Annotated in this window: 52 protein-coding genes and 3 pseudogenes (1 of these 55 only partly in view); 31 read left to right on the top strand and 24 right to left on the bottom strand. The window is 70.7% G+C overall.

Going from position 1 to position 56226, the window contains the following annotated elements:
* The 5 genes from JMO03_RS21200 to lepB all read left to right on the top strand — a co-directional run.
* Positions 1 to 978: ATP-dependent DNA helicase (locus tag JMO03_RS21200; protein ID WP_238346185.1), on the top strand; the 978-nt coding region annotated here is incomplete at its 5' end.
* Between the two features lie 63 nt (positions 979 to 1041).
* Positions 1042 to 2130 (top strand): alpha/beta hydrolase, encoded by a 1089-nt coding sequence (locus JMO03_RS14595; protein WP_202844446.1) that lies wholly within the window; start codon positions 1042 to 1044, stop codon positions 2128 to 2130.
* A gap of 28 nt (positions 2131 to 2158) precedes the next feature.
* The gene (locus JMO03_RS14600; RefSeq protein ID WP_202844447.1) at positions 2159 to 2704 is read left to right on the top strand and encodes a hypothetical protein; all 546 of its coding nucleotides are present in this window, start codon (positions 2159 to 2161) and stop codon (positions 2702 to 2704) included.
* A gap of 725 nt (positions 2705 to 3429) precedes the next feature.
* Positions 3430 to 4125, top strand: coding sequence for a tRNA (adenosine(37)-N6)-threonylcarbamoyltransferase complex dimerization subunit type 1 TsaB (gene tsaB / locus JMO03_RS14605; RefSeq protein WP_202844448.1), 696 nt, complete (start codon positions 3430 to 3432; stop codon positions 4123 to 4125).
* Positions 4126 to 4174: 49 nt separating this feature from the next.
* Positions 4175 to 4813, top strand: a complete 639-nt coding sequence (gene lepB, locus JMO03_RS14610) for a signal peptidase I (protein ID WP_202844449.1) — start codon at positions 4175 to 4177, stop codon at positions 4811 to 4813.
* Positions 4814 to 5066: 253 nt separating this feature from the next.
* Here the strand turns inward: lepB and JMO03_RS14615 are convergent, their stop codons facing one another.
* Entirely contained in the window at positions 5067 to 5948 is an 882-nt protein-coding gene (locus tag JMO03_RS14615) for an energy transducer TonB (RefSeq protein WP_202844450.1), read from the bottom strand.
* Between the two features lie 22 nt (positions 5949 to 5970).
* Complete coding sequence (gshB, locus tag JMO03_RS14620; RefSeq protein ID WP_202844451.1) at positions 5971 to 6921, bottom strand: glutathione synthase; 951 nt, start codon at positions 6919 to 6921, stop codon at positions 5971 to 5973.
* Positions 6922 to 7106: 185 nt separating this feature from the next.
* Between gshB and pilG the strand changes: the two genes are divergently transcribed.
* From pilG to JMO03_RS21705, 5 genes and pseudogenes are all read left to right on the top strand, one after another.
* Positions 7107 to 7508 (top strand): twitching motility response regulator PilG, encoded by a 402-nt coding sequence (gene pilG, locus JMO03_RS14625; RefSeq protein ID WP_149104800.1) that lies wholly within the window; start codon positions 7107 to 7109, stop codon positions 7506 to 7508.
* Between the two features lie 12 nt (positions 7509 to 7520).
* Positions 7521 to 7892: a response regulator gene (locus JMO03_RS14630; protein ID WP_202844452.1), complete on the top strand. Its 372-nt coding sequence runs from the start codon at positions 7521 to 7523 to the stop codon at positions 7890 to 7892.
* Complete coding sequence (locus tag JMO03_RS14635; RefSeq protein WP_202844453.1) at positions 7889 to 8428, top strand: chemotaxis protein CheW; 540 nt, start codon at positions 7889 to 7891, stop codon at positions 8426 to 8428. The genes JMO03_RS14630 and JMO03_RS14635 overlap by 4 nt, the downstream gene beginning before the upstream one ends.
* Positions 8429 to 8470: 42 nt before the next feature.
* The gene (locus JMO03_RS14640; protein WP_202844454.1) at positions 8471 to 10492 is read left to right on the top strand and encodes a methyl-accepting chemotaxis protein; all 2022 of its coding nucleotides are present in this window, start codon (positions 8471 to 8473) and stop codon (positions 10490 to 10492) included.
* A 295-nt stretch (positions 10493 to 10787) separates the two neighbouring features.
* Positions 10788 to 12695 (top strand): annotated as a pseudogene (locus JMO03_RS21705) (FimL-related protein); the annotation flags it as partial.
* A gap of 730 nt (positions 12696 to 13425) precedes the next feature.
* Here JMO03_RS21705 and JMO03_RS21660 read toward each other — a convergent pair.
* A complete protein-coding gene (locus JMO03_RS21660; protein WP_425491857.1) occupies positions 13426 to 14205 on the bottom strand; it encodes a pentapeptide repeat-containing protein in 780 nt (259 codons plus the stop codon).
* A 101-nt stretch (positions 14206 to 14306) separates the two neighbouring features.
* Between JMO03_RS21660 and JMO03_RS21665 the strand changes: the two are divergent.
* The 3 genes and pseudogenes from JMO03_RS21665 to JMO03_RS14655 form a co-directional block, all read left to right on the top strand.
* Positions 14307 to 16592 (top strand): annotated as a pseudogene (locus JMO03_RS21665) (response regulator); the annotation flags it as partial.
* A complete protein-coding gene (locus tag JMO03_RS14650) occupies positions 16579 to 18201 on the top strand; it encodes a chemotaxis protein CheB (protein WP_202844456.1) in 1623 nt (540 codons plus the stop codon). The pseudogene JMO03_RS21665 and the gene JMO03_RS14650, both read left to right, overlap by 14 nt.
* Positions 18198 to 18665, top strand: coding sequence for a chemotaxis protein CheW (locus tag JMO03_RS14655; protein ID WP_202844457.1), 468 nt, complete (start codon positions 18198 to 18200; stop codon positions 18663 to 18665). Before JMO03_RS14650 ends, JMO03_RS14655 begins: the two co-directional genes overlap by 4 nt.
* Positions 18666 to 18800: 135 nt before the next feature.
* Here the strand turns inward: JMO03_RS14655 and JMO03_RS14660 are convergent, their stop codons facing one another.
* Both JMO03_RS14660 and bioA read right to left on the bottom strand, forming a co-directional pair.
* Entirely contained in the window at positions 18801 to 19553 is a 753-nt protein-coding gene (locus JMO03_RS14660; protein ID WP_202844458.1) for a 16S rRNA (uracil(1498)-N(3))-methyltransferase, read from the bottom strand.
* 127 nt (positions 19554 to 19680) lie between these two features.
* Positions 19681 to 21102 (bottom strand): adenosylmethionine--8-amino-7-oxononanoate transaminase, encoded by a 1422-nt coding sequence (bioA, locus tag JMO03_RS14665; RefSeq protein WP_202844459.1) that lies wholly within the window; start codon positions 21100 to 21102, stop codon positions 19681 to 19683.
* Between the two features lie 38 nt (positions 21103 to 21140).
* On the opposite strand from bioA, the gene nudE reads away from it, so the two are divergent.
* The 4 genes from nudE to JMO03_RS14685 all read left to right on the top strand — a co-directional run bounded on the left by nudE (position 21141) and on the right by JMO03_RS14685 (position 23815).
* Positions 21141 to 21695 carry an ADP compounds hydrolase NudE gene (gene nudE / locus JMO03_RS14670; RefSeq protein ID WP_202844460.1) on the top strand — a complete coding sequence of 185 codons (555 nt, stop codon included), beginning with the start codon at positions 21141 to 21143 and terminating at the stop codon, positions 21693 to 21695.
* A complete protein-coding gene (gene cysQ / locus JMO03_RS14675) occupies positions 21688 to 22491 on the top strand; it encodes a 3'(2'),5'-bisphosphate nucleotidase CysQ (protein ID WP_202844461.1) in 804 nt (267 codons plus the stop codon). The genes nudE and cysQ overlap by 8 nt, the downstream gene beginning before the upstream one ends.
* A 29-nt stretch (positions 22492 to 22520) precedes the next feature.
* Positions 22521 to 23345, top strand: coding sequence for a nucleoside triphosphate pyrophosphohydrolase (mazG, locus tag JMO03_RS14680; RefSeq protein ID WP_202844462.1), 825 nt, complete (start codon positions 22521 to 22523; stop codon positions 23343 to 23345).
* 167 nt (positions 23346 to 23512) lie between these two features.
* On the top strand, positions 23513 to 23815 hold the full coding sequence (locus JMO03_RS14685; RefSeq protein ID WP_202844463.1) for an Mpo1-like protein: 303 nt from the start codon (positions 23513 to 23515) through the stop codon (positions 23813 to 23815).
* Positions 23816 to 24134: 319 nt separating this feature from the next.
* Here the strand turns inward: JMO03_RS14685 and JMO03_RS14690 are convergent, their stop codons facing one another.
* Positions 24135 to 24479 (bottom strand): DMT family protein, encoded by a 345-nt coding sequence (locus tag JMO03_RS14690; RefSeq protein ID WP_202844464.1) that lies wholly within the window; start codon positions 24477 to 24479, stop codon positions 24135 to 24137.
* 124 nt (positions 24480 to 24603) lie between these two features.
* Between JMO03_RS14690 and JMO03_RS14695 the strand changes: the two genes are divergently transcribed.
* The 5 genes from JMO03_RS14695 (at position 24604) to JMO03_RS14715 (ending at position 30252) form a co-directional block, all read left to right on the top strand.
* Complete coding sequence (locus tag JMO03_RS14695) at positions 24604 to 25317, top strand: response regulator transcription factor (RefSeq protein WP_149104813.1); 714 nt, start codon at positions 24604 to 24606, stop codon at positions 25315 to 25317.
* An 18-nt stretch (positions 25318 to 25335) separates the two neighbouring features.
* Positions 25336 to 26628, top strand: coding sequence for a sensor histidine kinase (locus tag JMO03_RS14700; protein ID WP_202844465.1), 1293 nt, complete (start codon positions 25336 to 25338; stop codon positions 26626 to 26628).
* Between the two features lie 92 nt (positions 26629 to 26720).
* Positions 26721 to 28241: an efflux RND transporter periplasmic adaptor subunit gene (locus JMO03_RS14705; RefSeq protein ID WP_202844466.1), complete on the top strand. Its 1521-nt coding sequence runs from the start codon at positions 26721 to 26723 to the stop codon at positions 28239 to 28241.
* On the top strand, positions 28238 to 29026 hold the full coding sequence (locus tag JMO03_RS14710; RefSeq protein WP_202844467.1) for an ABC transporter ATP-binding protein: 789 nt from the start codon (positions 28238 to 28240) through the stop codon (positions 29024 to 29026). The genes JMO03_RS14705 and JMO03_RS14710 overlap by 4 nt, the downstream gene beginning before the upstream one ends.
* Positions 29023 to 30252, top strand: coding sequence for an ABC transporter permease (locus tag JMO03_RS14715; protein WP_202844468.1), 1230 nt, complete (start codon positions 29023 to 29025; stop codon positions 30250 to 30252). Before JMO03_RS14710 ends, JMO03_RS14715 begins: the two co-directional genes overlap by 4 nt.
* A gap of 96 nt (positions 30253 to 30348) precedes the next feature.
* Here the strand turns inward: JMO03_RS14715 and JMO03_RS14720 are convergent, their stop codons facing one another.
* Complete coding sequence (locus tag JMO03_RS14720) at positions 30349 to 31077, bottom strand: SGNH/GDSL hydrolase family protein (protein WP_425491855.1); 729 nt, start codon at positions 31075 to 31077, stop codon at positions 30349 to 30351.
* Positions 31078 to 31316: 239 nt separating this feature from the next.
* Between JMO03_RS14720 and JMO03_RS14725 the strand changes: the two genes are divergently transcribed.
* The 5 genes from JMO03_RS14725 (at position 31317) to JMO03_RS14745 (ending at position 34976) form a co-directional block, all read left to right on the top strand.
* A complete protein-coding gene (locus tag JMO03_RS14725) occupies positions 31317 to 31697 on the top strand; it encodes a diacylglycerol kinase (RefSeq protein WP_202844469.1) in 381 nt (126 codons plus the stop codon).
* 25 nt (positions 31698 to 31722) lie between these two features.
* On the top strand, positions 31723 to 32460 hold the full coding sequence (locus JMO03_RS14730) for a TerC family protein (protein ID WP_202844470.1): 738 nt from the start codon (positions 31723 to 31725) through the stop codon (positions 32458 to 32460).
* Positions 32461 to 32657: 197 nt separating this feature from the next.
* Positions 32658 to 33560 carry a prolipoprotein diacylglyceryl transferase gene (lgt, locus tag JMO03_RS14735; protein WP_202844471.1) on the top strand — a complete coding sequence of 301 codons (903 nt, stop codon included), beginning with the start codon at positions 32658 to 32660 and terminating at the stop codon, positions 33558 to 33560.
* Complete coding sequence (locus JMO03_RS14740; RefSeq protein WP_202844472.1) at positions 33557 to 34351, top strand: thymidylate synthase; 795 nt, start codon at positions 33557 to 33559, stop codon at positions 34349 to 34351. Before lgt ends, JMO03_RS14740 begins: the two co-directional genes overlap by 4 nt.
* Positions 34352 to 34454: 103 nt before the next feature.
* Positions 34455 to 34976 carry a dihydrofolate reductase gene (locus JMO03_RS14745; RefSeq protein ID WP_202844540.1) on the top strand — a complete coding sequence of 174 codons (522 nt, stop codon included), beginning with the start codon at positions 34455 to 34457 and terminating at the stop codon, positions 34974 to 34976.
* Between the two features lie 48 nt (positions 34977 to 35024).
* On the opposite strand, the pseudogene JMO03_RS14750 reads toward JMO03_RS14745, so the two are convergent.
* From JMO03_RS14750 to JMO03_RS14795, 10 genes and pseudogenes are all read right to left on the bottom strand, one after another.
* Positions 35025 to 35864: pseudogene (locus JMO03_RS14750) on the bottom strand (symmetrical bis(5'-nucleosyl)-tetraphosphatase); the annotation flags it as partial.
* Between the two features lie 18 nt (positions 35865 to 35882).
* Positions 35883 to 36266: a Co2+/Mg2+ efflux protein ApaG gene (gene apaG, locus JMO03_RS14755; protein ID WP_202844474.1), complete on the bottom strand. Its 384-nt coding sequence runs from the start codon at positions 36264 to 36266 to the stop codon at positions 35883 to 35885.
* A 172-nt stretch (positions 36267 to 36438) separates the two neighbouring features.
* The gene (gene rsmA, locus JMO03_RS14760) at positions 36439 to 37227 is read right to left on the bottom strand and encodes a 16S rRNA (adenine(1518)-N(6)/adenine(1519)-N(6))-dimethyltransferase RsmA (RefSeq protein WP_337926422.1); all 789 of its coding nucleotides are present in this window, start codon (positions 37225 to 37227) and stop codon (positions 36439 to 36441) included.
* Positions 37224 to 37562 (bottom strand): tRNA-binding protein, encoded by a 339-nt coding sequence (locus JMO03_RS14765; protein ID WP_202844476.1) that lies wholly within the window; start codon positions 37560 to 37562, stop codon positions 37224 to 37226. Before JMO03_RS14765 ends, rsmA begins: the two co-directional genes overlap by 4 nt.
* A gap of 93 nt (positions 37563 to 37655) precedes the next feature.
* Positions 37656 to 38633: a 4-hydroxythreonine-4-phosphate dehydrogenase PdxA gene (gene pdxA / locus JMO03_RS14770; RefSeq protein WP_202844477.1), complete on the bottom strand. Its 978-nt coding sequence runs from the start codon at positions 38631 to 38633 to the stop codon at positions 37656 to 37658.
* Between the two features lies 1 nt (position 38634).
* Positions 38635 to 39954: a peptidylprolyl isomerase gene (locus JMO03_RS14775; protein WP_202844478.1), complete on the bottom strand. Its 1320-nt coding sequence runs from the start codon at positions 39952 to 39954 to the stop codon at positions 38635 to 38637.
* Entirely contained in the window at positions 39951 to 42407 is a 2457-nt protein-coding gene (lptD, locus tag JMO03_RS14780; RefSeq protein WP_202844479.1) for an LPS-assembly protein LptD, read from the bottom strand. The genes JMO03_RS14775 and lptD overlap by 4 nt, the downstream gene beginning before the upstream one ends.
* A 109-nt stretch (positions 42408 to 42516) precedes the next feature.
* The gene (locus JMO03_RS14785) at positions 42517 to 43464 is read right to left on the bottom strand and encodes a histone deacetylase family protein (RefSeq protein WP_202844541.1); all 948 of its coding nucleotides are present in this window, start codon (positions 43462 to 43464) and stop codon (positions 42517 to 42519) included.
* 13 nt (positions 43465 to 43477) lie between these two features.
* Positions 43478 to 44026 (bottom strand): cob(I)yrinic acid a,c-diamide adenosyltransferase, encoded by a 549-nt coding sequence (locus JMO03_RS14790; protein WP_202844480.1) that lies wholly within the window; start codon positions 44024 to 44026, stop codon positions 43478 to 43480.
* Between the two features lie 13 nt (positions 44027 to 44039).
* The gene (locus JMO03_RS14795) at positions 44040 to 44636 is read right to left on the bottom strand and encodes a DUF6580 family putative transport protein (protein ID WP_202844481.1); all 597 of its coding nucleotides are present in this window, start codon (positions 44634 to 44636) and stop codon (positions 44040 to 44042) included.
* 104 nt (positions 44637 to 44740) lie between these two features.
* Here JMO03_RS14795 and ubiH point away from each other — a divergent pair, with 104 nt between their 5' ends.
* On the top strand, positions 44741 to 45949 hold the full coding sequence (gene ubiH / locus JMO03_RS14800) for a 2-octaprenyl-6-methoxyphenyl hydroxylase (protein ID WP_202844482.1): 1209 nt from the start codon (positions 44741 to 44743) through the stop codon (positions 45947 to 45949).
* The gene (locus tag JMO03_RS14805) at positions 45946 to 47124 is read left to right on the top strand and encodes an FAD-dependent oxidoreductase (RefSeq protein ID WP_202844483.1); all 1179 of its coding nucleotides are present in this window, start codon (positions 45946 to 45948) and stop codon (positions 47122 to 47124) included. Before ubiH ends, JMO03_RS14805 begins: the two co-directional genes overlap by 4 nt.
* Here the strand turns inward: JMO03_RS14805 and JMO03_RS14810 are convergent.
* The 6 genes from JMO03_RS14810 to JMO03_RS14835 form a co-directional block, all read right to left on the bottom strand.
* Positions 47121 to 48065, bottom strand: a complete 945-nt coding sequence (locus JMO03_RS14810) for a DUF808 domain-containing protein (protein ID WP_202844484.1) — start codon at positions 48063 to 48065, stop codon at positions 47121 to 47123. The two genes, JMO03_RS14805 and JMO03_RS14810, sit on opposite strands and share 4 nt — an antisense overlap.
* Positions 48066 to 48243: 178 nt before the next feature.
* Positions 48244 to 48663 (bottom strand): EF-hand domain-containing protein, encoded by a 420-nt coding sequence (locus tag JMO03_RS14815; protein WP_202844485.1) that lies wholly within the window; start codon positions 48661 to 48663, stop codon positions 48244 to 48246.
* Between the two features lie 99 nt (positions 48664 to 48762).
* Positions 48763 to 49836 carry a 23S rRNA (cytidine(2498)-2'-O)-methyltransferase RlmM gene (rlmM, locus tag JMO03_RS14820; protein WP_202844486.1) on the bottom strand — a complete coding sequence of 358 codons (1074 nt, stop codon included), beginning with the start codon at positions 49834 to 49836 and terminating at the stop codon, positions 48763 to 48765.
* A gap of 81 nt (positions 49837 to 49917) precedes the next feature.
* On the bottom strand, positions 49918 to 50499 hold the full coding sequence (locus JMO03_RS14825; RefSeq protein ID WP_202844487.1) for a nucleoside deaminase: 582 nt from the start codon (positions 50497 to 50499) through the stop codon (positions 49918 to 49920).
* Positions 50496 to 50693, bottom strand: coding sequence for a hypothetical protein (locus JMO03_RS21535; RefSeq protein WP_337926423.1), 198 nt, complete (start codon positions 50691 to 50693; stop codon positions 50496 to 50498). The genes JMO03_RS14825 and JMO03_RS21535 overlap by 4 nt, the downstream gene beginning before the upstream one ends.
* Before the next feature lie 194 nt (positions 50694 to 50887).
* A complete protein-coding gene (locus tag JMO03_RS14835) occupies positions 50888 to 52657 on the bottom strand; it encodes a glutamine--tRNA ligase/YqeY domain fusion protein (RefSeq protein ID WP_202844489.1) in 1770 nt (589 codons plus the stop codon).
* Between the two features lie 271 nt (positions 52658 to 52928).
* On the opposite strand from JMO03_RS14835, the gene JMO03_RS14840 reads away from it, so the two are divergent.
* Both JMO03_RS14840 and msrA read left to right on the top strand, forming a co-directional pair.
* The gene (locus JMO03_RS14840; protein WP_202844490.1) at positions 52929 to 55127 is read left to right on the top strand and encodes a diguanylate cyclase; all 2199 of its coding nucleotides are present in this window, start codon (positions 52929 to 52931) and stop codon (positions 55125 to 55127) included.
* 79 nt (positions 55128 to 55206) lie between these two features.
* The gene (gene msrA / locus JMO03_RS14845) at positions 55207 to 55854 is read left to right on the top strand and encodes a peptide-methionine (S)-S-oxide reductase MsrA (RefSeq protein ID WP_202844491.1); all 648 of its coding nucleotides are present in this window, start codon (positions 55207 to 55209) and stop codon (positions 55852 to 55854) included.
* 77 nt (positions 55855 to 55931) lie between these two features.
* On the opposite strand, the gene JMO03_RS14850 is transcribed toward msrA, so the two are convergent.
* A protein-coding gene (locus tag JMO03_RS14850) for a hypothetical protein (RefSeq protein WP_202844492.1) crosses the window boundary here: on the bottom strand, positions 55932 to 56226 show its end. The gene runs 353 nt beyond the window's last position; the window shows 295 of its 648 coding nt (coding positions 354-648); the start codon falls outside the window, past its right edge — the gene reads right to left on this strand; it ends in the stop codon at positions 55932 to 55934.

Raw genomic sequence — 56226 nt, forward strand, 5'->3', positions numbered from 1 at the left:
GTCGACTCCGACCCCGGTTTCGACCCCGGGTCCCCTGATGACGACGTGCGCTGGTACGAACTCTCGCCGCGCGGTTTCCGCCTGCAGCGCACGCCGCTGGACGTATCCGGGCCGCTGCGTACGCATCGCGAACAGTCGCGCGCCGCCTGGATCTTCACCTCCGCCACGCTCGCGGTGGACGACTCCTTCGCCCACATCGCCACCCGGCTCGGGCTGGAGCAGCCCACGACGCTGCTCGTTCCCAGCCCGTTCCACTGGCCCTCGCAGGCGCTGTGCTACCTGCCCACGCGCATGCCGCAGCCGGCCGACCGCGACTACACCTGGGCCGTGATCGAAAGCATCCGCCCGGTGCTGCAGGCTTCCGGCGGCCGCGCCTTCGTGCTGTTCGCCTCGCACCGCGCCCTGCGCGAGGCGGCCGAGCTGCTGCGCGAGGAGGGCGAGTGGCCCTTGTTCGTCCAGGGCGAGGCGCCGCGCCACGTGCTGCTGCAGCGCTTCCGCGAGTCGGGCAACGGCGTGCTGCTGGGGGCGGCGAGTTTCCGCGAGGGCGTCGACGTGGCCGGCGCGGCGCTGAGCGTGGTGGTGGTGGACAAGCTGCCGTTCGCGGCGCCCGACGATCCGGTGTTCGAGGCGCGGCTCGACGCGATCCGCCGTGCCGGCGGCAATCCCTTCCGCGACGAGCAATTGCCGCAGGCGGTGATCGCGCTCAAGCAGGGCGTGGGCCGCCTGATCCGCACCGAGACCGATCGCGGCGTGCTGGTGCTGTGCGACCCGCGGCTGACCCAGAAATCCTACGGCGCGCTGTTCCTCGATTCGCTGCCGCCGTTCACGAGCACGCGCGACGTGCGCGACGTGCAGGCGTTCTTCCCCCAGAACCCGGTGCCGGCCGCGGACCACGCGCTGGCCGTGGCGGTTGTGGACGTGGCAGGCGAGGGCGTGGCAGGCGAGGGCGTGGCAGGCGAGGGCAAGGGTACGCCCTAGCTGGCCCGGGCAGCCGGCAGCCGGCAGGCTTCGATCATCGTCGACCTGCGTTCGGAGCCCTTGATGAGCCTCACCATCGGATCGGTTTCGACCCAGCTCGACCTGCCGCCACCGGCCGCCTGCCCCGCAGGGGCGCCGCCCGCCGGCAGTGCGCAGGAGAATGCGCAGTGGTGGAGCGGGCTGTCGGCCCAGGAGCAGTCGAACTACCTCTCCAGTTACGGTTCGCAGCTCGGCGACATGGATGGCCTGCCCGCCGAGGTGCGGCACGAGGCGAACCTGGCCGTCCTGCGGCACGATGCCGAGCATGGCGAGGACCGCCAGGCTTCGCAGGCGCTGCTCGACCGCATCGAGGCCTCGCAGTCCGGACCGGCGTCCGATCGCCTGCTGTTGCTCGGGTTCGATCCGAAGGACGGCGGATCCGACGCGCGCGCGATCGTTGCGATCAGCAATCCCGACACCGCCGACAACGTCGCGATCTTCGTGCCCGGCACGGGGACCGACGTCGGCAGCCTCGGCGGCAACATCGACCGCATGGCCGACCTGCAGGCGCAGGCGGAAACCATTCCCGGTTCGGGCGAGACTTCCACCATCGTCTGGCTCGGCTACGACGCGCCCGACCACATCCCGGCGGCGGTACTGGCCGGCTACGCCAACGACGGCGCGCCGGCGCTGCGCGACTTCACCTTCGGCCTGCGCGAAGCGCACCAGGGGCCGGAAGCGCGCGTGACCGTCATCGGCCATTCCTACGGATCCACCGTGGTCGGCACCGCCGACGCCATGGCCGGAGAAGGCCTGGCGGTCGACGACATCATCGCCATGGGCAGCCCTGGCATGGGCTACGAAGCCGAGGAACGCCGCCCGGGCTGGGGCCCCTTCCGGATCGACAGTCCGCTGGTCGACGACGTCAGCGACATGCACATCGATGCCGACCACTTCTGGGCCGGCGCCGCCAGCGACGATGTCGTGAGCTACACCGAGGTGCACGGCAACAGCCCGGTCGACTGGAGCTTCGGCGGCCAGCGCATCACCACCGAGGGCGCGTCCGGGCACAGCGACTACTGGAAGCCCGGCACCGAATCGCTGCGCAACCAGGCCTACATCCTGACCGGCAACTACGACCAGGTGGATACGGTCGGCCGCCGTTTCGGCTGATCCGCCGCCCGGCGCTATGCTGTCGGGCATGGAGACCCCACGCGACAACAGGCCCCGGCGTCTCCCCATCGCCGGCACGCTCGCGTGCCTGCTGTTCGCCGGATGCGCCGGCGCCGAGGATCCCGACACCATGCAGACGCGAACCCCGCACCAGGCCGTCACCGAATTCCTGCCGCAGGTGGAGGACGTGCTGGCCGGGCTGTCGGTGCAGCGCGAGTCGTTCGAAGTGCGTGCCAACCGCTGCGAGGGCGCGCAGGGCGAGACCCGGGACGACCTGTTCTACATCTGGGTGGGCCTGCGCGGGCTGGCCCCCGGCAACGACATCGCCGCCCAGATCGAGGCCGCGCACGCGCGCTGGCAGGCGCAGGGCTGGGAGATCACCCGCTTCCGCAAGCTCGACAGCGGCGGGGTCAACCTCACCGCCACCGACCCCGCCAGCGGCAATACCTACACCCTCGACTCGGGCTTCAAGCCGGCGCCCGACGCGTATCTCGCGGCGTTCTTCAACACCCCGTGCTTCCAGTCGCCCGAGGGCCAGGTCGCGTTCGGCGCGCTGCAGGCGCCCGCGATCTGAGCCACGCGGCTGAACTGTCGCAAGGGAGAAGTCGCGGTCAGGACTTCGGCTGGACGCCGCGTCGTTGCTCTGGCTGCGGTGGCCCGGTGGCCAGGTCCATCGAAGCCGCGCAAGTAAAGGACCGATGGGCATTCCGGATCGGGCTTGCGGAAAGCAGTGCACGTAGGTGCCGCAGCGGCGAGTCAACCATGGGTGCGCGCAGGCCGCGTGCGCTGCACTGCCACGCAGTGGCCCTGACCGAGCAGAGAGCGACTCCCGGGCGCCGCCGGGGCGCGACGTCCTTCCGAAGTCCCGAAGCGGACCCGCCATCGCGGAACAGTTTTTCTCGGCAGGGAGCAGCCACGAGCTTGCCGGCGGCTCCGCCCTCGAAGCACGTTTCGGTCAGCGTCTGCCGGCGCTTCCGCTTTGGGAGGCCGCGAGCGCTTGAGGTCCGCGCTCCGACAAATCTTGCCAGTGCTCCAGCTTCCGAGGTTCGCGTCCCGGCAAATCTCGTCGGTGTTCCGGCTGTCGAAGTCCGCGCTCAGGCAGAATTTGCCGGCGCTCCGACTTCCGATGCCCGCGTGCGGACAATTTTGCCTGTGCGCGGGCTTCCTGACCCGGCGCGGCGGCTTCTTTCCCGGCGACCCGGCCTGTTTTCCCGCTCGATGGACAAATTTTGTCCAGACGGCCCCCCCGAGGGCGGAGGCGCAGCCACGGCGCGTCGGTGGGCCCGCTACCATGACCAGATGAGACTGCTCGCCTTCGAGACCGCCACCGAAGCCTGTTCCGTCGCCGTGCTGGTGGACGACGCGGTGATCGAGCGCTTCGAGATCGCGCCGCGGCGCCATGCCGAACTGGCCTTGCCCTGGGCCGGCGAGCTGCTGGCGCAGGCCGGCGTGGCGAAATCGCAGCTCGACGCGATCGCGGTGGGCCGCGGTCCCGGCGCGTTCACCGGGGTGCGCCTGGCGGTGGCGCTGGCGCAGGGCATCGCGCTGGCGCTGGATCGCCCCGTCGTCGGGGTGTCGACGCTGGCGGCGCTGGCCGCGCGCGCGGATGGCGATCGAGTGCTCGCGGCGATCGATGCGCGCATGGGCGAGGTCTACCTCGGCGCGTTCGTGCGCGTGGACGGCGGGTTGCAGGCGCTCGGCACGGAAACCGTGGTGCGGCCGGACCAGGCCGACCTGCCGGACGACGATGGCTGGCAGGGCGTCGGCACCGGCTTCGACGCGGCCGAGGGGGCCTTGCGCACGCGCCTGGCCGGGGCGCTGGCATCGGTGGACGGAACGGCCTTGCCGCACGCGGCCGATGTCGCGCGCCTGGGGGCGCGGGCGTTCGCGCGCGGCGAGGCGATCGCGCCGGAGCGCCTGCAGCCGGCCTACCTGCGCGACGACGTGGCGCTGACCCTGGTGCAGCAGCAGGCACAGCGCGCCGCCCGCGCCTGAGCGGGAACCAATCGCCGCCGGGCGCGGTCCAGCGCAGACCACACGGGAGATGGCCATGGCGGATGCACACACGCGTCACCTCGAAGGCGGCGACCGGGCGCGCGGCTGGCTGCGCCGCGAACTGCCGCCGCTGCTGCTGACGATCGCGCTGCTGGTGGTCGCGCGCTCGTCGTTCGCCAACCACTACCACGTGCCCAGCGGCTCGATGGAGCCGACCCTGCTGCCGGGCGACCGGGTGGTCGTCGACATGAGCGCGTACGGCCTGCGCGTGCCGTTCACCGCGATCGAGCTGTTGGCGCGCGGCGAGCCCCTGCCCGGCGAGGTGGTCTTGTTCCGCTCGCCGGCGGACGGCACCCGGCTGATCAAGCGCGTGGTCGCCGTGGGCGGCCAGCGCGTGGCGCTGGTGGACGGGCGCCTGCGCATCGACGGCCAGCCGATCCAGCCCGACGGCTCGGCCGACGCCGAGCGCTTCGGCGACCGCCTCGTGCGGCTCGACCTGGCCGACGGCGGCGGACCGGACATCGCGCCGTTCACCATCCCCGATGACATGGTGCTGGTCCTGGGCGACCACCGGGGACGCAGCGCCGACGGACGCTACTTCGGCCTGGTCCCGCGGCAGGCGTTCTACGGCAAGGCGCTCGGCGTGTACTGGCGCCGCGGCGAAGGCCCGCTCTGGCAGCGGCTGTAGGGCGGGCCCTGGCCCGCCCATTCGTGTCACCGTGGACGCCCGCAATGCCGGGCAGCTCCGCGTGCCTCCGTGGTCATGCCAGTCGTCACCGCATACCCGTGGTCGTGCCAGTCGCCACCGCGGCTGCCGGTCATGCCGGTCGTCCCTGTGGGCGCCAGCACCGGCGTAGGGCAGGCCCCGGTCCGCCATCCGTCACCGTGTGCGCCCGCAGGGCGCGTCCTCTCGGCCCGCGTCCGCACCCCCGCGTGGCCACTCAATCGTCGATCAGTTCCCCGCCCGGCAGGAACTGCCAGGTGCGGGTGACGTGGAGGATGTCGATCTCCTCCTCGGTGCGTGGCAACGGCGAATAGGGCTCGGCCAGCCTGGCGATGCGCAGCGCGGCGTCGTCGAGCAGCCGGCTGCCGCTGGAGCGGATGATGTCGGCGCGCTCGACCGACCCGTCGCGGCGGATCGCCACGCTGATCACCAGTTCGCCGGACAGACGGCGCCGGCGCGCCTCGTCGGGGTAGTTGAGGTTGCCCACGCGCTGCACCCGGTCGACCCAGTCGCGCAGGTAGCTGGCATAGGCCCATTCCTGGGTGCTGGCGGAGACGAACTTGCGTTTCGGCCGCTTGGCGTAGCGTTCCGAGCGCAGGTGGATCTCGGCCGCCAGCCGCGCCATCGCCAGGTCGCGTTCCACCTTCTCGGACCCGTGTGGCAGGGCGCTTTCGTCGGCCTGCGGTCGGGCGTCGGGTGTGGGCAGCGGCACCTCGCCGCGCTGGCTGGCGACCACCCGCGCCTGCGGGGGCGGCTGCGCGCTGGGCGACTGCGCGCGCATCTCGATCGGCGCCACGCCCGGTTCGGCCTGCGCCACCAGCCCGGCCTGGTCGTCGCGTGGGCGGGTGCTGCGCTCGTGCTCGCCACCGCCCTGGTTGCTGGCCTGGGCGAGGAAATCCGCCTGCTTCTGCGTCAGCGGGCTGGTGGTTTCGGTCAGGATCACGTCCAGCGTCGGCAGCAGCGGCGCCGCGTCGTCCAGGGCGAAGCCCACGCCCAGCACCAGCATCCCGTGCAGCAGCAGCGACAGCACCAGGGTGGCGCTGAGGCGTTCGCGTTCGCCGATGCGCGGCGGGGCGGGGGGCAGGGCGAGGGTGGACATCGTGCGGCTCAGCGACCGGCGCTCATCGGTCGGGGCCGGCTTCGATCGCGTCGAACAGCATGCCCGCGATGTTGATCCCGAACTGCGCATCGAGCTCGCGGATGCAGGTCGGGCTGGTGACGTTGACCTCGGTCAGCCAGTCGCCGATCACGTCGAGGCCGACGAAGCGCATGCCGCGCCGTTGCACCTCCGGACCGACCTGGCCGGCGATCCAGCGGTCGCGCTCGCTCAGCGGCCGGCCTTCGCCGCGGCCGCCGGCGGCGAGGTTGCCGCGGAACTCGTCGCCCTGCGGGATCCGCGCCAGGCACCAGTCCACCGGCTCGCCGTCGATCAGCAGGATGCGCTTGTCGCCGTCGACGATCTCGGGCAGGTAGCGTTGCGCCATCGCCAGGTGGCGGCCGCCGTCGGTCAGCGTTTCCAGGATCACGTTGAGGTTGGCGTCGCCCGCCCTGGCACGGAAGATCGAACGCCCGCCCATCCCGTCCAGCGGCTTGAGCACCGCGTCGCCGTGTTCGGCGACGAAGGCCTTGAGCGTGGCGGCGTCGCGCGCCACCACCGTGGGCGGGCAGCACTGCGGGAACTCGAGTGCGGCGAGTTTCTCGTTCATGTCGCGCAGGCCGCGCGGATCGTTGACCACCTGCGCGCCCTGACGCTGCGCGGCCCCCAGGATCAGGGTGTCGTGCAGATAATCCGCGTCCACCGGCGGGTCGCGACGCATCAGCACGAGGTCGCCCGCCTCCAGCGCACGCTGTGACGGTTGTCCCAGTTCGAACCAGCCTGCCGGATCGTCGCGCACGCGCAGCGGCGCCAGCCGCGCCCGCGCCACGCCATGATCCATGCCAAGCCCGCCCGGCAGCACGTAGTGCAGCGCATGGCCGCGCCGCTGCGCTTCCAGCAGCATCGCGAAGGTCGAATCCTTGGCGATCCGGATCGACTCGATCGGATCCATGACGACCACGACATTCAGGGGCATGTGAACCACCAGTGGCACTTTCTGACAAATGTTAGCAGCCGGCGTACGTCACTTTCGTCCGTGGCGGCCACGACTTGCGCAAACTTCTTCATGGACGCTTGACAGTGCCGCACGAGGCTGGAATATACGGCGATCGCGGCAATGCGGGCATCGGCCCTGCATTGCGTGCCGGGGGAACCGAAGAAATGACCCAAGACGACAGCCGCGCCGCCAGTCTCGATGGGCTGCGGGTGATGGTGATCGACGACTCGAAGACCATCCGCCGCACCGCCGAGACCCTGCTCAAGCGCGAGGGCGCCGAGGTGGTGACCGCCGTCGACGGCTTCGAGGCGCTCGCCAAGATCGCCGACCAGAAACCGCAGATCATCTTCGTGGACATCATGATGCCGCGCCTGGACGGCTACCAGACCTGCGCGCTGATCAAGAACAACCAGATGTTCAAGAGCACGCCGGTGATCATGCTGTCCTCCAAGGACGGCCTGTTCGACAAGGCGCGCGGCCGCATCGTCGGCTCCGAGCAGTACGTCACCAAGCCATTCACGCGCGAGGAACTCCTCGACGCGATCCGTACCCATGTCAAGGCGTAAAGGGGAGTCGCCGTGGCCCGTATCCTGATCATCGAGGACTCGCCGACCGACACGGCGGTGCTCACCCAGCTGCTCGAACGCCATGGCCACGAGGTGCTGGCATCGACCAGCGCCGAGGACGGCATCGAGGTGTGCAAGCGTGAGAAGCCCGCCCTGGTGCTGATGGACGTCGTGCTCCCGGGCATGAACGGCTTCCAGGCCACGCGTGCGCTGGGACGCGACGCCGACACCAAGCACATCCCGGTGCTGATCGTGAGCACCAAGGGCATGGAGACGGACCAGGCCTGGGGCATGCGCCAGGGCGCCAAGGGCTACCTGGTCAAGCCACCGCGGGAAGAGGTGCTCATCGGCGAGATCGACCGGCTGCTGGGGGCGGCGGGATGACCCAGCATCGCGACCCGTTCGCGATGCTGCTCGAGTTCGAGCAGCGCAGCCTCGCGCACGTCGCGGGCCTGCCGGAGCAGTTCGACGCGCCTGGCCTGTGGCGCGGCATCGGCTACCGCCTCGGCGAGCGCCGCCTCGCCTCCGCATTCGACGACGTGCTGGAAATCGTGCCGATGCCGCCGGTCACGCCCGTGCCGGGGGCGCAGGCGTGGATGCTCGGCGTAGGCAACGTCCGCGGCAACCTGCTGCCCATCGTCGATCTCAAGCAGTTCCTCGAGGGCGAGCGTACGGTGCTGCACGAGACCCAGCGGGTGCTGATCGTGCGTCAGCCCGACGGCGACGTCGCGGTGACCATCGACGAACTCTTCGGCCAGCGCAGCTTCCACGACGAACAGCAGGTGGAGCCCGATGGGGTCGCCGAAGGGCGCTACGCGCACTTCGTCGAACGGGCCTATCGCCTCGCCGACCAGACATGGGGCGTGTTCAGCCTGAGCCGGCTGGCACGGACACCGGAATTCAGACAAGCCGCGGCCTGACGGTCGCGTCCAGCAAGACAAAGCAGGGGCAGGGGTAAGCGCATGAGCACAGTAGTCGATACGATCGCCGGCAAGGGGCGCGGACTGGGGAGCAATTTCTGGATCGCGGCGCTGGTCGCCACGCTCGTGATCTTCGGCGCCAACACCGGCTACGCCGGCTGGAAGGCGGCACGCCTGGGCGGCGCGAGCACCGCGGCCTCGAGCCTGCAGGTGAACTCGCAGCGGCTGGCCAACCAGGGCCGGGAAGCGGTGGCCGGCGACGCCGACTCGTTCGGGGCGTTCAAGGAAACCAAGGCGCAGATCGACCGCGACGTGCAGCAGCTCAACGCCAACTTCGGCGAAACGGCCGGCGTGGCCGGCCCGATCCAGACGGTCACCGCCACCTGGACGCCGCTGGCCGCCAGCGCCGAGCAGGTCGCCGCGAGCGAGCAGGCGGTGAGCGGCTTCGCCGCGAACGCCACCCGCTTCAACCAGGCGGTACCGCAACTGCAGGCGCAGCTCGACGAACTGGTGCGCGCGATGTCCTCGAGCGGTTCGCCCGCCTCGCAGGTCTACATCGCCCTGCGCCAGAACGTGCTCGCGGGCAACATGGCGCGCCGCGTCGCGGAGATCCAGGCGGGCGGCGCAGGCGCCTCGATCGCGGGCGACGCCCTGGCGCGCGACGTCGGCGTGTTCGAGCAGGTGCTCGAAGGCCTGCGCGCGGGCGACGAGGCGATGAACGTGCAGCCGCTGACCAACGGCGGCGCGGTCGCGGCGCTGACCCAGGCCGGCACGCGCTGGACCGCGATGAAGCAGGACCTGGACGCGATCATCGCCAGCGCGCCGGCGCTGTTCCAGGCGCAGGCCGCCTCGGCCGCGCTGACCACCGGCTCGGACAAGCTGCTGTCCGACAGCCAGGACCTGTTCTCAGCGTTCACCGCCTTCGGCTCGCTCAAGGACACCAGCGTCCTGGGCAACGTCTGGATCAGCATCATCAGCGGCCTGCTCGCGCTGGTCTCGCTGGCCGGCCTGCTCTGGTCGCTCAACCGCGCGCAGCGCAAGCGCTACGAAGACACCATGGAGCTCAACAACCGCAACCAGGAGGCGATCATGCGCCTGCTGGACGAGATCGGCGCGCTCGCCGAGAACGACCTGACGGTGAAGGCGACCGTGACCGAGGACATGACCGGCGCCATCGCCGACTCGATCAACTTCGCGGTCGAGAACCTGCGCGACCTGGTGGGCACGATCAACGACACCTCGGCGCAGGTGGCATCGAGCGCGCAGGAGACGCAGGCCACCGCCATGCACCTGGCCGAGGCCGCCGAGCACCAGGCGCAGGAGATCAACTCCGCCTCCAGCCGCATCAACGAGATCGCCTCGAGCATCGACCAGGTCTCGAAGAACTCCGCCGAATCGGCGGACGTGGCGCAGCGCTCGGTGCAGATCGCGACCAAGGGCGCGGGCGTGGTGCGCGAGACGATCGCCGGCATGGACTCGATCCGCGACCAGATCCAGGAGACCTCCAAGCGCATCAAGCGCCTGGGCGAAAGCTCGCAGGAAATCGGCTCGATCGTGGAACTGATCAACGACATCTCCGAGCAGACCAACATCCTCGCGCTCAACGCAGCCATCCAGGCGGCGTCCGCCGGCGAGGCGGGCCGCGGCTTCGCGGTGGTGGCCGACGAAGTGCAGCGACTGGCCGAACGCGCGTCCAACGCGACCAAGCGCATCGAGACGCTGGTGCAGACCATCCAGTCGGACACCAACGAGGCGGTCAGCTCGATGGAACAGACGACCTCGGAAGTGGTGGCCGGTGCACGCCTGGCGGAGGACGCCGGTACCGCGCTGGGCGAGATCGAGAACGTGTCGAGCAACCTCGCCGGCCTGATTCTCGGCATCTCCACGGCAGCCAAGCAGCAGTCGGCGGCGGCGACCAACATCACCGAGACCATGAACACGATCCAGTCGATCACCGCGCAGACCTCGCAGGGCGCGAACCAGACGGCGCAGTCGATCGGAAACCTCGCGCAGCTGGCCGCCAACCTGCGTCGTTCGGTCGCCGACTTCAAGCTGCCGGCCTGAGCACGGAGCCCGGGACCCGGATGAACGCGACGACGACCTGTCGCAGGCGGATGCACGCCGGCACGAGCGGGGGCGGGCGATGACAGCGCTGCGCGAAGCCCTCGAACACACCGCGCTCGGCTGGATCAAGCCCGAGCTCGACGAAACGCTGCGCCTGGCGAAGGCCGAACTCGAGGACTACGTCGAGGATTCCGCCGACGTCGGCCGGATGCGGCTGTGCGCGGGCTACCTGCACCAGGTGCAGGGCACGCTGCGCATGGTCGAGCTGTATGCCCCGGCGATGGTGGCCGAGGAGATGGAGCAGGTCGCGCAGGCGCTGCACGCCGGCACGATCGCCGAACGGGACGCCGCCTGCAGCACGCTGCTGCGCGGGATCGTGCTGCTCCCGGATTACCTCGAGCGCCTGCAGAGCGGCCACCGCGACATCCCGATCGTGCTGCTGCCGCTGCTCAACGAACTGCGCGCCGCGCGCGGCGAGAGCGGGCTCAGCGAGAGCGTGCTGTTCTCGCCCGACCTGGAGCGTCCGCTGCCCGGTGCGATCCCGGGCGGGGCGGAAGCCCCCGCATCGAACGACGATGTCCAGCCGCTGCTGGAGGCGCTGCGTCAGGCCGTCTCCGATTGGCAGGACGGCGGCGCCCCGGCTTCGCTGGCGCTGGCGGTCGACGCGCTGCTGCCCCAGGTGCGGCAGGTGCCGGTACGACGCATGCTGTGGGTCGCTTCGAACGTGGCCCGCGCGCTCGCGGACGGCGCCCTGCCTGCTTCGCCGGGCCTGCGCAAGGTGTTCGTCGGCGTCGAACGCGAGGTACGTCGCAGCCTGCTCGACAACGACGGCTTCGCCGAAGTGCGCGGCGAGGCGGCGCAGGAGCCCACGCGGCAACTGCTCTACCATGTCGCCCACCACGAGGACGGCGGCCACGCCGCGCTGCAGGAGCTCAAGCGGGTCTTCGAGCTCGACGCGGCGCTGCCCACGCAGTCGGAGCTGGAACACGCGCGCGGCAGCATCAGCGGGCGCAACCGCGCCCTGCTCGATACCGTGTCCGCGGCGGTGAAGGACGACCTGCTGCACGTCAAGGATGCGCTCGACCTGCACCTGCGCACCGGCGCCAGCGACCTGACCTCGCTGCAGCCGCACGCGGAAACGCTGGCCCGTGTCGCCGATACGCTCGGCATGCTCGGGCTCGGCGTCGCGCGCAAGGTGGTGCAGCAGCAGCGCGACGCGATGCAGGCGATCCTCGACGGAACAGTCGCCGCGAACGAGGACGCGCTGCTCGATGTCGCCGGCGCGCTGCTGTACGTCGACGCCACCCTGGACGACCAGGTGGCGCGTCTGGGTTCCGCCGAACAGGCGGGCGGCGACGCCGAGAACGAACTGTTCGCCGGGGAAACCCGGCAGGTGGTCGACACCATCGTGCGCGAGGCGATCGCCAATTTCGTTCAGGCGCGCCAGGCGCTGGTGGCCTTCGTCGAGACCAGCTGGCAGCACGAACAGCTGTCCGAGGTGCCGCGCCTGCTCGACGAGGTGTCGGGCGCGCTGCGGATGATGGAACTGGCGGCGCCCGCCGATTACCTGCTCGCGGTCAGCCGCTACACCGAGTACGAACTCATCAGCCGCCAGCGCGTGCCCAACGGCCGCCAGCTGGACACGCTGGCCGACGCGCTCGCCAGCCTCGAGTACTACCTCGAGGCGCTGCGCGAACAGCGCGGCAACCGCGACGAGATCCTCGACATCGCCCGCAACAGCCTGGAGTCCTTGGGCTACTGGCCGTTGCCCGAGCAGCGTGAGAAGCCGCAGGCAGCCGTCGTGCAGGCTCCGCCGGTCGAACCGATGCCGGTCGAGTCGCCGACGATGGTTGAAGCCGCCGCGCCGCTCGTCGAGACGGCGGTCCGGCCCACCGGGCCGATCGTCGGCGGGTTCGAAAGCGTCGGCGAGGAGATCGACGAGGAGATCCGGGAGGTCTTCCTCGAGGAGTTCGCCGAGGAGATCGACAATCTCGACGGACTGCTGCCGCAATGGCGCGCGGCGCCGCAGGACATGGAAAAGCTGCGGCCGATCCGGCGCGTATTCCATACCCTGAAGGGCAGCGGGCGCCTGGTCGGTGCGCGCATGCTCGGAGAGTTCAGCTGGAAGGTCGAGAACATGCTCAACCGCGTGCTCGACGGATCGCGTCCGCCGAGCCCGGCGGTGATCGCGATGGTCGATCGCGCGTTCTACACGCTGCCCGAGCTGCAGTCCGCGCTGCGCGGCGACAGCAGCCTGACGACCGACCTGCAGCCGCTGCAGGAGGCCGCCGAGCGGATCGCAGGTGGCGATGAAGGCATGCCGCCCGAGGTCTTGGCGCCCGCCGCGCCGCTGCCCGCGGACGCGCCGACGCGGCTCGGCGTCGAACTCGCCGAAGCCGGCGAGCGGCTGACGACCATCCCGGCGAAGATCGACGCACTGTTGCTGGAGATCCTGGACGCGGAGGTCGAGGGACACCTGCAGACGGTCGACGCATGGCTGGCGCGGGCGCGTGACGGCGATCCCCGGGGCAGCGATGCGCTGCTGCGGGCGTTGCACACCATGAACGGCGCGTTCGCGATGACCGAAGTCCCGGTCATCAACAGCGTGCTCGGGCCGGCGGAGCACTACGCGCGCCGCTTGCTGGCCTCGCACGAGATCGCGACGACCGAAGGTATTGCCGCGCTCGCGGAACTGTCGGGCGTGGTGCGCGACACCGTCGAGACGCTGAAGCAGGCGGCGCCCGCCCTCGCGACCCAGGATGCGCTGGCGTCCCGGCTCGCTGCCCTGCGCGACAGCTTGCCCGAGGCGTCCAGTGGACTGGCTGCGCTGGTGGATGCGCAGGGCCTGGAAGAGGCCGCTTCGTTCCCGGAGGTGCCGGTCCCGGCCGACGAGGTCGCGCTGACCACGGAAGACCTGAGCGCCTACGGCGGACTCATCGACGCAGGCCTTCCGGAAGGCGGTGGCGATGCCGAGACCGAAAGCCTGGAAGCCGAGCGTCTCGAAGCCGAACGTCTCGAAGCCGAACGTCTCGAGGCCGAACGTCTCGAAGCCGAACGTCTCGAAGCCGAACGTCTCGAAGCCGAACGTCTCGAGGCCGAACGTCTCGAAGCCGAGCGTCTCGAAGCCGAGCGTCACGAAGCCGAACGTCTCGAAGCCGAGCGTCTCGAAGCCGAGCGTCACGAGTCCGAACGTCTCGAAGCCGAGCGTCTCGAGTCCGAGCGTCTCGAAGCCGAGCGTCTCGAAGCCGAGCGTGTCGAAGCGGAGCGTCTCGAAGCTGAGCGTCTCGAAGCCGAGCGTCTCGAGTCCGAGCGTCTCGAAGCCGAACGTCTCGAAGCCGAACGTCTCGAAGCCGAGCGTCTCGAGGCCGAGCGTCTCGAGTCCGAACGTCTCGAGTCCGAACGTCTCGAGTCCGAACGTCTCGAAGCCGAGCGTCTCGAAGCCGAGCGTCACGAGTCCGAACGTCTCGAAGCCGAGCGTGTCGAAGCGGAACGCCTCGAAGCCGAACGCCTCGAAGCCGAGCGCCTCGACGCCGAGCGTCTCGAAGCGGAACGTCTCGAAGCGGAACGTCTCGAATCCGAGACGCCCGGAACGGAGGCTGTCGAAGCCGGGCGCCTCGAAGCCGAACGTGACGAAGCCGAGCGCCTCGAATCCCAGGCGGACGCCGAACCGGAGACACCTGCGGCGGACGAAGCGGACGCGGATACGGATACACCGGTCGATACCGCCGTGGCCGCGCTGCTCGCGCGCGTGCTGGCCAACGACGATCCAGACGAGGCGTTCGACACGTCCAGGATCGATACCGAACTGCTCGACATCTTCATCGAGGAAAGCGGCGACCTGCTCGACCATGCGGACGGGCTGCTGGCGCAACTGCGGCAGTCCCCGGACGCACGCGAGCCGCTGATCGGACTGCAGCGAGACCTGCACACGATCAAGGGCGGCGCGCGCATGGCCGGCGTGTTCACCATCGGCGAACTCGGCCACGCGATGGAATCGCTGCTCGAGGCGGTGGTCGAACAGCGCTGCGAGCTCGACCGCAGCGGCATCGGTCTGCTCGAGGGCGGCTTCGATCGCCTGCACGCCATGGTCACGCGCATCGCCGACCGGCGTGCAATCGCCATGCCGCAGGCGCTGATCGATGCCTTCAATGCGCTCGCCCGCGGCCGCCCGTTGCTGTCGGAGGAAGACGTCGCTGCCGATGCTGCGCCCGAACTGCCGAAGGTGGAGCTGGCCCCGCTGTCCGGGCCGATCACCGACGGCGGCGGCGAGGAGGACGCCGCCATCCGCGCACCGCAGGAACAGGTGCGCATCCGCGCCGACCTGCTCGACCGCCTGGTCAACTACGCCGGCGAGGTTGCGATCTATCGCGCACGCCTGGAGCAGCAGCTGGGCGCGTTCCGCGCCGCGATGAACGAGATGGAGCAGACCAACGCGCGCCTGCGCGACCAGCTGCGCCGCCTCGACATCGAGACCGAGGCGCAGATCATCGCCCGGTTCCAGCGCGAGGGCGACGCCGGCGACGTCACGTTCGATCCGCTCGAACTAGACCGCTTTTCGACCCTGCAGCAGCTCTCGCGCGCGCTGGGCGAATCGGCGGCGGACATGACCAGCCTGCAGCAGACGCTGGACGACCTGACCCGCCAGTACGAAACCCTGCTGCTGCAGCAGTCGCGGGTCAGCTCCGAGCTGCAGGAAGGCCTCATGCGCACGCGCATGGTGCCGTTCGATGCGCTGGTGCCGCGCCTGCGCCGCGTGTTGCGGCAGGCGGCGTCGGATACCGGCAAGCAGGTCCAGCTCAGGCTGGATGGCAGCCAGGGCGAGCTCGACCGCAACGTGCTCGAGCGCATGACCGCGCCGCTGGAACACATGCTCCGCAACGCGGTGGCGCACGGCATCGAATCACCGGAGGCGCGTCGCAAGGCGAAGAAGCCGGAGGAAGGCACGGTCCGCATCGCGGTCCGCCGCGAAGGGTCCGAAGTCGTGCTGGAGGTGGGCGACGACGGGTCCGGCCTGGATCGCGGCGCGATCCGGCGCCGCGCCGAGGAGCGCGGGCTGATCCGCGAGGGTGTGGCGCTCACCGACGGCGATCTGGATGCGCTGATCTTCGAGCCCGGGTTCTCCACTGCGGACGAGGTGAGCCGCCTGGCGGGCCGTGGCGTCGGCATGGACGTGGTCGCCAGCGAAGTCCGCCAGCTCGGCGGCTCGCTCGACATCGACACCCGGCGCCAGCAGGGCACCACGTTCACCCTGCGCCTGCCGCAGACGCTCGCGGTCACGCAGGCGGTGTTCGTGCGTATCGGCGAAACCCAGTTCGCGGTGCCGATCGCCTCGGTCCGTGGCGTCGGCCGGATCGAACGCGATCGCCTCGGCAAGCAAGAGGCGGCGTACGGCTACGGCGGCGAGGACTATGCGTTGCACGACCTCGGCCTGCTGGTCGGGCAGGGTGCGGCGAAGGCCGAAGGCCACCTGCAGATGCCGCTGCTGCTGATCCGCTCGGGCGAACTGCGCGCCGCGGTGGCGGTCGACGAGATCATCGGCAGCCGCGAGATCGTGGTGAAGCCGGTCGGGCCGCAGGTGGCGTCGATCCCGGGCATCTTCGGCGCGACCATCATGGGCGACGGCAGCGTCGTGGTGATCCTCGACGTCGCACCGCTGGCCCGCCGCCATGCGGTGCTGCCGCGCGAGGCCGCACCGGCAACGTTTGCCGAGCAACGCCCGGTGCCCCTGGTGATGGTGGTCGACGACTCGGTCACCATGCGCAAGGTCACCGGCCGCGTGCTGGAACGGCACAACTTCGAGGTGATCACCGCCAAGGACGGGCTCGACGCGCTGGAGCGGATGGACGAGCGCGTGCCCGACCTGATGCTGCTCGACATCGAGATGCCGCGGATGGACGGCTACGAGCTGGCCAAGCACATGAAGGCCGATCCGCGCCTGCGCGACGTGCTGATCATGATGATCACCTCGAGGACCGGCGAAAAGCACCGTCAGCGCGCGTTCGACCTCGGCGTGGATCGTTATCTCGGCAAGCCCTACCAGGAGCCCGAGTTGATGCGCAACGTCAACGAACTGCTGAAGGTGCCGCATGGCCGCGACTGAGGCCACGCCGCGCGTGGCCCTGCTGGCGCGCGCCGGCGAGGCCTGCGAGCGGATCAGCGGCGCGCTGCGCGAGGCCGGCGCCGAAGTGGTGCTGGTGGCCGACCCGCTGCAGGCCGATCCCGAGCAGATCCGGCACGCGACGCCGCAGGCGATCCTGGTGGCGCTGGATCCCGCCATCGAGGATGCGATCGAGCTGTATGCGGACGTGCTCGCCGACCCGGGCTACATGGTGATCTTCGAGGAAGCCGACCAGGCCGCGCAGCGCACCGGCTGGGACGCGGCGCGCTGGCTGCGCCATCTGACGGCGAAACTGCACCGCCACCACGACGTACTGCCCGCGGGTGCGGAGGCGGAGGAAGACCTGCACCCGACGCCGGGTCCGTTGTCGCCGACAAGGCCGCCGGTGGATTTCGCGAACGCGATCGTCGCATTCACCGACGAGGCGCAGCAGCATGCCGACGAGGTGCCGAGCGACAGCGGGCTGGAAGGCCTGTCGGGTCTCGCGGCCGTCTCCGCGTCCGACGAAATGGCGCACGCACCGGTCGCGGACGAGGTAGCGGGCGACTGGCCCCTGGCCGGCGAGGAACCCGTCGCCCCGATCGCCGCGCACGCGCAGGACGCCGCCGATGACGGCGCGACGCCCGGGGATTCCGACCTGGGCCTGGCGCTGCTCGGGCATTCCGGAGACGGCACGGATGCCGCCGTGCCGGACGAAGACCTGGACTACGATCCCGAACGCTTCAGCCGTGCCGGCCGGGCCGGCGACGTGCCGGCGGGGATCGAGGAATTCCTCGCTGCGCAGGCAACGCGGACGCCCGCGGAGGACGATGACGGCGGGCCGGCAGTCGCGGCGGAGATGCCCGCGGCGGATCCCCCCGCGGAAGCACCGGTGGCGCAGGCAGCGCCGTCGGGCCTGAGCCTGGTGGAAGACGACGCTGCCGCTTCCATCGCGCCGGCGGGTCGGGCGCCGGCGTTCGACCTCGATGCGCTGGGTACCGGCCTGTCGCTGGCCGATCCAGACAGCTACGGCCACGGCCCGGTGCGGGGCGCGGTCCTGATCGAAGCCGGGCTCGGTGGACCGGACGCCGTGCGCCAGTTGCTCGCGGCGATCCCGGCGGACTTCTCGAAGCCGATCCTGATCCGGTTGCCGCTGGAAGGCGGGCGCTACGACCGCCTGGTCAAGCAGATGACCCGCGCCACATCGGCACCGGTGGCCGTGGCCGACGCGGGCCAGGCGCTGCAGCCGGGCAGTGTCTACTTCGTGCCGCCCGGCCTCGGTCTCAGGCTGACGGGGTCGGCCTGGACGTTCGAGGCGTCCGAGCCGTTCGAGCCCGCGACCGTGCTGCCCGCTCACGACAGTGCGGTGCTGTTCCTCAGCGGCGCCGACGCCGCGCTGGTGCCCGCCGTCACCGGCGACCGCTGGAGCGGCGGCCTGGTACTCGGGCAGACCCCGGACGAAGGTTGCTACGAACCGGCCGCCACCCGGGCAGCGATCGCCGCGGGTGCGCCGCATGGAACACCGGCCGCGCTGGCGGCGATGCTGCTGGACCGCTGGCCCGTCGCCGGGGTCCGGCCCGACCCTGATGCGAACGGGATGCTGCTGCCATGAATACGGCCACCACCACGGACGTCCGCGCGGTGCTGATCCAGACCGAGGCGGCGCGCCTGCTGCTGCCGAACGCCTCCATTTCCGAGGTGCTCTCTTATGCCGAGCCCGACCCGGTCGAGAATGCGCCGGACTGGCTGCTGGGCACCATCCGCTGGCGCGGCTGGCGCCTGCCGCTGGTCGCGTTCGCGCCGCTGAGCGGTCAGGGCGCGGAGCGGGGCGGGCTGGGGCACAAGGTGATCGTGCTCAAGGCGCTGGGCGGACAGGCGACCATGCCGTACTTCGCCCTGCTGACCAAGGGCTTCCCGCGCCTGGTGACGGTCTCGCGCGACCGCCTGGCGACGGCCGAGGGCGGTGATGCCGCCGGCACCGGCGTGCGTGCCCACGTCGTCTTCAACGACGAACCCGCGCTGATCCCGGACATCGACGGGATCGAGCAGGCGTTGCGGCAGGCGCTCGCGGCGTAGGCTCCGCGGGCCCGTCAATCGGCCCGCCGCAAGTCGCGGAGGGCGGGCCAGGCCCGCCGGAATACGGCTGATCGACGCATCTGCGCACCGGCACGACGCGCCGGTCCGGGCCTTCGATCGGATGAGGACGCGGTATCAGCCGCGAAGATCGCCGTACAGCGCCTGCAGGGCCGCGATCGCCGCGAGTCCCGCGGTCTCGGTGCGCAGCACCCGCGGACCCAGGCGCAACCCCTCGAATCCTGCCGCGTACAGTCGCTGCCGGTCGCGCGGCGACCAGCCCCCCTCGGGCCCGATCGCGATCACGACGGGTCCGGCCGCCTCGCCCGCGGCGGCGGCCGCCAGGGTCGACAGCCCTAGCGCGCCCATCGGGTCGAGGACCAGCCTGCACGGCGTGTCGCCGGCCTGGATCGCGGCACTTGCGATGTCCAGCGGATCGCACACCTGGGGAAGACGCGCGCGGCCGCACTGCGCGCAGGCCGAGGACACGATGCCGCGCCAGTGGGCGACCCGCTTCGTCATGCGCGCGCCGTCGAGGCGGACCTCGGTGCGGTCCGCGTCCACCGGCACGATCCGCGCCACGCCAAGTTCGGTCGCCTTCTGCAGGATCAGGTCCATCTTCTCGCCGCGCGCGATGCCCTGCAGCAGGGTGACCCGCAGCGGCGATTCGTTGTCGACCGCCTGCGCGCCGTGGATCTCGACCAGCGTGTCGCGCTTGCCGGAGGCGGTGATGCGCGCGGCGTAGTCGTGGCCGTCGCCGTTGAAGAGCACGCATTCGTCGCCCTCGCGCAGGCGCAGCACCCGCACCAGGTGCGCCGCGGCCTCCGCGGGCAGCGTGATGCGAGCGCCGACGGCGAGCGCGACATCGACGTAGGTGCGGATCACGCGCATCGCGCCATCCTCCGCCGGGCCCGGCCCGAGGCGGGCAGGCGTCGACGACGCGCCTCGGGAGCCTTGGCGGCCTTCTGGCGCACCATGACGCCCGCAGGTGCCGGCGAGGTGGGCCGGGTCGCGTCGTTCACGTCGTGGCCTCGACGATCGCGTCGGCGGTCGCGTCGGCGAGCAGCCCGAGCTGCGCCTCGTCGATGCAGTAGGGCGGCATCCAGTACAGCACGTCGCCCAGCGGACGCAGCAGGACGCCGCGGGCGAGCGCGGCGCGATAGGCGCGCAGGCCGATGCGCGCGGACGGGTCGAACGGCCTGCGCCGGTCGCCGTCGCGGGCGAGTTCGAACGCCACGATCATGCCGGTCTGGCGCACGTCGGCGACATGCCCGATCCGGCCGATGGGTGCGGCCAGCGCCTGCATCGTCGAGGCGGTGGCGCGGTTGCGGGCGAGCACGTCGTCGCTGGCGAAGATGGCGAGCGACGCCAGCGCCGCAGCGCAGGCCAGCGGGTTGCCGGTGTAGCTGTGCGAGTGCAGGAACGCGCGCTCGCGCGAGTCGTCGAGAAAGCCGTCGTAGATCGTCTGCGTCGCGAGTACCGCGGCCAGCGGCAGGAAGCCGCCGGTCAGGCCCTTGGACAGGCACAGCAGGTCGGGCTGAACGCCCCCCTTGCCGCCGACGCGAGCCTCGGCAGGGGCCTGTTCGCAGGCGAACATCGTGCCGGTGCGGCCGAAGCCGACCGCGATCTCGTCGGCGATGAGGAAGATGCCGTGCACGTCGCACAGCTCGCGCACCCGGCGCAGGTAGGCCGGGTGGTGCATGCGCATGCCGCCGGCGCACTGCACCAGCGGTTCCAGCACCAGCGCGCAGATCTCGCCGGCGTGTTCGTCGAGCAGGTGCGCCAGCGCGTCGGCCGCGTCCTCGGCGCAGCCCGCAGCGCCCTGGCCGTCGCGGGCGAGGTAGGCATCGGGCGAGGGCGCGAAGATCGCCTGCATCAGCAGCGGCGCGTAGATGCGCCTGTACAGCGGGATGTCGCTGACCGAGAGCGCGCCGATGGTTTCGCCGTGGTAGCCGTTCTGCAGCGCCACGAACTTCGTGCGCCGCGGTTCGTCGTCGCGGTTGCGGAACCAGTGGAACGCCATCTTCAGCGCGACCTCGATCCCGGCCGAGCCGTTGTCGGCATAGAACACCTTGGCCAACGGATCTCGCCCCGGTTCGCGCGGGGCGATCTCCAGCAACCGTTCGGCCAGTTCCACCGCCGGGGGGTGCGAGCATCCGGCGAGGATCACCTGCTCCAGCGTGCGCGCCTGGCGGGCGATGGCATCGGCGATGCGCGGCTCGGCGTGGCCGTGCAGGTTGGTCCACCAACTGCTCACCGCATCGAGCGTGCGGCTGCCGTCGTGCCCCACCAGCCAGGCGCCTTCGCCGCGCGCCACCGGCAGCAGCGGCAGCACGTCCGGGTGCTCGCGCATCTGCGTGCAGGGATGCCAGAGCACGGCGAGGTCGCGCGAACGCCAGCGCCCGGCCTCGTCTAGAATGGCGTCATCGTGATTCGACATGCCCCCATTATCGCCCGTGGCCCGTCCGGGGCGGTGCCGTGACGCGCCGCCTGCCGACGATCCACGGCATCACCGAGCACGACGCCGGCCCGTACCGCATGGAACGGCTGGATCTGGAGTTCAGCAACGGCGAGCGCCGCCAGTTCGAACGCCTGCGCGGCCGCGGCCACGGCGCCGTCGCGGTGGTACCGATGCTCGACGCCGGGACCGTGCTGCTGGTGCGCGAATACGCCGCCGGCCTGCACCGCTACGAACTGGGCCTGGTCAAGGGCCGCATCGATACGGGCGAGACGCCGCTGCAGGCCGCGGACCGCGAGCTCAAGGAGGAGGCGGGGTATGGCGCGCGCCGGCTCGACGTGGTGCGCACGCTGTCGCTGGCGCCGGTGTACATGAGCCACGAGACCACCGTCGTGCTGGCCCGCGATCTGTACCCCGAGCGCCTGCCGGGCGACGAGCCGGAGGAACTGGAAGTCGTGCCCTGGCCGCTGGCATCGATCGGCGAACTGGCCCTGCGCGAGGACTTCTCGGAAGGCCGTTCGATCGCCGCCCTGTTCGCTGCGCGCGAGTACATGGAACGGACCGCCGGTGCCTGACTTCGTCACCATCCAGGCGCTGCGCGAGGACGTGCTGGCGATCGCGCAGGAGGCGGCCGCGTCGATCCTGGAAGTCTACGAACGCGACTTCGACGTCACCCGCAAGGACGATGCGAGCCCGCTGACCGACGCGGACCTCGCAGCCCACCACCGCATCGTCGCCGGACTTTCGCGGCTCACCCCGGACATTCCGGTGCTGTCGGAGGAATCGACGCACGCCGTGCCGGCGGAGATCCGCCGGCGCTGGCCCTGCCTGTGGCTGGTCGACCCGCTGGACGGCACCCGCGAGTTCGTCAAGCGCAACGGCGAGTTCACCGTGAACATCGCCCTCATCGACCATGGCGTGTCGGTGTTCGGCGTGATCCAGGCGCCGGTGACCGGCGTGCTGTGGCATGGCGCACCCGGGCACGGCGCGTTCCGTCGGGACGCCAGCGGCGAGAACGCGATTCGCGTGCGCCGGCCGGCGCATGCGCCGCTGCGCGTGGCCGCCAGCCGCTCGCATCGCGATCCGCGCACCGAGGCGCTGATGGTGCGGATGGGCGCGGTCGAGCCCGTCGGCCTGGGTTCGTCGCTCAAGTTCTGCCGGCTCGCCGAAGGCGGCATGGACGTGTATCCGCGCTTCGGACCGACCAGCGAGTGGGACACCGGCGCCGGCCAGGCGATCCTCGAGGGCGCCGGTGGCGCGCTGCTCGATCCGCGCGGCCGGCCGTTCCGCTACAACCAGCGCGACACCCTGCTCAACGGCGACTTCGTCGCGCTCGGCGATCCCGCGCTGCCTTGGCGCGACTGGCTCTAGCCGCCACCACGACGCGCAACCACGAGCGCATGGCCGCGACCGACGACCAAGACATCCAGCGCCTGCTCGGGATCATGGCGCGCCTGCGCACGCCGGGAAGCGGGTGCCCCTGGGATCTCGAGCAGGACTTCTCGACCATCGCCCCGTACACGATCGAGGAGGCCTACGAAGTGGCCGATGCGATCGATCGCGGCGATCTGCCGGCATTGAAGGACGAACTGGGCGACCTGCTGCTGCAGGTGGTGTTCCATGCGCGGATGGCGGAAGAGCAGGCGGCGTTCGCGTTCGGCGACGTGGTCGCCGCGATCTGCGACAAGATGGTGCGCCGGCATCCGCACGTGTTCGCGGATGCACGGGTCGCGAATGCGAATGCGCAGACCGCCAGCTGGGAACAGATCAAGCGTGCCGAGCGCGCCGCGGCGGGCGCGCAGGACGAGGATTCGGCGCTGGCCGGCGTCTCGCGCGGCGTGCCCGAATGGCAGCGCGCGGTGAAGCTCCAGGACCGGGCGGCGCGCGTGGGCTTCGACTGGCCGGACCCCGCGCCGGTGATCGACAAGCTGCGCGAGGAGATCGAGGAAGTCCGCACCGAGTTCGCGGCGGTGGCGGCCGACCCGGGCGATGCCGATGCACGAACACGGCTGCAGGAAGAACTGGGCGACCTGCTGTTCGTCGCCGCCAACCTGGCGCGGCATGCGAAGGTCGACGTCGGTAGCGCGCTGCGCGGGGCCAACGCCAAGTTCGAGCGGCGCTTCCGCGCGATGGAAGCGATGGCGCGGGACGATGGCGTGCGCCTGCAGGATCTGTCGCTGGTGGAACAGGAGCGCTACTGGGAGCGGGCCAAGCGCTCGACCTGACAGCGCCCCCGGGCGTGCCGGTCCGGACCGGCGGCGCTCCCACCGGCGTTCCGACCTGGAATCCAGTATGCCCGTGTGCCTCCGGCTCGGCGTCGACCGCCGGCGCGGTTGTGCACGGCCGCGAGCGGCTTCATCATCCCCCCGGCAACCGCCGAGGGAGGACGAACATGCGCCGTTTCGCCAGCTTCCGCGAGTTCTATCCGTTCTACCTGGAAGAACACGGCAACCGCACCTCGCGACGGCTGCACTTCGTCGGCAGTTGCGGCGCGCTCGCATTCGTCGCGCTGGCGATCGTCCAGCGCAACGCGTGGTGGCTGCTGGCCGCGCTGGTGTGCGGCTACGCCTTCGCCTGGGTCGGGCACTTCTTCTTCGAGAAGAACCGCCCCGCCACGTTCAAGCACCCGTTCTATTCGTTCGCCGGCGACTGGGTGATGTTCAAGGACATCCTCAGCGGCAGGATCCGGTTCTGACACTGGCGCCCGCGTCATCCCGACGCAACCTCGAGCGCCTTCAGGCGCGACCACGGGCCAACGGAACCCGGCGCCACGAGACGCTGCAACGGGTCGCGCCTGAAGGCGCTCCTACGGCTTGGCCCGCGCGTACGCCCTGTAGGAGCGCCTTCAGGCGCGACCTCGATCCGCAGCACCCGAAGCGGAATGAGGGCGAGGCAAGCCCGGCATCCGTCGCGTTCGCCGCGGCCGACCATGCACCCGCCCGCGCGGAACGCCACCTGCGTCGATGCCTGTGCCGCGCGCGGCCGGTGATGGGTGACTCTCTGTGTCGCGCCCGCTATTCGAGGAAGATCAGCCACGCCGCCGCCACGATCATCGCGAACCCCGCCCAGTGGTTCCACTTCAGCGGCTGTCCCAGGTACCACGCCGAAAAACCGGCGAACACCAGCAGGGTGATGACCTCCTGCATGCCCTTGAGCTGCGGCGCCGAATAGAACGCCGCGCCCATGCGGTTGGCCGGCACCATCAGGCAGTACTCGAAGAACGCGATGCCCCAGCTGACCAGGATCACCGTCACAAGGGGGGTGGCCTTGTACTTGAGATGGCCGTACCAGGCGAAGGTCATGAAGACGTTGGAACCGATCAGCAGCAGGATCGGGAGCAGGCGGTCGAAGGCGGGCATGGCGGGACTCGCGGGTCCGGGGCGTCGTGGGAGGGAGGTCGCGACGATGCGGCATCTTCACGGCCCTTGTACAGCTGGACTGGCACGCTTTCACAAAGCTGAAGGCACCCTTAGAGGATCACATATGCGTGCAGGGCAGGAAACCGGCGGTCTCGTCCTGATCGTCGAGGACAATCGCAACATCTCCGAAATGGTGGGCGAGTATCTGGAAGGGCGTGGATTCGAGGTCGACTACGCGTCGGACGGGCTCGATGGCTACCGGCTGGCGGTGGAGAACAGCTACGACGTGATCGTGCTGGACCTCATGCTGCCGCGCCTCGACGGGGTGGAGGTCTGCAAGCGCCTGCGCTCGGAAGCGCGCAAGTCGACCCCGGTGCTGATGCTGACCGCGCGCGACACCCTGGACGAGAAGCTCACCGGCCTGTCCTCCGGCGCCGACGACTACCTGACCAAACCGTTCGCGATCCAGGAGCTCGAGGCGCGGCTGCGCGCGCTCATCCGCCGCGAACGCCGGCAGGTGGGGTCGGAAGTGCTGAAGGTCGCCGACCTGGTGCTCGACCCGGCCAGCATGCGCGCGACCCGCGGCGGCACCGAACTGCAGCTCTCGCCGATCGGGATGAAGCTGCTCACCATCCTGATGCGCGAGTCGCCGCGGGTGGTGAACCGGCAGGAGATCGAGCGCGAGATCTGGGGCAACGGCCTGCCCGATTCGGACACCCTGCGCAGCCATCTGTACAACCTGCGCAAGATCATCGACAAGCCGTTCGACAAACCGCTGCTGCACACCGTGCAGAGCGCCGGTTACCGGATCGCCGACATCGACCAGTCGCCGGCCTGATCGCTGCGGAGCTTAACGATGCCGCAGGGTCTGCCCAGCAAGATCCGCTATGCGTTCGTCACCCAAGGGCTGCTGGCGGTCCTGGCGGTGGTGTTCGGGGTGAGCCTGATCACGCTGATGACCCGCGACGCCCTGATCGACCAGCGTCTGGACGTGGAGGCGACCGCGTTCTGGGAACGGCGGGCGGGCCTGCGGCCCCCGGCGCAGCTCCCGGCCACCGGCACCATCCACGGCTACTTCCAGGCCAGCGGTGCGCCCCCGACGGGCATCCCGGCGGACCTGCTGGCCATGGGCGACGGCGTGACCTACCTCTACCGCCAGCAACGCGCCGTCCTGGTGCAGCGCCAGCCGGCGGGCGTGCTCTACCTCGTGGTCCAGACCAGGAACGTCGACCGGATCATGTGGGGCGCGGCGGTCGGGATGATCCTGCTGGGGCTGTTCGCGGTGCTGGTGATCACCGGCCTGACCTACCGCAAGTCGCGCAGCATCGTGCTGCCGGTCAACCGGCTGGCGGAGGAGGTCGCGCGCTGGGATCCGCTGCAGGGGGAGATGACCGCGCCGCTTGCGCTCTCGGCGGTCTCGAACGACCAGAGCCGCGAGGTCCGCGCGCTGTCGACGGCGCTCCACGGACTGGCCGGGCGTGTGGCCGAGTTCGTGCAGCGCGAACGCGATTTCACCCGCGACGCCAGCCACGAACTGCGCACGCCGCTCACCGTCATCCGGGTCGCCAGCGACATGCTGTTGTCGGATCCCGCCCTGCCGACGTACGGGCGCCGCTCGCTCGAGCGCATCCAGCGCGCCGGTCGCGACATGGAGGCGGTGATCGACGCGTTCCTGATCCTCGCGCGCGAGGGCGGCGTGGCGCCGGTGAGCGAGGAGTTCGACGTGCGCGAGGTGGTGGTCGAGGAAGCGGAGAAGGCGCGTGCGCTGCTGGGCGGCAAGCCGGTGGAACTGCGCATCTCGGGTGATGCGTCGCCGCGACTGTTCGCGCCGCCCGCGGTGCTGGGCGTGGTGATCCGCAACCTGCTGCGCAACGCCTGCAACTTCACCGAGAGCGGCGCCATCGACGTGGTGATCAGGCCCGATGCCCTGATCATCCGCGACACCGGCATCGGCATGTCGGCCGAAACGCTGCGCCACGCGTTCGAGCCGTTCTACCGGGCCGATGCCTTCAGCCCGATGGGCAAGGGGTTCGGCCTGACCATCGCCAGCAGGCTCACCCGCCGCTTCGGTTGGCAACTCCTGCTCGAGAGCATGCCCGACGCGGGAACCACGGCCACGATCCGGTTTGCGCCGGTGACGCCTTCCTGAGCGGCCGACTCGCCGCATCGCGGCACTGTCAACCGGGTGCCGGTGCGGTGCGTTAGCCTGCCCGGATGCCACTCCCACCGGACCCCTCTCGCATGAGCCCACCGTCGTCGCGCCGCAAGCGGCCGTTTCTCCGCGCCCTCATCGTCGCGGTGGTGCTTGCCGTGGTCGCAGCCGGCGCATGGTTCTGGTGGCGCGGTTCGCAGGACGCGTCGGCGGAATCGGCATGGCGCACCGTCGAAGTGGAACGCGGCGACATCCGCGTGGCGATTTCCGCCACCGGCACGCTCAGCGCGATCTCCACGGTCACCGTCGGCAGCCAGATCTCCGGCCAGGTCACCGACGTGCTGGTCGACTTCAACAGCCAGGTCAGGGAGGGCGATGTGCTGGCGCGCATCGACCCGCGCACCTACGAGGCGCAGATCGAACAGGGCGCGGCCCAGGTCGCCAGCGCGCGCGCCTCGCTGACCCAGGCGCAGGCCGCGCTGCGCAACGCCGAGCTGGACTATCGCCGCAAGTCCGACCTGGGCAGCCGCAAGCTGGTCGCGCAGGCCGATGTCGACCTGGCGCGCGCCGCCTACGACCAGGCGCGCGCGCAGGTGGCCTCGACCCAGGCGCAGATCCGCCAGCAGACGGCGGCGACCGAGAGCAGCCGGGTCAACCTGGAGCGCACGGTGATCCGTTCGCCGGTCGACGGCGTGGTGCTGACCCGCACGATCGAGCCGGGCCAGACCGTGGCTGCCAGCCTGCAGGCACCGGAGCTGTTCACCATCGCCGAGGACCTGTCGAAGATGAAGATCGAGCTGGCGGTGGACGAGGCCGACATCGGCCAGGTCAGGCAGGGCCAGTCGGTGTCGTTCACCGCCGACGCATTCCCCGACCGGCAGTTCCGCGGGGTCGTCGACCAGGTGCGGCTGGCCGCGACCACGGTCAACAACGTGGTGACCTATCCGGTCGTGGTCAGCGTCGACAATGGCGACGGAACCCTGCTGCCCGGCCTGACCGTCAATGCCGAGATCGAGGTCAGCAACCGTACGGACGTGCTCAAGGTGTCGAACGCCGCGCTGCGCTACAAGCCGGTCGGCGGGACCGGCACGCAGCCCGCCGCGTCGGCGGTCGGTCGCGGCGGCGCGGGCGTGGCCGAGGAACTGGAGCGTGTGGCCGCCGCCCTCGACCTCAACGCCGAGCAGCGCGCGGCGTTCGATGCCGCTCTCGCCGCACAGCGGCAGCGGGCGGAGGCGGCGCGCGGCGCTGGCGGCACCCAGGGCCAGACGCGCGCCGACGCCGGCGGGATGCCGCCGGGGGCGATGGTGGTGCGGATGGGCGCGGGCGGCGATCAGGACGTCCAGGCGCTGATCCGCAAGCGCGTGCTCGAGCGCATGCAGGAGAACTACGCCGGCTTCACCCGCCTGCTCGACGACTCGCAGCGCAAGCGTTGGGATGCCGAACTCGCCTCGTCGCTGAGCGCCACTCGCGCCACCCTGTACCGGCTGGTCGAAGGCCGGCGCGAGGAGGTGCCGGTGCGCATCGGTGCCAGCGACGGCACCAGCACCGAGATCCGGGGTGCCGTGCAGGCCGGCGACGAGATCATCACCGGCGAGCGGGCGCGCAGATGAGCGCCGTTGTCGCCGACGCAACGCCGGTGATCGAGACCCGCGCGCTGCGCAAGGTCTATGCCGAGGGCAGCGAGGCGGAAGTGGTTGCGCTCGCCGGCGTCGACCTGCGTATCGCCCGCGGCGAATTCGTGGCGATCATGGGGCCTTCCGGCTCCGGCAAGTCGACGTTGATGAATCTCATCGGTTGCCTCGACACGCCCACCTCCGGCCAGTACCTGTGCGACGGCGTCGACGTCGCCACCCTCGACCGCGAGCAGTCGGCGATCCTGCGGCGCGACAAGATCGGCTTCGTGTTCCAGGGCTTCAACCTGTTGTCGCGGATGACCGCCGCGGACAACGTCGCGATGCCGCTGGGTTACGCCGGCGTGCCGCCGGCCGAACGCCGCCGCCTGGCGCTGGAGGCGCTCGCGGAAGTAGGACTGGCCGACCGCACCGCGCACCGGCCCAGCGAACTGTCGGGCGGCCAGCAGCAGCGTGTCGCCATCGCCCGTGCGCTGATCAACCGCCCCGCGATCCTGCTGGCCGACGAGCCGACCGGTGCGCTCGACTCCAGGACCGGCGAGGAGATCCTGGCGCTGTTCAGGCGCCTGCGCGACGAGGGTCACACGGTGGTGCTCATTACCCACGACCCCGAGGTCGCCGCCTACGCCGACCGCACCTGCGTGATGCGAGACGGCGAGATGCATGAAGAGCGGGGATTGGGGATCGGGGATTCGGGATTCGAAACCGCACCCGATGCCGCCGCTGTGTCCCACTCCTCGATTCCGGCTCCCCGCCCCCGATGAACTTCGCCGACATCCTGCGTACGGCCCTGTTCGCGTTGCGCGGCAACTGGATGCGCAGCGCGCTGACCTCGCTCGGCGTGATCATCGGCATCGCCTCGGTGATCGTGATGGTGTCCGTCGGCCAGGGCACACAGTCCGAGATCGACAAGATGGTCGCCGGGCTGGGGTCGCAGCGTCTGGACATCTCCCCCAACGTCGCCCGCAGCAGCGGCGGCGTGCGCATGAGCGCCAGCAGCTTCTTCACCCTGACCCGGGGCGACGTCGACGCGATCCGCGGCGAGATCCCGGAAGTGCAGTACATCTCGGGCTCGCTGCGCGGCAGCAGCCAGGTGGTCTACGCCGAACGCAACTGGAACAGCAGCTGGCAGGGCGTCGATCCGGACTACCTGGTGATCAATGGCTGGACCGTCGAGGAGGGGCTGGGCTTCGACGAGGCAGGGGACGACAAGTCGGTGCTGATCGGCGAGACCGTGCGCCGCGAACTGTTCGGCGACGAAAGCGGGATCGGCGAGACGATCCGCATCGGCCGGGTGCCGTTGACCGTGATCGGAACGCTGGCCGCCAAGGGGCAGAGCAGCTGGGGTCGCGACCAGGACGAGGTGGTGATGGTGCCGCTGGAGACCGCGCGGCGCCGGCTCATGGGCTCGATGGGCATGCCGCCGGGCGCGGTGATGGAAATCTCGCTGGCGGTGTCCAGCGCGGACGACCTGGGCTACGTGCAGGGCGAGATCGAATCGCTGCTGCGCCAGCGCCATCGCATCGCGCCCGGCGCGGAAGACGATTTCCGGGTGCGCAACATGTCCGAGATCGTGGCCACGCGCACCGCGACGACCCGGCTGATGTCCTGGCTGCTCGGGGCGGTGGCGACCATTTCGCTGATCGTGGGCGGGATCGGCATCATGAACATCATGCTGGTCTCGGTCACCGAACGCATCCGCGAGATCGGGCTGCGCATGGCGGTCGGCGCCGGGCCGGCCGACGTGCGTCGCCAGTTCCTGGCCGAGGCGATGCTGCTCTCGCTCGGCGGCGGGGTGATCGGCATCCTGATCGGCATCGCCGGCGCCCTGCTGGTGGGGCAGTTCAACAGCGAATTGCCGGTGCAACTGGACGGCAAGGTGATCGGCCTGGCGGCGGGATTCTCCATCGCCACCGGTCTGTTCTTCGGCTATTACCCGGCCAGGAAGGCGAGCCAGCTCGATCCGATCGAGGCCCTGCGGCAGCAATAGGCCGGCGGCCGGCGCGATGGGCGCGGTGCTCGTGCCCTGGCGATGGCGCCGGGCCGGGCGATGCATGCGCGGCACCACCACGCACGCGCGCCGCGATCACTTCTCCCGCAGGTACGGCGCGACGATCCCGCGCCACAGTGCGTATCCCTTCGCGTTCATGTGCAGCCGGTCTTCGATGAACAGGCTGGCGTCCGGCTGGCCTTGCGGATCCAGCATCGGCGTGAACACGTCGATGAAGTCGACGCCTTCGCGCGTCGCCGCCCAGTCGCGGACGAGTGCGTTCGCTTCGCGCTGGAGCGGCAGCTGCGCCACGCGCAGCGGACTGGGCTTGATCGCGATGTAGGCGATGCGCAGGTCGGGCAGGTCGCGCCGCAGGCGCTCGACAAGCGCCTGGAAGTCCGACAGCACCTGCGCCGGCGTGCGTCCGGCGTCGATGTCGTTGTCGCCGGCGTAGATCAGCACCTGGCGCGGCCGGTAACGCGACGCGACCTGTTCGGCGTGCCAGAAAGAATCGCGGACCTCGGAGCCGCCGAAGCCGCGGTTCAGCACCGGCACGCCGGCGAAATCCTGCGTCAGGGCCGGCCACAGCCGCACCGATGAGCTGCCGGTGAAGACGACGGGACGCGGTGGCGGCGGCGCCGCCGCATCCTCCTCGGCGGACCGTGCCATGTCGGCCGTCCAGTCGCGCGAGACGGGATCGGCCGCCGGCGCGTCCATCGGCGCGGACGCGGCCTGTGGGCCGCTGTGGCATCCGGGCAATGCCGGCAGCGCGATGAGCGCAAAAAGCGGGAGCAGTGCACTGCAGAGCGCCGCAGCGGGTTTCATGGGGCGTTTCGAGGGGCGGGGAAAGCGGGTCTGCATCGTGGCTCCGTTCGGGGGTTCTTCACATGCCGTCGTGACGCGAAAGACGCTGGAATCACGCCTGACTATGGCAAAATTGCGTGGTTGCGGCGCTGCCGCGCCCCTGAACGCTGCATGCCGTCGTCCCTGTCGCAGTCTCCGCCCGGTGCCGCCGGTGGCCGCCCCGGGGATCCAGGTCCGGGCGCGCGGCAACGGGCTTGATCATGGCCGACGAAACCGGCCACCTGCCGCGCCGTCCCGCGCGCATCCTGATGGCGACCATCTGGTCGCTGCAGGGGCTGCGGGCGGCCTGGTTGCACGAATCCTCGTTCCGGCTGGAAGTGTATCTGCTGGCGGTGCTGGGCCCGCTGGCGCTGTGGCTGGGCGACGACGGGATCGAGCGCGCACTGTTGCTGGGCAGCTGCCTGCTGGTGCTCGCGGTGGAACTGCTCAATTCCGCGATCGAGGCGGTGATCGAACGTTACGGCCCGGAGCACCACGAACTGGCCGGCCGCGCCAAGGACATGGGATCGGCGGCGGTGTTCGTGACCATGTTGAACGTGCTGCTGGTGTGGGGACTGGTTCTGCTCCCGCGCTGGCTGTAGCCAAGACACAAGAGGAAGTCGATACATGCTGGAGATGTTGAGCGATCCGCAGGTGTGGATCCTGTTGCTGACCCTGAGCACGATCGAGATCGTGCTGGGCATCGACAACCTGGTGTTCATCTCGATCGCGGTCAGCAGGCTGCCGCCGGAGCGCCGCGAGTTCGCGCGCAAGTTCGGCATCGCCGTCGCCTGCATCACCCGCATCGCGCTGCTGCTCACGCTGGCGTGGCTGGCCGGCCTGACCACCGACCTGTTCGTGCTGCTGGGACAGGGCATATCGGTCCGCGACCTGGTGCTGATCCTGGGCGGCGTGTTCCTGCTGGTGAAGGGCGCGCTGGAGATGCGCGAGATGATCGGCGGCAGCCATGACGACGGCAGCCCGGCGGCGAAGGCGGCCGTGTCCTTCGGTGGCGTGATCGCGCAGATCGCCGTGATCGACATCGTGTTCTCGCTCGATTCGGTCATCGCCGCGGTGGGCATGGCCGGCGACTACGTGCCGGTGATGGTGACCGCGATCCTGGTCGCGGTCAGCGTGATGCTGCTGGCGGCGCGTCCGCTCGGCCAGTTCATCGACGCCAACCCGACGGTCAAGATGCTGGCATTGGCCTTCATCCTGCTGATCGGCGCCTATCTGCTGCTGGAAGGCTTCGACGTGCATATTCCCAAGGGCTACATCTACGGGTCGATGGGCTTCTCGGTGCTGGTCGAAGTGCTGAACCTGTGGGCCAAGCGCAACGCGCGCAGGCGGGGCGAGACGTTCTGAGGCGGTGCTGCGCGGGTCGCCGCCGCGGCTGGCGTATCGGCGGTGGACGAGGCGCCCGCGCCCCCCGGACGGTGCGACCCGCTCGCTCGCAGGAGCGTCGTCGCGAGCGCGGCGCGGCACCGGCGGCGGCCACGCCCGCCGCCCGGGCAGCGGCTCGGGCACAATAGGCGCTCGTCCCTCGAGGAACGGCCCGCTTCATGATTCATCTCCACCAGATCGATCCCGTCGCGATCCAGTTCCCGGCGTTCGAGTTGTTCGGCCGCACCTTCCAGCCGGCGATCCACTGGTACGGGATCATGTACCTGTTGGCGTTCCTCACCGCCTGGTGGCTGGGCAGGCGCCGGGTCGCGGCGGGGCGCCTGCCGGCCGTCGACGCCAATGCGTTCGGCGATCTGCTGTTCTACGGCATGCTCGGCGTCGTCCTCGGCGGGCGCCTGGGCTACGTACTGTTCTACGCCTTCCCCGACCTGCTGCGCGATCCGCTGATGCTGCTGCGGGTGTGGGACGGCGGCATGAGCTTCCACGGCGGCCTGATCGGAGTGCTGGTCGCGTCCTGGCTGTGGTCTCGCCGGCACAGGCTGCATTTCTTCGACACCATGGATTTCGTCGCCCCGCTGGTGCCGGCGGGTCTGGGCTTCGGGCGCCTGGGCAACTACATCGGCGCCGAGCTGTGGGGCAAGTACACCCAGGCCGGCTGGGGCGTGGTGTTCCCGACCGACCCGCAACTGCTGGGCAGGAGCGCGGAACAGCTGCAGGCGCAGTTCGCGTCCGGTGCGCTCGATTCGCTCGCGCGGCATCCCTCGCAGCTGTATCAGGCTTTCCTCGAGGGGCTGGTGATGTTCGTCGTGCTGTGGCTGTATTCGTCGAAGCCGCGTCCGCGCTACGCGGTGGCCGGACTGTTCGCGCTGCTGTACGGCGTGTTCCGCTTCGGCGTGGAGTTCGTGCGCGTCCCCGACGCGGACATCGGCTACCTGGCCTTCGGCTGGCTGACGATGGGGCAGGTGCTGTCGCTGCCGCTGATCGCGCTGGGACTGTTCTGGCTGTGGAAGTCGCGCAGCGCGCCGACGCTGCAGCCGGCGATCGCCGGAGGCAAGGCATGAAGCAGTACCTGGAACTGCTGCACCACGTGCTCGAGCACGGCGCGGAGAAGTCGGATCGTACCGGTACCGGTACGCGTAGCGTGTTCGGCTGGCAGATGCGCTTCGACCTTCGCGAGGGCTTCCCGCTGGTCACCACGAAGAAGCTGCACCTGCGCTCGATCATCCACGAGCTGCTGTGGTTCCTGAAGGGCGAGACCAATATCGCCTACCTCAAGGAGCACAAGGTCGGTATCTGGGACGAGTGGGCCGATGCGGACGGCGAGCTCGGCCCGGTCTATGGCCGGCAATGGCGGCACTGGCCCGACGGCAAGGGCGGGCACATCGACCAGATGCAGTGGCTGGTCGACGAGATCCGGCGCAACCCGGATTCGCGCCGGCTGGTGGTCAGCGCCTGGAACGTGACCGAACTGCCGCAGATGGCGCTGATGCCCTGCCATTCGCTGTTCCAGTTCTACGTGGTCGACGGCAGGCTCAGCTGCCAGCTCTACCAGCGCAGCGGCGACATCTTCCTCGGCGTGCCGTTCAACATCGCAAGCTACGCGCTGCTCACCCACATGGTGGCGCAGGCGACCGGGCTCGGTGTCGGCGATTTCGTCCACACGCTCGGCGACGCGCACCTGTACTCGAACCATTACGAGCAGGCGCGCGAACAGCTGTCGCGCGCGCCGCGGCCATTGCCGAGAGTGCAGCTCGACCCCGAGGTGACCGACCTGTTCGCCTTCACCTTCGACGACATCGCGATCCACGGCTACGACCCGCATCCGGCGATCCGGGCGCCGGTGGCCGTTTGAGCAGCGGTATCCCCGTGTCGTGGCGCGTGGACCCGAGGTGACAGCGTTCGCTACGGATGCGAGGAGTGGGCCTGCCGATGCGTCGCCCGGCCCCGTTCCCGGCCTGGTTCTGGTCGTCGCATTCGACCGCAATCGCGCCATCGGCAGGCGCAACGCCTTGCCCTGGCACCTGCCGGACGATCTCAGGCGCTTCAAGGCGCTGACGCTGGGCAAGCCGCTTCTGATGGGCCGCAAGACCGCGGAGTCCCTGGGCCGCGCGCTGCCGGGCCGGCTGAACCTGGTGCTCAGCCGAAGCCCGCGCGTGCCGTTCGACGGCATGCACCCGGTCGCCTCCCTGGACGACGCGCTGCGGATCGCATCGGGAGAGGGCGCGCGCGAACTGTGCGTGATCGGCGGCGCGCAGATCTACGCGCTGGCGCTGCCACGCGCGGTGAAGCTGCACGCGACCCACGTCGATACCGTGGTCGATGGTGCGGACGCATTCTTCCCGCCGTACGACGTCGCCCGCTGGCAGCCATTGGCACGCGAGTACCATGCCGCCGATGCCAGGCACGCATTCGCATTCGAGTTCGTCGACTACGTGCGTGTGGATGAAGACGCCGACGCGGCACCGGTCGACGCCTGAAGGGAATTCTCCCGGCGCGCCACGCCACCGCCGTCGGCGGGTTCAACCTGACGACTTCGCCGGTGGCGAGACGTCGCGACCCGGCACCTGCACGATCCGCAGGTCGTCGCTGTCGAGCTGGAGCGCGGTGAGCCTGCCGCCCCAGACCGCACCCGTGTCCAGCGCGTGCACGCCGTGGCCGATGAACAGGCCCAGCGTCGACCAGTGGCCGCAGACGATCTTCAGGTCGCGTTCGGCGCGGCCGGGGACCTCGTACCACGGATACAGGCCGGGCTGCTGCGTGCCGGGCGCGCCCTTCTCCTCGAACGCGATGCGCCCGCGGGGCGAGCAGTAGCGCATGCGCGTGAATACGTTGATGATCGCACGGTCGCGGTCGGGGCCGGTCAGGCGCGGCGACCACGCCGGGCGATCGCCGTACATGTTCTTCAGGAGCTTGCGCGCGCCATCGCCGGCGAGCCTGCGTTCCACTTCGCGCGCATGCTGTTCGGCCAACTGCGTGGTCCACTTCGGCGCCAGGCCGGCATGCACCATCAGCCAGCCCAGGCTGCGGTCGACGTGCAGCAGCGGTTGCACCCGCAGCCAGTCCAGCAGCACATCGCGGTCCTGCGCGAAGAGCACGCCCTGCAGGTCGGCGTTGACCTTGCGCTGTTCGGGTTCGCTGCGCTCGGCGATGGCGAGCAGCGACAGGTCGTGGTTGCCGAGCACGGTCACCGCGTTGTCGCGCAGCGAGTGCACCAGCCGCAGCGTCTGCACCGATTCGCCGCCGCGGTTCACGAGGTCGCCGCAGAACCACAGGCGGTCGCGCGCCGGGTCGAAGCGCAGCTTCTCCAGCAGCCGTTGCGTCGGGCCATAGCAGCCCTGCAGGTCTCCGATCGCCCAGACGGCCATGCGCGTCGCGGACCCGGCTCAGTGCAGCGTGCGCGGCACGGCGAGTGTGAACGGCGGGATCGGCGCGTCGAAGCGCGTGCCGTCGTCGCCGACCATGTCGTACTTGCCCTCCATCGTGCCGACCGCGGTGGGCAGGGTCGCGCCGGAGGTGTAGGTGAACTGGTCGCCCGGCTCCAGCCGGGGCTGTTCTCCGACCACCCCGTCGCCGCGCACTTCCTCGACCCGGCCATTGGCATCGGTGATGATCCAGTGCCGCGAAACCAGCTGCGCAGGCAAGCGACCGAGGTTGCGGATGCGGATCGTATAGGCGAACACGTAGCGGTCGTCGTCCGGCTCCGATTCCTCGTCGAGGAACTGCGTCGCGATCTGGATTTCGAGGCTGTAGTCGGCGGCTTCGTTCATGCGCCCAGTGTATGCGCTGGCCGTGAACGGTTCGAGTAGAACGCGCCGGCACCCTGCCGGCGTCGCCTGTCGAGCCGGTGGCGGCCAATCGCCGGTGCGCGCGCCCTGGCAAGCGAGCGCTCCGTCGATCCCTTCGGAAATACCGGGGACGCTCGTCGCCGGTTGCAGGCGCCTAGGGCGCCGAGAGGAGGTTGGCCAGGCGCACGAAGTCGGCGACCGCAAGCTGTTCGGCGCGCGCCTGCGGATCGATCCCGGCGGCGCGGATCGCGGCCTCGTCGCAGCGCCTCGACAGCGCGTTGCGCAGGGTCTTGCGACGCTGGCCGAAGGCGTCGCGGACCACCGCGGCGAAGCACGGCGGGGCGACGATGCCGACGCTGGCCGGCGGTCGCGGCACCAGCCGCACTACCGCGGAATCCACTCTCGGCGGCGGCCGGAACGCCCCCGGGCCAACGGTGAACAGGGCCGTCACCTCGCACCAGGCCTGCAGCATCACGCTCAGGCGGCCGTAGACCTTGCTGCCCGGCGCCGCGGCCATGCGCTCGACCACCTCCCTCTGCAGCATGAAATGCATGTCGCGCACCGCCGCGGCATGGTCGAGCGCGTGGAACAGGATCGGCGAGGACAGGTTGTAGGGCAGGTTGCCGACCAGGCGGATCGGCGCGCCGCCCGCCAGCGCGGTGAAGTCGACGTCGAGCACGTTGGCATGCAACAGCGTCAGTTCGCCATGGGCGCGCGCGGCCGCGGCCAGCGGGGCGAGCAGGTCGCGATCGAACTCGATTGCGGTCAGCGCGCCGTGCCGGTCGAGCAGCGGGAAGGTCATCGCACCCTGGCCGGGTCCGATCTCGACGATGCGGTCGCCGGGTTTCGGATCGAGCGCGAGGATGATCTTCTCGACCACCCCGCGCTCGTGCAGGAAATGCTGCCCCAGCGATTTTTTGGCCGGCCCGCTGAAACCGCTCACAGCAGCCTGGTCCCGGGCGGGACGTCGCGGTCGGGCACGCACAGGGCGACCCGGCCCTGGTCGTCGTGGAAGCCGGTGACCAGGCATTGCGACATCAACGGACCGATCTGCTTGTCCGGGAAGTTCACCACGCCCACCACCAGTCGTCCGACGAGTTCCTCGGGCGTGTACAGCGCCGTGAGCTGGGCGCTCGACTTGCGGATGCCGACCTCGGGACCGAAGTCGACCTCGAGCACGTAAGCCGGCTTGCGCGCTTCGGCGAACACGCGCGCCGACCGCACGCGGCCGACACGCAGCTCGACCTTCATGAAGTCGTTCCAGTCGATGGTGGGCATGGGGCGGGATGGCGTGGGGGTGGGAGCGGGAGCCTACCGCGTTTGCCGCCCCGCGCGCAGCGGGACAGCGGCCTGCCGCACCGCGCCGGACGCCTACGGCGTGCGCCTGCGCACGGCCAGCCGCGTGCAGGTCTCGATCGCGGCGAACAGGCTCGACGGATCCGCGCGGCCGCTGCCCGCCAAGTCCAGTGCGGTGCCGTGATCCACCGCGACGCGCGGGTAGGGCAGGCCGAGGGTGACGTTCACCGCACGCTCGAAGCCGCTGTACTTGAGCACCGGCAGACCCTGGTCGTGGTACATGGCCAGCACCGCGTCGAGGCCGCGCAACCTGCCCGGCAGGAACGCGGTATCCGCGGGCATCGGGCCTTCGAGCCGCATGCCTTCGCCACGCAGGCGTCGCAGCAGCGGTTCGATCACCTCGATTTCCTCGCGGCCCAGATGCCCGTCTTCGCCCGCGTGCGGATTCAGCCCGAGCACCGCGATGCGCGGGTGCGCGATGCCGAAATCCGAGCGCATCGCCGCATGCAGGATCCTCAGCACCCGTTCGAGCGCTTCGGCGGTGATGGCGTCGGCCACTTCGCGCAGCGGCAGGTGGGTGGTGGCGAGCGCGACGCGGACGATGTCGTTGGCGAGCATCATCACCACGTCGCGGCCGGCCAGGCCGGCCAGCAGTTCGGTGGTGCCGGAGTAGGGAATGCCGCCGAGGTTGATGGTCGCCTTGTGCACCGGCCCGGTGACCAGGCCGTCGCAGCGACCATCCAGGCATGCACCCGCGGCCCGTGCGATCGCGTCGATCACGGCCGCGGCGTTGCGCGGATCCGGCGTGCCGGGCACGCCGACGACCGCATTGCCCACCTCCACCAGGCGCAACTGCCCGGGCGACGCGGCTGGCGCGTCCGCGGCGAGGATCTCCAGGGGAAGGGCGAGGCGCGCGGCGGCGGAGGCCAGCGCCGCACCGTCGCCGAACGCGACCAGTTCGGCCTCCCACGCGCGTTGCGCCGCGCGCACGCACAGTTCCGGGCCGACGCCGGCCGGTTCTCCCGGGACCAGCGCCAGGCGCGGGCGGCCCATCTCAGCCGCCGTCGCTGCCGGCCGTGGCGGCGTTGCCGCTGCGGATGTCGACGTAGGCTTCGCCGCGCATCTCGCGCAGATACCGTTCCCACTCGTCCTCGAGCTTGCGCTGGCCGATCGATTCGCGGACCTGGGCGCGGCGGTTCTCGTCGTCGACGCTGGTCTGGCGCGTCGCCACGCGCTGCACGACGTGCCAGCCGGCCTGGGTCTTGAACGGCGCGGACACCTGGCCGTCCTGCAGCGCCGCCACCTGCCCACCGAACTCCGGGCCGAACTCGTCCTGGGTGAACCAGCCCAGGTCGCCGCCGCTGGCCTTGCTGACCGTGTCGTCGGAGCTCTCGCGCGCGACGGTTTCGAAGTCCGCGCCACCGGCGATGCGCGCCCGCAACGTGTCGATCCGCGCTTTGGCCTCGCCGTCGCCGCTGGCGCCCTCCGCCGGGCGGATCAGGATGTGGCGCGCGCTGTACTGGGTCACCGTGGCCCCGCCGCCGGTCTGCGCGCCATCGCGCGTCTCGACCAGTTGCAGCAACTGGAAGCCGCTCGGCCCCCGGATCGGCCCGATCACGTCGCCGGGCGACATCGAGCGGATCGCATTGGCGAAGGCCACCGGGATCTCGTCGAGGCTGCGCCAGCCCAAGCTGCCGCCTTCGAGCGCGTTGGGGCTGTCGGAGTAGCGCACGGCGGCGGCCGCGAAATCCATCTCGTTGCGGTCGAGCAGGGACTTGATGCCGTCGACCTTCTGCTGCCCGGTCGCGATCTGTTCCGGCGTCGCCCCTTCCGGCAGTGCCACCAGGATATGCGCGAGGTTGTACTGCATGGCCCCGGCCTGCGAGGCCATCGCGGCTTCGACCTCGGCGTCGCTGACGCTGACCCGGCTCTGCGCGAAGCGCTGGCGCATGCGCTGGATCACGATCTCGTCGCGCAGCGAGCTGCGGAAATCCTCGATCGACATGCCGTCGCGCAGCAGCTGCTGGCGCAACTGGTCGGGCGAGAGGTTGTTCTGCTGGGCGATGTTGTTGATCGCGGTATCGATCTCCGCATCGCCCACGCGCACGCCCGTCTCCGCCGCCCGCGCGGTCTGCAGCCTGACCAGGATCAGTCGCTCGAGCACCTGCCGTTCCAGCACCGGCCGCGGCGGCAGCTGGTTCTGGCGGTCGGCGTACTGGGCGATGATGTTCGCCACGGCGCGGTCGAGCTCGCTCTGCAGGATCACGTCCTCGTCGACCACCGCCGCGATACGTTCCAGCGGCTGGGTCTGTTGCGCGTGGGCGGAAGCCGCGAACAGCAAGGCGGCGCACAGGAATGCGAAGAAGGTCTTCATGGCGGGAGTTCGTCTGCGGAAAGGTCGTCGTCCGCGCTGCTGCGCAGTTCCGACGGCGGGACGAGGTAGAGGTCGTCGCGGTGGTATCCGAGGATAGCACGGCGCAAACGGCTCCGGTTGTCGGGCCCGGCGGAGCCCAGGCCCTTGAGCTCGATCTCGAGCTGGATCGAATCGTTCATCTCGCCGCGCGTGTTGCGCACGTAACGGCGGCCGACCAGACGGGCGGCGACGCAGCAGCTTTCCCACTGCACGCCGGCGATGGCTTCCAGCACCTGGTTGTCCTGCAGCGAGTAGTAGTAGCGGCCGACGACGCTCCAGGTCGGGTTGATCGGGTACAGGAACGACAGGTCGACCTGCTCCAGCAGGTCGGTCTGTTGCAGCACGTTGCGGCGATAACGGTAGCCGAGATTGACGATGCCGTCGTCGCCGACGAGGTAGCGCGTACGGAAACTTGCCAGGTCCTCGCGGCGGGTCGCCGGGTTCCACTGGTAGGAGGCGCCGACGGTCCAGCGGTCGTTGATGGCGTAGTTGGCGTCCATCACCCAGGCCGATTCGCCCTCCTGGATCGGGACCTCGTTGCCGAGCGTGATCCGGGCATCCTTGAAGTAGCGGATCTGGCCGACGCTGGCCGAGAGCTTCTCGCGGCCGTCGGATTCGCGGATCAGGCGCGTGGTCAGTGCCGTGGTGAGCTGGTGGGCGTCGCCCTGGCGGTCGGCGCCCGAATAGCGGTTGTCGCGGAACAGCTGGCCCCAGCTGAAGGTCATCGGACGGGTGTCGAACAGCGGCATGCCGTCCTGCTCGCGATAGGGCGAGTTGAGATAGAACAGCCGCGGTTCCAGGGTGTGCAGGTAGTCGTCGCCCCGCCAGCGCATGTCGCGGTCGAAGAACAGGCCGGCATCGACGCTGCCGATCGGCTGGCTGCGCGAGGGGCCATCGTCGAGGAAGCTGGCCACGGCGTCGGCAGGCGGGGCGACGTTCGCCGGCAGGCCCAGCGAGTCGCGCGCGCGAATCACCGCGATCTGCGTGGCCAGCGCATCGTCGAGCTGGTAGCCCGTGTAGCGCCAGGCCAGGGTCGGTCTCACGAACCAGCTCGGCCCCTCCAAGGGCACGCTGATCCAGGGCTTGAGGTCGAAGCGGGTACCGCCGGGCCTCGCCTCGGCGTCGACGTGGGCGAAGCGCACCGCCTCGGTCTCCGCGCCGGCGACCAGCCAGCGTCCGAACGGTCGTTCCCAGAAGAACACGGCGCGGGGCAGTCGGTTGTAGGGCAGCTGGCGCTCGAAGATCGTGTAGTCGGTGAGGTGGCGGTACTCGCCATGGATGGCGGCGGACCAGAACCGGCCACGTCCGTAGACGCCGGCGTTGCTGACCAGCGAGGTCACGGCCAGGCCCTCGACGTTGCTGCTTGCATCCTCGATCCAGCGCGGGTCGCTGACCCAGAACAGGTTCGCCCGCGCCTGCCACGTACGGTCGATGTTGTGGTAGCCGGTGTAGCGGAACATGCCGCGGTCGTCCTCGCGGCGGTTCTCCGCGATCGGCACCTCGATGATTTCCTCGTCGCGCTCGCGCCAGGTGAGGTCGTCGGACGGCAACACCTGCAGGTCGAAGGTGCCGCGACCGCGCTCGGTGAGGTAGCGGAACTCGGTGCCCAGCTGGATGCCGCGCCGGCTCATGTAGCGCGGCTCCAGGGTCAGGTCGTAGTTCGGCGCGAGGTTGAAGTAGATCGGCTGGCGCCAGTCGAAGCCGTTGCGGCTCGACATGCTGATGCTCGGATACAGCAGGCCGGTGCGGCGGCGGTCGTCGATCGGGAATACCATGTACGGCACGTACAGCACCGGCACCTTGCCGATGCGCAGGGTGGCGTTGCGGGCGGTGCCGGTGCCCTCGTCGGTGTCGACGTCGATGCGCTGCGCCCGCAGTTCCCACCAGCGCTGGCTCGGCGGGCAGGTGGAGTAGGTCGAGCCGAACATGCGGCCGCGTGCGTCCTGCATCTCGATCCGTTCGGCGCCGCCGTTGCCGCGCCGTTCGATGAGCTGGTAGCGGACGTTGTCGATGCGGTGCGAGTCGTTGTTCTGGTCGCCCTCGAGCCGTTCGGCGACCACGCGCATGCCCGAATCCTGGTAGCGCACGTTGCCGGTGGCGGTATAGGTGCCGGTGTCCTGCGAATACTCGATGTTGTCGGTACCCAGGAACTGGTCGCCGCGGCGCAGGGTGACGTTGCCGGTGACGTTGTAGACGCCGCCATCCATGCCCACGGTCTCGTCGCCCTGGATGTCGGTCGGCAGGTTCTCGCGGTCGGCGATGCTGCCCACCGGCGGCTGCGCGTCCGGGAACAGCGGCACCGCGTCCTCGACCGGGCATAGCGACCAGTCGACCGGCATGTCGTCGTCCGCGTGGGCCGCCAGCGACAGGGCGATGCAGATCGGCAGTGGCAGCAGGCGGAGCGCTGGACGCACGCGACGATATCCCGGGGCGGAAAGGCCGCTAGCTTGCCGGAAGCCATGTGCAGCGGCAATGCGGTGGCCAGCGACGGTTCATGCAGCGCGGCCGCCGCCGCCCCTTCGCTCAGCGTGGCGCGGCCGCGGCCCTGTCCGTGGGGTCGCCGGCCAGCAGCGCGGCGACGTGCGCCACCGAGCCCTCGCGCAGCGCATGCAGGTCGTAGCCGCCCTCGAGCATGGACACGATGCGGCCCTGCGCATGCCGTGCCGCCAGCCGGGACAGCTCGCCGGTCAACCAGCCGAAGTCGTCCGGACCCAGGGCCAGTTGCGCCAGGGGATCGCGTCGGTCGCCGTCGAATCCGGCGGAGATCAGCAACAGTTGAGGTCCGAACGCATCCAGTGCCGGCAGCAGGATCTCCTGCCAAGCCCGGCGGAAGGCTTCGCTGCCCGCGCCCGCCGGCAGCAACGCGTTGACGATGTTGCCGGCGCCACGCTCGTTGCCGGCGCCGGTCCACGGGTACAGGTCGGACTGGTGCGAACTCAGGTACAGCACCCGCGGCTCGTGGTCGAAGATCGCCTGGGTGCCGTTGCCGTGGTGGACGTCGAAATCGACGATCGCCACCCGGGCCAGGCCGAACCGGTCGAGCGCGTGCGCCGCGGCCACGGCGATGTTGTCGAACAGGCAGAATCCCATCGCCGCGTCGCGGGTAGCGTGGTGGCCGGGCGGGCGCACGGCGCAGAAGGCGACGTCGGTCTCGCCATGGAGCACCGCCTCGGTCGCGGCGATGCCGGCGCCCACCGCGCGCAGCGCGGCCTCAGGCGAGCCCGGCGAGACCGCGGTGTCGGGATCGAGCCGCGTCGTCCCCAGCAGCGGTGCGGACAGTACGCTCGCCAGCAGCTCCGGGTCGTGCACGCGCAGCAACTGGCCGCGGGTCGCGCGTGGCGCCTCGATCCACTCCAGGTCGGGAAAGGCCTCGTGGACCGCCTCGAGCACGGCGCCCAGGCGCTCGGGGCATTCGGGGTGGCCCGCCCCGGTGTCGTGCTCCAGGCAGGCGGGGTGGGTGAACCCGAGCAGGCGCGACATGGGCCTAGCGCCGCTCGTGCCGCCACAGCACTTCGCCGTGCCCGCTGGCGCGGGCCAGCACCCGCGCGAGCACGAACAGCAGGTCGGACAGGCGGTTGAGGTAGCGGATCGCCTGCGGGCGCACCGCCTCCTGGCGCGACAGCGTCACCGTCTCGCGCTCGGCGCGGCGCACGACCGTACGGGCGAGGTGGCAGCGCGCCCCGGCTTCGCCGCCGCCGGGCAGGATGAAGTCCTTCAGCGCCGGCAGCGCCTCGTTGTAGCGGTCGAGGCTTGCTTCCAGCCGGTCGATATCGGCGTCCGCGATCGCGGCATGGCCGGGGATGCACAGCTCTCCGCCCAGGTCGAACAACTGGTGCTGGATCGCGGTGAGCAGGTCGCGGATGTCGGGCGGCAGTTCGGCGGCGAGCACCAGCCCGATCGCCGAATTCGCCTCGTCCACAGTGCCGTACGCATCGACCCGGGCGGAGTCCTTGGCCACGCGGCTGCCGTCGCCCAGCCCGGTGGTGCCGTCGTCGCCGGTGCGGGTGTAGATCTTCGACAGACGGTTGCCCATGGCGGGCCCGGTATCAGGCCGTCTGCGCGTGGAGGGCCGGCATCCGGCTGCGCAACAGGGCGAAGCCGCCGAACAGCAGCGCCGAGTAGACCAGGGTGCTCAGCAGCGTGGTCTTGAAGAAGGGCAGCGCCGCCGCATAGCACGGCAGCAGGCCGGCGTCGCAGGCCGGGTAGCCGGGCACCATGAAGGCCGTCAGCCAGACCGCGAAGTTGCTGACCACGAAGAACAACACCGAACCGGCCAGCGAATAGCCGAGTACGCGCGCGCCGGAGACGCGGCCGCGCAGCCCGAAGGCCAGAACGACCGTCGCGGCGATGCAGAGATAGTTCGCGAGCAGGCTCGGCAGGTATGCGGTCGAGGTGAAGTACTGCAGGTAGGTGCTGCCGCGGGCGAAACCGAGCACGACGTCGGACGACAGCATCGCCAGCACCGGCACGAGGAAGGCCAGGCGGCGGTTCGCGAAGTAGGCGCCGCCGAACAGGGCGACGGCCTCGATCGGCGCGAAATTCGGCGGCAACGGCAGCAGTCGCGACAACGCAGCCAGCAGGATCATCGCCGCCAGGACCAGGGGGCCGGGCGCAAACGGTTTGGCGGAAGCGGATCGGGTCATGGCTGTCGGTCGTGAATGCGGCGGATTCGACCATTCTAGACGGTTCCCGTCCGGGCCGGCTGGCGAGCGGGGAGGGCGGGCAGGGCAGCCGGTATCATCCGGCGATGGCACAGACCCACGACGTACTGATCATCGGCGGCGGGCTGGTCGGCGCCAGCCTCGCGCTCGCGCTCGACCGCGCCGGCGTGGCCGCGACGCTGGTGGATGCCGCGCCGCCCGCGGCGATGCCGGCGGTGTTCGACCAGCGCAACCTCAGTTTCGCCGACGCGACGGTGAACGCCCTGACCGCGCTCGGGGTGATGCAGCGGCTGCGCGCGCCGGCCGGGGCGATCCGCCGGATCCACGCCAGCCGCAACGGCGACTTCGGGCGGGTGCTGCTCGATGCCGCGGACTACGGGCGCGACAGCTTCGGCCAGGTGGTGGTGGCGCGCGATTTCGGCGCGGCGCTGGAATCGCGGCTGGCGGAACTGCCGCGCGTGGTGCGCCTGCGGCCGGCGCGCTTCCTCGGTTTCGGGGACCTGGCCGACGGCTTGCGCGAGGTCCGTGTCGGCGGCGGGGATGGCGAGCGCATCCTGCGCGCGCGCCTGGTGGTCGCGGCCGACGGCACCGACAGCGCGGTGCGCAATGCCCTCGGGATCGCGGTCGGACGCCACGACTACCGGCAGCGGCTGTTCGTCGCCAGGCTGCGCACGCAGCGCGCTCCCGATGGCATCGCCTACGAACGGCTGGGCGACGACGGCCCCACCGCCCTGCTGCCCCGCGGCGACGGCGCCTGGGGTCTGGTCCACGGCGTGGCAGAGGCGGAGGCCGACAGGGTGGCGGGGCTGGCGGATCGCGACTTCATGTTGCGCGTACAGGACGCATTCGGATGGCGGGCGGGTCGCTTCCTCGAGGTCGGCGAACGCAGCCCGTATCCCGCGCTGCGGGTCGTCGCGCAGCAGACGACCGCACAGCGGGCGGTGCTGGTGGGGAACGCCGCGCAAACACTGCACCCGATCGGCGCGCAGGGATTCAACCTGGGGCTGCGCGATGCGCTGACCCTGGCCGAACTCATCGCCGGTGCGGATGATCCGGGCGCCGACGCGCTGCTCGAGGCCCATGCCGCGCGCCGGCACGAGGATCGCACGCGCACCCTGGCGTTCTCGGACGGCATGGCGCGCGTCACCGCGAGTCGCGTGCCGCTGATGCGTCCGCTGCGCGGTCTCGGGCTGGCCGCCCTGGATCGCGTGCCTTCGCTGCAGGCGCTGCTGGCCGGTGGCGCGATGGGATACCGCGGCGACGTTCCGGCCCTGTGCCGGCGGGGCGCCGCATGAGCCGTCGCGACCTGCACGACGTGGCGGTCGTCGGCGGCGGCGCGGTCGGCGCGGCCTGCGCGCTGGCGCTGGCCAGGCTGGGGCTCGACGTCTGCCTGGTCGAGGCGGTGCGGCCCCCAGCCTGGTCGCCGGCGGAGCCCGACCTGCGCGTGTATGCGCTCGCGCCGGACAACGTCGCGCTGCTCGACGGGCTCGATGCGTGGCAGTCCGTGCGAAGCGCGCGCGCGCAGCCCTACCGGCGGATGCGGGTCTGGGACGCGGCCGGCGGCGACCCGCTGGGTTTCGACGCCGATGCGCTGGCCCGGCCCGAGCTGGGGTGGATCGTCGAGCACGGTCTGCTCGTGGACATGCTCTGGCAATCGCTGCTGCGCAGCGGCGTGCGCCTGGTGTGCCCGGCACGGGTGGAGGGGTTGGAGCACGGCGAGGGCGCCGTGGCGTTGCGGCTGGACGACGGCCGCCGCGTCGCGGCGCGCATCGCGATCGCCGCCGACGGTGCAGCCTCGCCGCTGCGGCGCCTGGCCGGGATCGCGGCCGAGGCCCGCGACTACGCGCAGCAGGGGATCGTCGGCTACGTGCAGACCGAACGGCCGCACGAGGCGACCGCGTGGCAGCGTTTCCTCCCCACCGGTCCGCTGGCCCTGCTGCCCTGGGTGGACGGGCGTTGTTCGATCGTCTGGACCCTGCCCGCCGACGAGGCCGCGCGCGTGCTCGCGCTCGACGACGACGGTTTTGCGCGCGGCATCACCACCGCGTTCGACGCCCGCCTCGGCGGGATCCGGCCGACGACCCGGCGCGTGGCCTTCCCCCTGCAACGCCAGCTCAGCGCGACCCAGCACCTGGGCCGGGTGCTGGTGATCGGCGACGCCGCGCACGCTGTGCACCCGTTGGCGGGGCAGGGCGTGAACCTCGGCCTGCGCGACGTCTCCGCGCTGCGCGAGTCGATCCTGGAGGCGCAGCACCGGCGCCTGTCATGGGACGCGTCGCACCGGCTCGCGCGCTGGGCGCGGACCCGGCGCAGCGAGAACACGGTCGCCGCCTACGCCTTCGACGGCATCAACCGCCTGTTCTCCAACGATGCACTGGCCGCGACCCTGCTGCGGGGGCACCTGCTGGGGATCGTCGGGCGCGCGCCGCCGCTGGTGGACCTGTTCTGGCGCCGCGCCGCGGGCGGCTAGGCCTCGGTCGCGGCCGGTTTGCGGCCGCGCAGCCGCTGGAACAGCATCACCGCGCCCACGACGGCGGCCCCCGCGGCGATCCCGACCGCGGCATTGATCAGCATCGGCGTCAGCGCGCCCAGGACCACGCCGATGCCGGGAACCTCCCCGGCTTCCACGCCCGCGTTCGCGACCCAGTCGCCGACCACGTGCACGCCATGGGTGAGGATGCCGCCGCCGACCAGGAACATCGCCGCGGTCCCCGCCACCGACAGCCCCTTCATCAGCCATGGCGCCGCACGCAGGATGCCGTTGCCGATCGAGCGGGTGACGGCGGTGACGCTGCGGCTCAGGTACAGGCCGAAGTCGTCGAGCTTGACGATGCCCGCGACCAGTCCGTAGACGCCCACCGTCATCAGCGCGGCGATGCCGACCAGCACGCCGAGCTGCACCGCGAACGGCTTGCCGGCGACGGTGCCGAGCGAGATCACGATGATCTCGGCGGAGAGGATGAAATCGGTGCGGATCGCGCCCTTGATCTTGCCGGTTTCCTGCGCCAGCAGCTCGGCATCCGATTTCGCCAGCGCCCGGACGTGGGCGGCGTGGTGGGCGGCCGCGCCGTCCCTGCCGTGCAGGAACTTGTGCAGCAGCTTCTCCGCGCCCTCGTAGCACAGGAACAGGCCGCCGGCCATCAGCAGCGGCGTCACCGCCCAGGGCAGGAAGGCGCTGATCGCCAGCGCCGCCGGCACCAGGATCGCCTTGTTGACCGCCGAACCCTTGGCCACCGCCCAGACCACCGGCAACTCGCGCGCCGCGCGCACGCCGCTGACCTGTTCGGCGTTCAGCGCGAGGTCGTCGCCGAGGACGCCGGCGGTCTTTTTCGCGGCGACCTTGGTCATCACCGACACGTCGTCGAGGATCGTGGCGATGTCGTCGAGCAGCACGAGCAGGCTGGAGGCCATGGGCGATCCGCGGCTGGAGTGGGGGAATTGTAGGACGCGCGACCGGCGCGACGCGAAGCGACGTGCGAAGAAAAGGGGGTGCGGGGATGGGGCCGCGACCGGAGATGCGACCGGCGTGGTCCCGGCGTCCGGCGACGCGAATCCGTGCGCCCGTCCGAGGCCCGGTCCGCCGTGCGCGCTATCGGGGCGGGGTCGCCGGCCGCAACCTCGCCGTGTACTCGTCACGATCGATCCGGCCGTTGCCGTCGACATCGACTGCGTCGAACGCATCGGCCAGCGCCGCCTCGGCGGCCGCTTCGCCACGATCCACCACGCCGTCGTGGTCGAGGTCCAGCGCATCGAACGCCCGGCTGGCCGCGACCATCGCCGGGTCTGCGACGCGGGTGATCAGGGTGACGCGAGGTTCGACCGCGATGCGCGTCTCCGGAGCCGGGCTCGACGGCGCCGGCGATGCGGACCCCTCCAAGGGGGCGGGTACCGGCGCAGGTCGGGGCGCCGGGTCGGCCAGGGGCAATCCGGTCGACTGGGCGGCGGCCGTAGCGCCTGCGCAGACCAGCGCCGTCGCAAGCAGGCTGCGGTGGATAGCGTGGGCACGCATCGTATTGCTCCGGTCCTGGATCACCCTGCGCATGCTCGGCGCACGGTCATGAAACCGGCGTCAACCGGACGCCCGCCGGACGCCGAGAGCAACGCGCGTTCAGGTGGCGGACACGCGTCGGGCGTGGACCGTGATCTCCTCGCGGTCGTGGTAGAGCTGCCGCGCGCGCAGGACGAGGGGCGCTTGGGCGGTTCGGCGGAATGCGTCGAGGCTGCGCCGTGTCTCCAGCCAGCGCTTCTTCATCGGCAGCTTGAGGTTGAAGATCGCGTGCCGGCACCAGCCCTCGCGGAACCATTCGCCCACGCGCCGCGCCACCCGGGTCGGCTGCTCGACCATGTCGCAGACCATCCAGTCCAGCGGTCGCGCCGGTTGCCAGTGGAAACCGTCGGCGCGCAGGTGCTCGACCAGTCCGGTCTCCAGCAAGTGCGGGCGCAGCGGGCCGTTGTCGATCGCGATCACGCGCAGGCCGTGGCGCGCCAGCACCCAGGTCCAGCCGCCGGGCGCGGCGCCGAGGTCGGCCGCGGTCATGCCGGGGCGCAGCCATTCGCGGCGTTGCGTGTCGTCGAGCAGGGTCAACAGCGCTTCCTCCAGCTTCAGCGCCGAACGCGAGGGCGCGTCCGCATGCAACCTGAGCCGCGGCACGCCGAGCGGCCAGGGCGCGCTGTCCGCGGGATCCGAATCCGCGAGCAGCGCGTGGTCGCCCGCCACGAAGCACACGTGCAGGCGCGGCAGGCGCGGGTCGTCGGACGCGGCGAGCAGCCCGCGCTTGCGCAGCACCGGGCGCAGCGCGTTGCCGAAACTGCGCGCCAGGCCCGAGAGCGGCTTGCCCGCGTCGGAATCGGGGTGTTCCACCCACAGTTCGCCGTAGGGAGCTCTCCGGCCCGGGTCCATGTCGCGCTCGGATTCGATCGCCTCGAGCATCGGCGCGATCCGGTCGCGCGGATCGAGATCGCGCAGCTCCGCGAACAGCCGCAGCGACTGCCGCGCGAACACGAGGCTGCGCCAGGGCAGGCGCGTCGCCATCGCGCTGTCGTCGCCGAGGAACAGCAGGTAGCCCTCGCCGCGGGTGGCGCGGGCGTAGCCGGCGATCCCCGCCTCGGCGGCGCGGTCGCCGAGTTCGGCCGCCAGATCGGGCTCGAAACCCGCGCGGCAATAGCACAGCAGGCCGTTCAAGGCGCGCGTCTCGAGGCGCGCCTGACCCTGCGATCCGTGGACGAACGCGCCGGCGCGACCGCGACTGCGCCGTCCGCGAGGTCAGTAGCGGCGCGCATCGGACTGGCCGTATCGGCGCAGCACCTCGCGCGCGGCCTCGCGATGCAGGTCGCGCACCACCTCGATCCCGCGGCGCTCGAGCTCGCCGATCCAGTCGGCGGGCAGCGGCCCCTCGTCGAACTCGGTGAGCGCTTCCACGTCCTGGGAACGCGCGCCGATCAGCAGGCGGTCGATGCCGGCCCAGACGGTGGCGCCATAGCACTGGCAGCAGGGTTGCGAGGACGTGGCCAGCACGAAGCGGCCGACGATGTTGTCGTCGAGGTCGCGGTTCAGTCGCGCGCGCTGCAGCCGTTGCTGCGCCAGCATGCAGGCCATCGTCTCCGCGTGCGCGACCGAACAGTGCTGCGGCAGCACGCGATTGACCCCGACCGAGACGATGCGGTCGTCGCCGGCGTCGAACACCGCCGCGCCGAAGGGGCCACCGCTGCGGGCCTCGATATTGAGCCGCGACAGTTCGATCGCCAGTGCGACCTTGGCCTCGTCGCCGGGATAGGCGCGCCCGGTGTCCACCTGCGCGTGGACCCATTCGGGCAAGGAAAGCCCGACCTGGGTCGGGAGCTTCATCGACCCACCCGCAGCGGCCCGTCCACCGCCTGGCAGCGGCCCTGTACGCAGTCGCAGGCCTGGATGTCCTTCCATCCGCAGACCGACGACATGCCGTTGCGCTCGCACTGCGCGCGTACTGCGTCGGGATCGACCGGGCCGTCCTTGTTGACGCACGCCGGGAAGTAGCCGCAGCAGTTGCCGACGTTCTTCACCGTGCAATCGCCTGCGACACGGCAGGAGGTGTCCGGCGTTCCCGGGTCCGCGGGCAGCGCGGGGCCGGCAATGGGAGGCCCCGGCGCGACGGGGGTGGGCGGCGTGCCGGTACCCGGACGCGGTGCGCAGGCGGTGCAGGCCAGTACAAGGCCGAGGGTGAGCAGAGCGTTCCGGATCCGCATGCTGGCCGCGCTCAGGCTTTCGCCGCCCAGGTGTCGCGCAGCGAGACGCTGCGGTTGAACACCGGGACATCGGCGCGGTGGTCGCGGCGGTCGGCGACGAAATAGCCGAGCCGCTCGAACTGGAACGAGGTCTCCGGCGCCGCGGACGCGGCATCGGGTTCCACGTAGCCGCGCACATTGCGCCTGGACTCGGAGTTGAGGTGGTCGCGGTAGCTGCGGCCCTCGCTTTCGTCGTCCGGGTCGGCGGCCGAGAACAGCCGGTCGTACAGGCGGACCTCGGCTTCGACCGCGTGCGCCGCGCTCACCCAGTGGATGGTGCCCTTGACCTTGCGGTTCGCGCCCTCCATACCGGGACGCGATTCGGGATCGAGCCAGCCGCGCAGTTCGACGACGCGGCCCGTATCGTCCTTCACCACCTCGTCCACGCGCGCGATGCCGGCGCCGCGCAGGCGCACCTCGCCGCCGGGGACCAGCCGCTTCCAGCCCTTGGGCGGCACTTCGGCGAAGTCCTCGCGCTCGATCCACAGCTCGCGCGAGAACGGCACCTCGCGCGTGCCGAAGGACTCGTCCTTCGGATGGTTGGCGAAGGCCAGCATCTCGACGTGGTCCTGCGGCAGATTGCCGAGCACCAGCTTCAGGGGATCGACCACCGCCATGCGCCGCGGGGCATGCGCGTCCAGCTCGTCGCGCAGCGCGCCTTCCAGTACCGAGAAGTCGATCGTCGAGTTCTGCTTGCTGATGCCCACGCGGTCCACGAACAGGCGCAGCGCCGAGGGCGTGTAACCGCGCCGGCGCAGGCCCTGCAGGGTCGGCATGCGCGGATCGTCCCAGCCCTCGACCAGTCCCTCGCCGACCAGCGCGACCAGCTTGCGCTTGCTCATCATCGTGTAGTTGATGTTCAGCCGCGAGAATTCGATCTGGCGCGGTTTCGCGGCGACGTTCGGCAGGCCTTTCGCCAGCAGCGGCGCCAGCAGTTCCGGCGAACCGGCCAGGTCCACCTGGTCCACGCACCAGTCGTACAGCGGCCGGTGGTCCTCGAACTCCAGGGTGCACAGCGAATGGGTGATGCCCTCGATCGCGTCACCCAGGGCATGGGCGAAGTCGTACATCGGGTAGACGCACCAGCCGGCCCCCGCAATCGGGTGCGGCATGTGCTTGATCCGGTACAGGGCCGGGTCGCGCAGGTTGATGTTGCCGCTGGCCATGTCGATCTTCGCGCGCAGGGTGCGTGCGCCGTCGGCGAACTCGCCGGCGCGCATCCGCGCGAACAGGTCCAGGTTCTCCTCCACCGACCTGTCGCGGAAGGGCGAATTGCGCCCAGGTTCGGTCAGGCTGCCCCGGTATTCGCGCACCTGCTCGGCCGTCAGGTCGCAGACGAAGGCGTCGCCCTGGCGGATCAGCTTCTCCGCGGCCAGCGCGTAGACCTCGAAATAGTCCGACGCATGGCGCAGTTCGGCCCACTCGAAGCCCAGCCAGCGCACGTCGTCCTGGATGGCGTGGACGAACTCGGGGTCTTCCTTCGCCGGGTTGGTGTCGTCGAAGCGCAGGTTGCACACCCCGCCGAACTCCTGCGCGATACCGAAGTCCAGGCAGATCGCCTTGGCGTGACCGATGTGCAGGTAGCCGTTGGGCTCGGGCGGGAAACGGGTACGGATGGCGCCGTGCCGGCCGCTGGCGATGTCGTCGCGGACGATCTGGCGGATGAAGTCCTGGCGGGCCGCGGCGGCAGGGGCGGCATCCGTCTGGGCCGGGGAAACGGCAACCGGGTCGGTTCGGGTCATGACGCGCAGGGGAGCAAAACGCCAGTGTAGCCGAGGCGCTGTTCGCTCCATCGTGGACGTGCACGGCCGCCGGTGCCGGACCGATAATGTGACGTGCGACAATATTCGACGCCATGGAAACCGCTTGGCATGGAAATTGCTTCAAGCGAGTGAGGCGCAGGAGAGCCGGAATGTCCGAAGGCAGCCACATCGCCGGGCGCAGGCCCGCGCCCCGCCGTCCCGCGACGGGCGGGCGGCGCGCTCGCGCGCCCGCGACGTGCATGGAGGCGCCGTGCTGAGCGGACATCCGCGCGGCGCCGAGGGCTCGCGCTACGAGGGCCTGATCGCGATCTGCCTGGCCCTGCTGCTGGGACTGTTCGCGGTGGCGGTCGCCGGCGGGCTTCCGGAAGCGCCGGGCGTCCAGGTCACGGTCGACGCGTTGCCCGGCGGGCAGCCGCTGCCCGGCGGGGTGGACGGCGCGACGGCGGACGCCCGCGAGGCGTATGGCGCGGCGCTGCTGCGGTTCGACCTGCCGCAGGACGGCAACGGTTCGCGCTGGGTGGTCCGGCTTCAGCGCGAGGCGGTGGAGTCGGTCTGGCTGCAGCGCGGTGAGTGGCGCAGCCCCACGCGCGGATTCTTCGCACCGGATGCGGGCGCGGGCGTCCTGCCGAGCAGTTTCCTGTTCCCGCTGCCGGCGGACTGGGTCGGTCCGGTCGAAGTCGAGTTGCACTCGGTGGGCAATGCGCGGCGCGCCTTGCACCCGCAGGTGATGGGCGAAGCGCAGGCCATGCGGCTCGAGCAGTACGGGGTCGCGGCCAGCGCGATGATCTACGCGAGCCTGTTCACCATCGGCCTGCTGGCGCTGGCGCTGTTCTCGGCCGCGCGCGATCGGACGTTCCTCGCCCTGTTCGCCTTCGCCAGCGTCGCGCTGCTGGCGCTTTCGGCGGTCAACGGCCACCTCTACCAGGTGCCGGGACTGCGGGCGTTCGCCTTCTGGCGCGTCCAGGGCGTGATCGCGCTGGTGATGTTGCTGTGCGCGGCGTGGCTGCAGATGCTGTTGCAGTACGCGGGCATGAACCAGACGCGGTCGCGCTGGAAATCCCTGGTCGACGGCGTGTCGCTGGTCCTGGTCGCGCTGGTGGCGCTGTGCCTGCTCAACGTTCCGCAGGTGGCGAGGGTGCTGCCGCAGGTACAGGTGGTGCCGTTCGGCCTCGCGTTGCTGCTGGGATTGCTGCTGCTGATCGACGCGGTCCGGCGGCGCACGCTGATGGCGTGGCCGCTGGCGGCGCTGGCGATCCTGACGCTGGCCGGGGTGGTGCTGCTGGAGCTGTCGACCCGCGGCCACCTGGTCGATACCGTCGTGGTGCGCTACGGCTATCAGCTCGCGATCGTGGTCGGCGTCGCGATCCTCGCGGTCGGGCTGGTCGGCCGCATCGGCGAGTACCGGCACCAGCGCGACCGCGAGCTGCTGGCGCGCGCCGACACCGAGCGGCGCATGCAGCGCGAGGCCGCGCGTTCGGACCTGGTTTCCGAACTCCAGTCGCGCCTGCGCGCGCTGCCGATGGCCGAGCTCCAGGTGACCGCGTTCCGCCTGCTGATCGACCGGCTCATGCCGCTGTTGCCGGTCGAGCGTTGCGTGGTCGCAACCCATGGCTACCACGGCCAGGACCAGCTGGTCGTCGAACCGGCGGGCGGCCTGGACGCGCTGCGGACGCAACTGGGTCGGCGCCAGCTCGCATTGAAACGGCAGGCGGCCAACGGCATCGCACTGCAGCAGCCGGTAACGGAGGAAGGGCAACCGTCGATCGTCGCGATCGAGGCGGTGGTGCCGCTGCAGATCCGCGCCCCGGCCTGGGGGGCGCTGCTGCTGCACCGGCGCGGCGCCGGCGGCTTCACCACCGAGGAGTTGTCGCTGGCCAGCGACTTCGCGCGGCAGACCCTGCTCCACGTCGACCAGGCGGTCGCGGCGCTCCAGCTGCGGCGCTCCGCCGAACTCGACGCGCTGACCGGCAGCTTCAACCGGCGCACGATCGACCACTGGCTCTCGCGCAGCTTCATCGAAGGCGCGCGCGAGCGGCAGCCGGTGTCGGTGCTGTTCATCGACCTCGACCACTTCAAGTCGGTCAACGACCGCCACGGGCATGCCTGCGGCGACCACTGCCTGCGAGAGGTCGCCCTGGCGCTGCGCGGCGCACTGCAGGAGGGGGACCTGTTCGGACGCTACGGCGGCGAGGAATTCATCGTCATCCTGCCCGGCCGCGGCGGTGCGGCGGCACGCATGGCGGCCGAACAGCTGCGCATGGCGGTGGAGAACCTGCGTCCGGAGTGGAACGGGCAGCCGCTGCGACTCACCGTCAGCGTCGGCGTCGCCACACGCCTGGAGAACGAGGACAGCCCGGACGCGACCCTCGAACGCGCGGACCGTGCGCTGTACTCGGCCAAGGCCCACGGCCGCAACTGCGTGCAGGTGGCGCCGGCGGTGTTCCGCTGAGGCGCTCGTCGGGCGTCATCGGCAGTTGAAGTGGCCCGAAGCGGCCGCAGATCATCGGCAGTCCTTCGGAGCGACCGCGATGACCGGAATCGGTGCTTGGAAACAACGGCTGCCAGCGCCTGGCGAGGCGCTGCCGGGCCGCGCCACGGAAATGCCGGTGAACGGGTGCCACCATGTGCTGGGCTCGCCGCTGCGCGACGACTTCGCGGGACTGTCGCGGGTGCAGTTCGGGATGGGCTGCTTCTGGGGCGCCGAGCGCAAATTCTGGTCGCTGCCGGGCGTCGCCACCACCGCGGTCGGCTACGCCGGCGGGGAAACCCCCAACCCGACCTATCGCGAGGTCTGCTCCGGCCAGACCGGCCACGCCGAGGTCGTGCTGGTGGTGTACGACGAGGCGAAACTGCCGTTCTCCACCCTGCTGCAGACGTTCTGGGAAAACCACGACCCGACCCAGGGAATGCGCCAGGGCAACGACGTCGGTACCCAGTACCGTTCCGCGATCTTCTGCGAAACGCAGGCGCAGCACGAACAGGCGCTGCGCAGCCGCGAGGCCTACGAGGCGCGGCTGCGCGACGCCGGCCACGGCGCGATCACCACCGAAATCGTGTTCCCCGCCCCGGCGTTCTACTACGCCGAGGACGAGCATCAGCAGTACCTGTCGAAGAACCCCGCCGGCTACTGCGGCCTCGGCGGCACCGGCGTGAGCTGCCCGATCGGCCTGGGATAGGCAGGGTTCGCCGGCGACCTTGCGCGCTGCTGCCGCACGCCGGGCCCGACGGCGGCCACCTGCACGATGCAACCGAGCTACGGCACCACCCGCAGCGCGCACACGTAGACCAGCTCGCAGGCGCCGTTGCCGCTGTCCTCGCGGGTGAGCGAACTGCGCCAGCGCCAGCCGTCCGGCGCGTCGACCTGCACCAGCCAGCCGTCGATGCGCACGGTGTCGTCCCGCCGCACGTCGCGCAACGCGCGGGCCACTCCCGGTGTGGAGGGAATCATGTGCATGTTGGCGCTGCTGCGGACGATCTCCTGCGCCGGGAGCGGCGGATCGCCCTGCCAGCGGTACCGGTACCAGCGGGAGGACTGCGAGATATCGAGC

Source organism: Luteimonas saliphila (genome assembly GCF_016774335.1).
GTDB classification, from domain to species: Bacteria; Pseudomonadota; Gammaproteobacteria; order Xanthomonadales; family Xanthomonadaceae; genus Luteimonas; species Luteimonas saliphila.

What these genes read in the sequence shown, in the direction of transcription:
- JMO03_RS14595 (WP_202844446.1), top strand. Translation starts at nt 1,042, where the DNA reads ATGAGCCTCACCATCGGATCGGTTTCGACCCAGCTCGACCTGCCGCCA.
- JMO03_RS14600 (WP_202844447.1), top strand. Translation starts at nt 2,159, where the DNA reads ATGGAGACCCCACGCGACAACAGGCCCCGGCGTCTCCCCATCGCCGGC.
- tsaB (WP_202844448.1), top strand. Translation starts at nt 3,430, where the DNA reads ATGAGACTGCTCGCCTTCGAGACCGCCACCGAAGCCTGTTCCGTCGCC.
- lepB (WP_202844449.1), top strand. Translation starts at nt 4,175, where the DNA reads ATGGCCATGGCGGATGCACACACGCGTCACCTCGAAGGCGGCGACCGG.
- JMO03_RS14615 (WP_202844450.1), bottom strand. Translation starts at nt 5,948, where the DNA reads ATGTCCACCCTCGCCCTGCCCCCCGCCCCGCCGCGCATCGGCGAACGC.
- gshB (WP_202844451.1), bottom strand. Translation starts at nt 6,921, where the DNA reads ATGCCCCTGAATGTCGTGGTCGTCATGGATCCGATCGAGTCGATCCGG.
- pilG (WP_149104800.1), top strand. Translation starts at nt 7,107, where the DNA reads ATGACCCAAGACGACAGCCGCGCCGCCAGTCTCGATGGGCTGCGGGTG.
- JMO03_RS14635 (WP_202844453.1), top strand. Translation starts at nt 7,889, where the DNA reads ATGACCCAGCATCGCGACCCGTTCGCGATGCTGCTCGAGTTCGAGCAG.
- JMO03_RS14640 (WP_202844454.1), top strand. Translation starts at nt 8,471, where the DNA reads ATGAGCACAGTAGTCGATACGATCGCCGGCAAGGGGCGCGGACTGGGG.
- JMO03_RS14650 (WP_202844456.1), top strand. Translation starts at nt 16,579, where the DNA reads ATGGCCGCGACTGAGGCCACGCCGCGCGTGGCCCTGCTGGCGCGCGCC.
- JMO03_RS14655 (WP_202844457.1), top strand. Translation starts at nt 18,198, where the DNA reads ATGAATACGGCCACCACCACGGACGTCCGCGCGGTGCTGATCCAGACC.
- JMO03_RS14660 (WP_202844458.1), bottom strand. Translation starts at nt 19,553, where the DNA reads ATGCGCGTGATCCGCACCTACGTCGATGTCGCGCTCGCCGTCGGCGCT.
- bioA (WP_202844459.1), bottom strand. Translation starts at nt 21,102, where the DNA reads ATGTCGAATCACGATGACGCCATTCTAGACGAGGCCGGGCGCTGGCGT.
- mazG (WP_202844462.1), top strand. Translation starts at nt 22,521, where the DNA reads ATGGCCGCGACCGACGACCAAGACATCCAGCGCCTGCTCGGGATCATG.
- JMO03_RS14685 (WP_202844463.1), top strand. Translation starts at nt 23,513, where the DNA reads ATGCGCCGTTTCGCCAGCTTCCGCGAGTTCTATCCGTTCTACCTGGAA.
- JMO03_RS14690 (WP_202844464.1), bottom strand. Translation starts at nt 24,479, where the DNA reads ATGCCCGCCTTCGACCGCCTGCTCCCGATCCTGCTGCTGATCGGTTCC.
- JMO03_RS14695 (WP_149104813.1), top strand. Translation starts at nt 24,604, where the DNA reads ATGCGTGCAGGGCAGGAAACCGGCGGTCTCGTCCTGATCGTCGAGGAC.
- JMO03_RS14700 (WP_202844465.1), top strand. Translation starts at nt 25,336, where the DNA reads ATGCCGCAGGGTCTGCCCAGCAAGATCCGCTATGCGTTCGTCACCCAA.
- JMO03_RS14705 (WP_202844466.1), top strand. Translation starts at nt 26,721, where the DNA reads ATGAGCCCACCGTCGTCGCGCCGCAAGCGGCCGTTTCTCCGCGCCCTC.
- JMO03_RS14710 (WP_202844467.1), top strand. Translation starts at nt 28,238, where the DNA reads ATGAGCGCCGTTGTCGCCGACGCAACGCCGGTGATCGAGACCCGCGCG.
- JMO03_RS14715 (WP_202844468.1), top strand. Translation starts at nt 29,023, where the DNA reads ATGAACTTCGCCGACATCCTGCGTACGGCCCTGTTCGCGTTGCGCGGC.
- JMO03_RS14720 (WP_425491855.1), bottom strand. Translation starts at nt 31,077, where the DNA reads ATGAAACCCGCTGCGGCGCTCTGCAGTGCACTGCTCCCGCTTTTTGCG.
- JMO03_RS14725 (WP_202844469.1), top strand. Translation starts at nt 31,317, where the DNA reads ATGGCCGACGAAACCGGCCACCTGCCGCGCCGTCCCGCGCGCATCCTG.
- JMO03_RS14730 (WP_202844470.1), top strand. Translation starts at nt 31,723, where the DNA reads ATGCTGGAGATGTTGAGCGATCCGCAGGTGTGGATCCTGTTGCTGACC.
- lgt (WP_202844471.1), top strand. Translation starts at nt 32,658, where the DNA reads ATGATTCATCTCCACCAGATCGATCCCGTCGCGATCCAGTTCCCGGCG.
- JMO03_RS14740 (WP_202844472.1), top strand. Translation starts at nt 33,557, where the DNA reads ATGAAGCAGTACCTGGAACTGCTGCACCACGTGCTCGAGCACGGCGCG.
- apaG (WP_202844474.1), bottom strand. Translation starts at nt 36,266, where the DNA reads ATGAACGAAGCCGCCGACTACAGCCTCGAAATCCAGATCGCGACGCAG.
- JMO03_RS14765 (WP_202844476.1), bottom strand. Translation starts at nt 37,562, where the DNA reads ATGCCCACCATCGACTGGAACGACTTCATGAAGGTCGAGCTGCGTGTC.
- pdxA (WP_202844477.1), bottom strand. Translation starts at nt 38,633, where the DNA reads ATGGGCCGCCCGCGCCTGGCGCTGGTCCCGGGAGAACCGGCCGGCGTC.
- JMO03_RS14775 (WP_202844478.1), bottom strand. Translation starts at nt 39,954, where the DNA reads ATGAAGACCTTCTTCGCATTCCTGTGCGCCGCCTTGCTGTTCGCGGCT.
- JMO03_RS14790 (WP_202844480.1), bottom strand. Translation starts at nt 44,026, where the DNA reads ATGGGCAACCGTCTGTCGAAGATCTACACCCGCACCGGCGACGACGGC.
- JMO03_RS14795 (WP_202844481.1), bottom strand. Translation starts at nt 44,636, where the DNA reads ATGACCCGATCCGCTTCCGCCAAACCGTTTGCGCCCGGCCCCCTGGTC.
- ubiH (WP_202844482.1), top strand. Translation starts at nt 44,741, where the DNA reads ATGGCACAGACCCACGACGTACTGATCATCGGCGGCGGGCTGGTCGGC.
- JMO03_RS14805 (WP_202844483.1), top strand. Translation starts at nt 45,946, where the DNA reads ATGAGCCGTCGCGACCTGCACGACGTGGCGGTCGTCGGCGGCGGCGCG.
- JMO03_RS14810 (WP_202844484.1), bottom strand. Translation starts at nt 48,065, where the DNA reads ATGGCCTCCAGCCTGCTCGTGCTGCTCGACGACATCGCCACGATCCTC.
- JMO03_RS14815 (WP_202844485.1), bottom strand. Translation starts at nt 48,663, where the DNA reads ATGCGTGCCCACGCTATCCACCGCAGCCTGCTTGCGACGGCGCTGGTC.
- JMO03_RS14825 (WP_202844487.1), bottom strand. Translation starts at nt 50,499, where the DNA reads ATGAAGCTCCCGACCCAGGTCGGGCTTTCCTTGCCCGAATGGGTCCAC.
- JMO03_RS14835 (WP_202844489.1), bottom strand. Translation starts at nt 52,657, where the DNA reads ATGACCCGAACCGACCCGGTTGCCGTTTCCCCGGCCCAGACGGATGCC.
- msrA (WP_202844491.1), top strand. Translation starts at nt 55,207, where the DNA reads ATGACCGGAATCGGTGCTTGGAAACAACGGCTGCCAGCGCCTGGCGAG.